Genomic DNA, 56,863 nt, shown 5'->3' on the forward strand with positions numbered 1-56,863 from the left:
TTACCGGCAATCGGAACGACAGTTGTTGATGTTAACAAATATGCAGTTGTCAGCCAGGTCATCATGCTCAAACCGCCCAGATCACCGACAATTTTCGGCATGGCCGTTCCGACAATGGTACCGTCAAGAGCTGAAAAAAACATGGCAATAATTAAGCCTGTGATTAATAACGTCCGTTTTGATTGTTTGCCTTCATTACTCATTTCATCCGTTTCCTCTTTTCATGTTTTGCTTTTCAATCCGTTTCCGCTGCAGCCTGTGCGAGCTTTTCTGTAATACGCGCCGCCTGAAGCATTTCCTCCTCCGTCAAGAAGGAAAGGTATCGCGCCATAATGGCTTTTCTGCCTGCCAAAACCTCCTCGAACTTTCCGTCTCCTTCATCAGTCAGACTGATGTCAATCACTCGCCTGTCTTTTGTGTTGTGTGTTCTGGTGATGAGATTTTTTTGTTCAAGGCGATCTGCCATTAACGTCACAGCGCTTGGCTTGACCTCCATCCGCTCGGCGATTTCAGAAATTTTGAGGCTGCCGTGTTTTTTTAAGCTGGCCAGCACAAACAGCTGCGCTGGGGTAATTCCTTGTTTCTCCATGCTTTCCAGCATTTCAGGCTGTATCTTTTGAAAGAGCGCCTGAAGTGATAATTGAATATCGGACATTAACTGATCCGCACTCTTCATGTTCATTTCCCCTCTATTGCATAAACTGTATTTATATTTAAGATAGTAAAATAATTAATATATATTAAATATAAATAAGCGTTAATAAAAAGTCAACTAATTTCACATAAAAAAAGGATCGATGCCCTGAAACACATCGTATCCTTTTTGCTCATGTATTTTATTGCTGATAAGGAGATTGCTGCTGAATGGTCTGCTGGAATTTTTGGTAGGACTGCTGCAGCTTTTGGGCATCCTCCGCTTCGACAGAATACCATCCATATTGGAACATGAGGTCATACAGTTTTCTTTGCGTTTTTTGTGACTCATCAAAAATGGTTTGAATATCCTGATAGAGAGACTCATGGCTGAATTCGTTCAAGGCTGTACAATACGCAGTTGTCATATATTTTTCTGTTGTCAGCAGTTCGTTGACGAAATCTCTGTCATTCATCTCCGAAGTTGTCGGTACAGGTGTCTCCGGGTTGCTGATTTTCTGATTTTGCTGATTCATTCTGGCGCCTCCTTATTGGATGTAGCCGGACCGCTGTTGGCCTGGCTGCAGGTGCTTTAATATTCTTTGATAGTGGTCATGATGCATGTGTCCGACGCGGTCGAGTTCTTGTTTTAACGATTGATCCTGGCACTTTTGCGCCATGAAATGCGCTTTTTTCATCGCGAGCAAATTCCAGTTCAGCATGTCATTCAGATACAAATGATCTTTTGTCGAAATAACGGAAGGCGGCATTTGTGATTGCTGCTGATTATCCATTGTGATCCTCCTTTGGTTTTCTGTTCAATATATAGTTTCCTTTAGTCCGGGAGTTATATGCAGGTGTTTTGAAAATGGCGGCAGGAGGGAGTCGGATGTTGAGACATATATTTTTATTCTTATCTCAAAATAAAGCACTTACCAAGTTCGCAAAAGCATACGGGCCGCGGCTTGGAGCACGAAGGTTTGTCGCGGGGGATACAATTGAATCGGCGGTTAAGGCTGTCAAAAGGCTAAATAGATCCGGTTTGTGCGCAACAATTGATTATTTAGGCGAGTATGCAGCGTCAGAAAAAGAAGCGAAGCAAGTCGCAGAGGAATGCAAGAAAGCCATTCAAGCCATTGCCCAGCATCAATTGGACTCAGAGCTTTCACTCAAGCTGACTTCAATCGGGCTTGATCTTTCAGAAGAACTTGCCCTTTCTCATTTGCGTGCCATTCTATCCGCTGCGAGGCAATATGGTGTTGCTGTGACGATTGATATGGAAGACTATTCTCATTATGAACAGACACTCGCTATCTACAGGCAATGCAAACAGGAATTTGAAATGCTCGGCACGGTGATTCAGGCCTATTTGTACCGGGCGGCAGAAGATATCAGAAATATGCATGACTTAAAGCCGAATCTCAGACTTGTGAAAGGCGCTTATAAAGAATCTGCGGCTGTGGCATTCCCTGACAAAAAAGGAACAGACCTTCATTTTCAGAGTTTAATAAAACTGCAGCTGTTAAGCGGGAACTACACGGCTGTCGCCACACATGATGATGACATCATTGCGTTTACAAAACAGTTCGTGGGTGAACATCAGATCCCAGCGTCACAATTTGAGTTTCAAATGCTATATGGCATCAGGCTGGAGCGGCAGAAGGAACTGGCTAAGGAAGGGTACAGAATGCGAGTGTATGTCCCATATGGAACGGACTGGTTCAGCTACTTTATGAGAAGAATTGGCGAACGGCCTGCCAATGCAGTGTTTGTGCTGAAAGGAATTTTGAAAAAATGAAAGCAGCCGCGGGAAGCAGCTGCGTCATGATTGTTCCATGTTATGTTTTTTATATTGCTGATTTTGACTTGTCCGTTTTCCGCCGCCGTAATGCTGAGTCGGACCGGCATCACCTTTCACGCTCGCCGCGCTGACTGCCGCTGAAGACGGATCTTTTTTCTCTCGCACCATTCCCTTCACCTCCGGGTTTAAGTTGCCCGTCTTTTATAAGCTTCATGCAAAAAAATAACAAATTAGCTATTGAAGTCGAAGCGAAAATCTTTTAAGATGAAAGAAGAAACGGGTTTCATTTTTTTTGTTCAAAAAATGAATGATTATTCATTCAATGTTCAAGGGGGATATCTCATGCACAAACACATTCGGAAGGCAGCCGTTTTAGGATCGGGGGTAATGGGTTCCGGGATTGCTGCGCATTTGGCTAATATCGGCATTCCTGTCCTGCTGCTTGATATTGTGCCGAACGATTTGACAAAGGAAGAGGAAAAAAAGGGGCTGACGAAGGACAGTTCGGAGGTGCGCAGCAGGCTGAGCCGGCAGGCGATGAAAAAACTGCTGAAACAAAAGCCCGCTCCTCTCACATCAGCGGAAAATACCTCCTATATCACACCTGGCAATCTGGAGGATGATGCAGCAAAGCTGAAAGAAGCAGATTGGATTATTGAGGTCGTTGTCGAAAACCTTGAAGTCAAAAAGCAAATATTCGCTCTTGTAGATGAACATCGAAAGCCTGGCAGCATCGTCTCAAGCAACACCTCCGGCATATCAGTACAGGAGATGGCTGAAGGACGGTCGGATGATTTTAAAGCCCATTTTCTCGGAACACACTTTTTTAATCCCGCTCGCTATTTAAAGCTGCTAGAGGTCATTCCGATTAAGGAAACGAACCCTGATATTTTAAAGTTTATGACAGCCTTCGGTGAAAATGTCCTTGGTAAAGGCGTCGTCACAGCAAAAGACACACCGAACTTTATCGCAAACCGCATTGGAACGTACGGGCTTCTCGTCACAGTCCAAGAAATGCTGAAAGGCGGCTATCAGGTAGGGGAAGTCGATTCGGTCACAGGTCCGCTGATCGGCAGACCGAAAAGCGCAACCTTCAGAACGCTTGATGTTGTCGGACTCGATACATTCGCCCACGTCGCCCGAAATGTGTACGACAAAGCGGACGGAGACGAGAAAGAAGTATTCCGCCTGCCGGGTTTCATGAACGATATGCTGCAACAAGGGTGGATCGGAAGCAAGGCCGGCCAAGGCTTTTATAAAAAAGAAGGAAAAACGATTTATGAGCTTGACCCAGTGACGCTTACTTATGGCGAACGGACAAAAATGAAAACAGCGTCACTAGAAGCGGCAAAACAGGCAAAAGGAACAAAAGCCAAAATGAAAGCGCTTATTTACTCGGATGACAGAGCTGGCAGACTGCTGTGGAAAATCACATCTCAAACGCTGCTTTACTCAGCCGAACTGCTTGGGGAGATTGCCGATGATATTCATGCGATTGACCAAGCCATGAAGTGGGGATTCGGCTGGGAGCTGGGCCCGTTCGAGATGTGGGACGCCATCGGCCTCAGGCAGTCGGCGGAAAAGCTTGAACAGCTTGGAGCGAAAATGCCTGACTGGATCAAAGACATGCTGGACAAAGGAAATGAAACCTTCTACATCAGAGAAAATGGAACGGTATTTTATTATGACCGCGGCGAATATAGAGCTGTGAAAGAAAACAAAAAACGAATTCATTTACAAACGCTCAAGGAAACAAACGGCGTGATTGCGAAAAACAGCGGAGCAAGCCTGATCGACCTTGGAGATGATGTGGCCCTCCTTGAGTTTCATTCAAAAAGCAATGCGATCGGCCTCGATATCATTCAAATGATCAACAAAGCATTAGAGGAAACAGAGCGGAACTACAAAGGCCTTGTCATCGGCAACCAAGGGAAAAATTTCTGCGTTGGCGCCAATCTTGGCATGATCTTAATGGAAGTTCAAGATGACAATTTTCTGGAAGTCGATTTCGTGATACGCCGTTTCCAGGAGACGATGATGAAGATCAAATACAGTGCGAAACCGGTTGTCGCCGCTCCATTTGGCATGACGCTCGGCGGAGGAACCGAAGTATGCCTGCCGGCGGCGCGCATTCAAGCAGCAAGCGAAACCTATATGGGGCTTGTGGAATCCGGCGTCGGACTCATCCCGGGCGGAGGAGGAAACAAAGAGCTGTACATCAACCATCTCCGCCGCGCACCTGATCCGATGAATGCGGCAATGAAAACATTTGAAACGATTGCGATGGCGAAAGTGTCCGCTTCCGCCCAAGAGGCTCGTGAGATGACCATCTTAAAAGAAGCGGATCCCTTCAGCGTGAATCAGGACCACCTGCTGTACGATGCGAAGCAGCTTGCCGCATCTTTATACGATACAGGCTGGCGGCCGCCTGTAAAAGAAAAGGTCAAGGTGGCGGGAGAAACCGGTTATGCGGCACTCTTGCTTGGCGCGGAGCAAATGAAGCTGTCCGGTTATATATCAGAGCATGATTTCAAGATCGCGAAAAAACTTGCTTATGTCATTGCCGGCGGCCATGTGCCGTTCGGTACAGAGGTTGATGAAGAATATTTATTGGAGATCGAGAGAGAAGCGTTTTTGAGTTTGGCAGGAGAGGCGAAATCTCAAGCGAGAATGCAGCATATGCTTGTGAAAGGTAAACCTTTACGGAATTAGGAGGGAGCTTATGAAAGAGGCAGTCATTGTGTCAGGTGCAAGAACACCGGTTGGGAAAGCAAAGAAAGGATCGTTGGCCACCGTTCGCCCGGATGATTTGGGAGCGATTTGCGTAAAAGAAACACTGAAACGGGCAGGCGGCTACGAAGGCAATATTGACGACTTGATTATCGGCTGTGCGACACCTGAAGCGGAACAGGGGCTTAATATGGCCAGAAATATCGGCGCGCTTGCGGGGCTGCCGTACACGGTCCCGGCGGTCACAGTCAATCGCTACTGCTCTTCAGGCCTTCAGACCATCGCATATGCGGCAGAAAAAATTATGCTCGGCGCCTACGATACAGCGATCGCCGGCGGAGCAGAATCGATGTCGCAGGTACCGATGATGGGGCATGTGACCCGTCCGAACCTCGCATTGGCAGAAAAGGCGCCGGAGTATTACATGAGCATGGGCCACACAGCCGAGCAGGTCGCGAAAAAATACGGCGTTTCCCGCGAGGATCAGGATGCGTTTGCCGTTCGCAGCCACCAGAACGCGGCCAAAGCCCTTGCAGAGGGGAAATTTAAAGATGAGATTGTGCCCGTCGAAGTGACGGTGACAGAAGTCGGAGACAACCATAAGCCGCGGGAAAAACAGTTTGTCTTTTCCCAAGATGAAGGCGTTCGCCCGAAAACGACGACAGACATTTTATCAACATTGCGCCCGGCTTTTTCCGTTGATGGAACGGTTACTGCGGGCAACTCCTCGCAGACGAGTGACGGAGCGGCGGCAGTTATGCTGATGGACCGGGAAAAAGCGGATGCGCTGGGTTTGGCGCCGCTTGTGAAATTCCGTTCCTTTGCAGTAGGCGGCGTGCCTCCGGAAGTGATGGGCATCGGGCCGGTGGAAGCCATTCCGCGTGCTTTACAGCTAGCCGGGCTTCAACTGCAGGACATCGGCTTGTTTGAACTGAACGAAGCTTTTGCATCTCAAGCCATTCAAGTCATCAGAGAACTCGGTATTGACGAAGAAAAAGTGAATGTCAACGGGGGCGCAATCGCGCTTGGACACCCGCTTGGCTGTACAGGAACAAAGCTTACACTCTCACTGATTCATGAAATGAAACGGAGAAACGAGCAATTTGGAGTCGTCACAATGTGTATCGGCGGCGGGATGGGAGCGGCCGGTGTATTTGAATTATGCTAAAGGGGGAAAAATAAATGGCAAAAAAAGCGGCTGAAGTACAAAAAGGCGGCGGTTTCTTAATCGAGGATATCACATACGATCAAATGTATACACCGGAGGATTTCACTGACGAGCATAAAATGATTGCGAAAACAACAGAGGACTACATCGAGCAAGATGTGCTCCCTCATATAGATGACATCGAAAACCATCAATTCGAGCATTCCGTCAGGCTGTTAAAGAAAGCGGGCGAACTCGGGCTTCTTGGCGCCGATGTGCCGGAGGAGTACGGAGGGCTCGGTCTTGATAAAATCAGCTCGGCACTCATCACTGAAAAATTTTCGCGTGCGGGAAGCTTTTCGCTTTCTTATGGCGCGCATGTCGGCATTGGATCATTGCCGATCGTCTTTTTCGGGTCAGAAGAACAAAAGAAAACATATTTGCCCGGGCTCGCTTCAGGCGAAAAGATCGCGGCTTATGCACTGACTGAGCCGGGATCCGGATCTGATGCCCTTGGAGCAAAAACAACAGCCGTGCTGAATGAAGCGGGTACGCATTACGTGTTAAATGGGGAAAAACAGTGGATTACCAACTCTGCCTTTGCTGATGTATTTGTTGTTTACGCTAAGGTAGACGGCGAAAAGTTCTCAGCCTTTATTGTAGAAAAAGATTTCCCGGGTGTATCTACGGGTCCGGAAGAAAAGAAAATGGGGATCAAAGGGTCATCGACAAGAACCCTCCTTTTAGATCAAGCTGAAGTGCCAAAGGAAAACCTGCTTGGCGAAATCGGCAAAGGGCATGTTATCGCCTTTAATATTCTAAATATCGGCCGCTACAAGCTGGCGGTTGGTTCAATCGGCGCATCTAAGCGGGTGATCGAGCTGTCCGCGGCATACGCGAACCAGCGCCGCCAATTTAAAACGCCGATTGCGGGCTTTTCGCTGACACAGGAAAAAATCGCGACAATGGCATCAAGGCTGTACGCGATGGAAAGCTCTGTGTACAGAACCGTCGGGCTGTTTGAAGACAATATGAGCCAGTTTACGGCCGAAGATCTCAAGGACGGCCGCCAAATTGCCAAGTCGATTGCCGAATATGCCATCGAATGCTCTCTTAATAAGGTATTCGGCTCCGAGACGCTTGATTATATCGTTGATGAAGGCGTGCAGATTCATGGAGGCTACGGTTTTATGCAGGAGTACGAAGTGGAAAGAGCCTATAGGGATTCAAGGATCAATCGGATTTTTGAAGGGACAAACGAAATCAACCGGTTAATCGTGCCAAGCACCTTCCTGAAAAAAGCGCTTAAAGGCGAACTGCCTCTATTTGAAAAAGCGCAAACGCTGCAGGAAGAACTCATGATGCTTATGCCTGAAGAGCCTGGCAGCGGCGTTTTAGAGCAGGAGAAATATATTGTCAAACAAGCTAAAAAAATCGCGCTGTTCGCCGCCGGTCTCGCCGCGCAAAAATACGGGAAAGCCATCGATCGCGAACAGGAAATTCTCGTCAACGTCTCGGACATCGTCAACAATGTGTACGCGATGGAGTCAGCCGTGCTGAGAACGGAAAAGGCCATTGCCGCGCAAGGCGGAGAAAAAGCGGCGCAAAAGGTGCTGTATACTGAAATTTTCGTTCAGGAGGCCTTTAACGAAATTGAAGCGCACGCGAAGGAATCCCTCATCGCAATGGAAGAAGGAGATTCACTCCGCATGATGCTTTCCGCTCTGCGCAAGCTGACGCGCGTAACACCTAAAAACGTGATTCAGAAAAAACGCGAAGCGGCAGCGGGCGTTTTTGAGGCTGAAAAATATATTGTCTGATTGGCGAAGAGCTCCGCATGCGCGGAGCTCTCAGCGTGTCGACAAACCCTCGCATTCGTTGTCAGTCCTGCGCGTTGGTGCTCACGAATGACGAAAGGAACGGCGGCTAAATGCTTAGGCGTCCTGCCTAAACACCGCCGTCATCACATCCTGTGAAAGTCTGCCAATGCTCGTCCTTCCTAGACTACAAGGGTTTTCAATCACGCTGAATAGATGACAAAATCCTAAAACAAAACCCGTTTTAGGATTTTGTCAACAATTTGAGGGCTCCGCATGCGGAGCCCTTTCAAAGAAGCACTGTTTTAGGTTTTTAAAACAAACTGTGTTAAAATAACCTCGATTATTTTATTGAGGGGGAAGAAGATGTCGTTAACTTTTTACTGGTACCCTAAATGCGGAACGTGCCGCAAAGCAAAGAAATGGCTTGAAGAGCATGGAAAAGAAATCAACGAAATACATATTGCAGAGCAGCCTCCAAGCAAAGAAGAACTAAAAGCGCTTTATGAAAAAAGCGGACTGGATCTCAAAAAATTTTTCAACACGAGCGGCATGAAATACCGCGAGCTCAATCTCAAGGAAAAGCTGTATCACATGTCGGAGGACGAACAGCTTGAACTGCTGGCTTCAGACGGAATGCTGATCAAACGACCGCTTACAACAGACGGCGAAAAAGTGACAGCCGGTTTTAAAGAAGACCAATTTGAAGAAAACTGGGCTTAATGTCAATTTTTTTTGAAAAGTATGGTATCTTCTTATTATAGTGCTGTAAAAAATGGAGGGATTCAATTGAGCATACCTAAAGATTTGCGTTACTCAGGAGAACACGAGTGGGTAAAAGTTGAAGGAGAAAAAGCCAGAATCGGGATTACGCATTTTGCCCAGTCCGAGCTAGGCGATATCGTGTTTGTCGAACTTCCTGAAGTGGGCGCTGAAATCAAAGCGGACGAGCCATTCGGCAGTGTTGAATCCGTTAAAACGGTATCTGAGCTTTATGCGCCGATTAACGGAACTGTTGTGGAAATTAACGAAGATCTTGATGACAGTCCGGAATTCGTAAACGAATCTCCGTACGAAAAAGCATGGATGATCGTCGTTGAGCCGTCTGACGCTTCTGAAATTGAAAAACTGATGACAGCAGAGCAATACGAAGAGATGACACAGGAAGACTAAAGCAGGATAGCTGTAAAGGCAATTGGACACGCTAACGTTATGGGAGGTGTCCAATATGGCTTTCAGCAAACAAAAGCTCGATGTCACCAATGATGTGACAGGCCGCTTTCAACATGGCCGGCTCTCGTTATATCATGAAAATGAGAGGATCGGCCAAATGACAAGCATGAATGAATATGAGCTTAAGTCCGGTTATTCCTTTGAAAATGAGAAATTTTATAAGACAGCCGATGTGGTCTCGGGAAACGACGCAAAATATGTGGATTGTGACTACGAAAACGGCTGGTGTTAATGTTGGCGGTGAATTTCACTGCCTTCTTTTACAATCTGAACGTTTCAAATTTGACGCGGCAGGTGAAGAAGATGAAGATGGATGAGCTGGAAAAGGTTATGATTGTCGAAGGGAAATCAGATAAAGAGAAAATCGAAAGCGTCCTGGATGAACCGGTGCGCATTATCTGCACAAACGGAACAATCAGCCAGCTGAGGCTTGAGGAATTGGCTGACGAGCTTTATGATAAAGACGTCTATATATTAGTGGATGCTGACGAATCAGGCGAGAAATTGAGAAAACAACTGAAAAGAGAATTTAACGAAGCCTGCCATCTGCATATCGACAGAGCCTATAAAGAAGTGGCGGCTGCGCCCAGACACCACGTCGCCTCTGTATTGCTGCGCGCGAATCTGAATGTCCATACTATTTTTCTTGAAAGAAAGTCCCGAGGTGTATAGCATGAAAGAACTCCAGGAACACGAGCTTGAGCACATTGCTGATGATGTGTATCTTCTGTATTTATATACTCCGTTTTGCGGCACTTGCCAGCTTGCAAGCAAAATGCTGACAGTGGTGAAAGAAATGCTGCCTGATGTCGCCTTCTATCAAAACAATGTCAATTACTCTCCGACATTCGCAAAAGCCTATCAAATTGAAAGCGTCCCTTGTTTTCTGCTGTTTAAAGGAGGAAAAGTGGTTGAAAGAGGATATGCGTTTCATTCCGTTTCTTATTTATATGAGCTGATCAAACAAAAATCATCTTCCGCATCCCATTTATGACATATTTCTCAGCGCATTCCAATGAAATTGTCGTTCGTTTTATAAAGGGGTTCGTGCGCCAGAGAGAGAAATGTCTATGTATGACCAACAAATAGGAGGTTGTACATATGGAGAAAGCGGAAGTTTTGGAAGATGAGTATCAGCATCTGTTTTTAAAACCCCTTTTGAGCGCTTCAACATTGCTTATTACCTTCCAAGGAGAAACAGAAGCCTTAACCGTCTCAATAAACGAACAGGGAGAAATGAAAAAAATTTCTCCGCGCCAACCGTCCAACCTGACCTTTTACGGAAACCAATCCGAAATCATTCATTTATTGCACGGAGACATTTCCCTTCAGCATCTGATTCAGAGCGGAAGCCTAAAAGTCAAGGGGTCCTTCAGAGCCCTGTTAAAGCTTGAAGCGATTCTTTGGCTGACGAATGGTTTTTTTCAGAGGATTGTGAATAATTAAAAAATAGCAAATTATTATAATAGTAAAAGTTGACATCATTTATTTTATTGACATGCAATCATCCGCCATGCTATTCTACATTAAGAATTTCCGGACGAAAAAGACTATATATTTCTCTTATCAAGAGAGGTGGAGGGAAGTGCCCTATGAAGCCCGGCAACCATCAACACTGTTGAAATGGTGCCAATTCACACGAAGCGTTCAGCTTTGAAAGATGAGAGAAAGGCATTTTATATAAGCCTTTCTGCTCAAGTGTGCAGAAAGGTTTTTCTTTTGCAGAAAACCCCGGAAGATTTCTTAGAATAGTGTTAAGGCAGGTGATTGCTTTGATCAATCTTCAAGATGTTTCAAAAGTGTATAAGTCGAAACATGGAGATGTCAATGCTGTCCAAAATGTCTCGCTTTCCATTAAAAAAGGTGAGATTTTTGGAATTATAGGATATAGCGGAGCTGGTAAAAGTTCCTTAATCCGTCTGCTGAACGGCCTTGAGAAACCAACCTCAGGAACCGTGGAAGTGGCGGGAACCAAGATTAATGAAGTAAACGGACGCGGGTTAAGAAACGCACGCCATGACATCAGCATGATTTTCCAGCACTTCAATTTGCTTTGGTCGCGGACCGTCAGAGATAACATCATGTTTCCTCTGGAAATTGCCGGGGTGAAAAAGAGCGAGCGTATCAAGCGCGCCAATGAACTGATTAAACTGGTAGGTTTAGAAGGAAAAGAAAAATCTTATCCGTCTCAGCTGAGCGGCGGACAAAAGCAGCGTGTCGGAATCGCCAGAGCGCTCGCAAACAATCCGAAGGTTCTCCTTTGTGATGAAGCGACATCAGCACTAGATCCGCAAACGACAGATTCAATTTTGGATCTATTGTCCGATATTAATGATAGACTCGGTTTGACAATTGTGCTGATCACGCACGAAATGCATGTGATCCGCAAAATCTGCAACAGAGTCGCTGTCATGGAAAACGGAAAGGTTGTGGAAGAAGGCGAAGTTCTCGATGTCTTCAAAAACCCGAAGGAAGACATGACAAAACGGTTTGTTCAGCAGGTGACAGAGCCGGAAGAAACGAAAGAAACGCTTCAGCACCTTCTTGATGAAACAGCATCAGGAAAAATGGTTCAGCTCACATTTGTCGGTGATTCGGCTGAACAGCCTCTGATTACAGAGATGATCAGAAACTTTAATGTCAGCGTCAATATTCTGCAAGGGAAAATCTCGCAGACGAAGGATGGAGCCTACGGTTCACTGTTTATCCATATTGACGGAGACGAGGAAGAAGTGCAAAACGTGATCGGGTTTATTAATGACAAACAGGTGAAAGCAGAGGTGATCACGAATGTTTGAAAAATACTTCCCGAACGTTGATTTAACAGAATTGTGGAACGCGACATATGAAACCCTTTATATGACGCTGATCTCTTTGCTGTTTGCTTTTGTCATCGGGGTGATTCTCGGCTTGCTGCTCTTTTTGACAAGTAAAGGGAGCCTCTGGCAGAATAAAACGATCAACTCTGTGATTGCGGCCGTTGTCAACATATTCAGGTCGATTCCGTTCCTTATTTTAATTATTTTACTGCTAGGATTTACGAAGTTTTTGGTCGGCACGATCTTAGGGCCAAACGCCGCATTGCCGGCGCTGGTTATCGGCTCGGCACCGTTTTACGCGCGCCTTGCTGAAATCGCGCTCCGTGAGGTGGATAAAGGTGTTATTGAAGCCGCTAAATCAATGGGAGCTAAGACGTCTACGATTATTTTCAAAGTGCTGCTTCCGGAATCTATGCCGGCTCTTATTTCTGGTATCACGGTTACGGCGATCGCTTTGATCGGCTCAACGGCAATAGCCGGAGCCATCGGTTCAGGCGGCCTTGGAAACCTTGCGTACGTAGAAGGCTATCAGTCGAATAATACTGATGTGACCTTCGTTGCTACTGTGTTTATTTTAATCATCGTGTTTATTATTCAAATCATCGGTGATGTCATAACAAATATTATAGACAAACGATAAGGGAGGATTTACATTGAAAAAGCTATTTTTAGGTGCATTACTGCTTGTATTTGCAGGAGTTATGGCTGCCTGCGGTTCGAATAACGCCGAATCTGGTAAGAAAGAAATTGTCGTTGCTGCGACAAAAACACCGCATGCGGAAATTTTAAAAGAAGCTGAACCACTGTTGAAAGAAAAAGGCTACACGCTGAAAGTGAAAGTGCTTAGTGATTACAAGATGTACAACAAAGCTTTAGCTGATAAAGAAGTGGATGCGAACTACTTCCAGCACATTCCTTACCTTGACCAAGAAATGAAAGAAAACACAGATTACAAACTTGTGAATGCCGGTGCTGTTCACTTAGAGCCATTTGGTATTTACTCTAAAAAATACAAATCACTGAAAGACCTTCCAGACGGCGCGACCATTATCCTGACAAACAACGTCGCTGAACAAGGCCGTATGCTTGCAATGCTTGAAAATGCTGGATTAATCACACTTGATTCTAAAGTCGAAACAGTTGACGCAACATTGAAAGACATTAAGAAAAACCCGAAAAATCTTGAATTCAAAAAGGTAGCGCCTGAATTAACGGCAAAAGCATATGATAACAAAGAAGGAGACGCGGTCTTCATCAATGTAAACTATGCGATCCAAAGTAAATTAAATCCTAAAAAAGACGCGATTGAAGTGGAAGCAACGAAAAACAACCCATACGCTAACATCATCGCAGTAAGAAAAGGCGAAGAAGATTCTGACAAGATTAAAGCGTTGATGGAAGTTCTTCACTCTAAAAAGATCAAAGACTTCATCGAGAAAAAATACGACGGAGCTGTGCTTCCTGTATCTGAATAAGACTGAAACCCCGGATAAGAAATCCGGGGTTCAATTATTGACAAAGCCATAAAACGATATTCGTTTTATGGCTTTGTCATCTTTTCAGCGTGATTGAAAACCCTTGAAGTCTAGGAAGAACGAGCATTGGAGCAGAGCGAATGTTGTAATTCGTGAGCACCAACGCGGAGGTCTGACAACGAATGCGAGGGTTTGCTGACACGGTGAAACCCCGGATGAGAAATCCGGGGTTTTTTTCGGGTATTTTCCTAAAAGCTGTTCATAATAAAAAGGAATGTTAAACAGATGGAGGGATTTTCTTTGAATCAAGACAGAGGAAGCATGCAGGACGCGCTAAAACAATATAAATTAGGTCTAGGCACATTCGAACAAAAGATGCCGCTGATGGGGAGAAAGTTCAACGAGTTTACTGAACAATGCTTTGCCGGAAACTCACTGACTGAAAGAGAAAAACAGCTGATCGCCCTTGGAATCGCCATCAATGCCCAGGATGAATATTGTATGATCTATCATACAAAAGGCTGTCTGGATGAGGGAGCGACAGAAGAGAATATTCTCGAAGCTGTCAGTGTGGCAGCGGCGTTTGGAGGCGGAGCGGCTCTTAGCCAGGGTGTGACAGTTGTACAGCAGTGCATAGAGGAATTCGGAAACACCACGCATTAAGAGAAGGAATATTCCGAAAAACGATTCTCATTTGTTCTAAAAGGATGCTTTCGTCTCATCTGCCGCTATTTCAAGCCATATCCTTTTTGCGGCATCCATCAGAGCGCTGATACAATAGAAGCAAATAAATGAAGGGATTGATTCATTATTTGCAACAGCCAGGATAGACTGAACCTCGATTATACGTCAGAAATGGAAAAAGCGATGCAGCTGTCTCACGGAATTGGATACGAGGAATACGGACGCCGGCTGGAAACAAGAATGAAAGTAGAGCGGCAGAGAGAGCTTGATTATGCAAAGAGCAAGCGGATTTCTGCGGGAGCTTATTGAGAAAATCAATCTTCTAAAAAAGGGTGGGAATCCACTCTTTTTCTTTTTCAATCGCTTTAATAAAGTGCTGATCTTTGTTAAACTTGAGAAATGTGCAAGGCACGATAAAAAGTTGTATTTACTTTTCATTTGTTATAAAATTAGAATGAGAATAAAATGAGAATAATGATTATATATTTTTGGAGGTATAGATATGGCTGCTTCAACATTAACGATCAAAGGTCTTCACGTTGAAATCGAAGGGAAAGAGATCTTAAAGGGTGTAAACCTTGAAATAAAAGGCGGAGAGTTCCACGCAGTAATGGGACCGAACGGAACTGGTAAATCCACTCTTTCAGCTGCTATTATGGGGCACCCTAAATATGAAGTAACAAAAGGCAGCATCACGCTTGACGGCAAAGATGTACTGGAGATGGAAGTGGACGAGCGCGCGCAGGCGGGTTTATTCCTTGCGATGCAGTACCCTAGTGAAATCAGCGGTGTGACAAATGCCGACTTCCTTCGTTCAGCAATCAATTCGCGCAGAGAAGAAGGCGATGAAATTTCTCTCATGAAATTCATCCGCAAAATGGACGAAAACATGGAGTTCCTTGAAATGGACCCTGAAATGGCTCAGCGCTACCTTAACGAAGGCTTCTCCGGCGGAGAGAAAAAACGCAACGAAATCCTTCAATTAATGATGATTGAACCGAGAATCGCCATCCTTGATGAAATCGACTCAGGTCTTGACATTGATGCTCTGAAAGTTGTATCTAAAGGGATCAACAAAATGCGCAGCGAAAACTTCGGCTGCCTGATGATCACGCACTATCAGCGCCTGTTAAACTACATCACTCCGGATGTTGTTCACGTTATGATGCAAGGCCGCGTTGTAAAATCCGGCGGTGCAGAACTTGCACAGCGTCTCGAAGCAGAAGGTTATGACTGGATTAAACAAGAACTTGGTATTGAAGACGAAACTGTAGGCCAAGAAGCGTAAGCGTTAGGGGGATTAACATGACACTAGATACAAAACTATCCGTAGATCAGGAGTATCTCAAAAGCTTTTCCGAAAAGCATCAAGAACCTGCCTGGCTGAAAGACCTGCGCTTAAAGGCTCTTGAACAAGCTGAGGATCTGCCGATGCCGAAGCCTGACAAAACAAAAATCACAAAATGGAACTTCACGAATTTTGCGAAGCATACAGTTGATAACGAACCGCTTTCTTCATTGGAAGATTTGACTGATGAAGTAAAAGCGCTGATCGATGTTGAAAACGAAGATAAAACATTATACGTACAGCGTGACCAGACGCCGGCATACCTTTCTCTTTCTAAAGAATTGAAAGACAAAGGCGTCATCTTCACTGATATTCTGACTGCCGCACGCGAGCACAGCGACTTGGTGGAGAAATACTTTATGAAGGACGGCGTGAAGGTTGATGAGCATAAATTAACTGCGCTTCACGCGGCTCTTGTTAACGGAGGAGCATTCCTTTATGTTCCGAAAAATGTCCAGGTGGAGACGCCGGTTCAGGCTGTTTATGTCCACGAAAGCAACGATACGGCTCTCTTCAACCATGTGCTGATTGTGGCTGAAGATCACAGCTCTGTAACGTATGTTGAAAACTACATCAGCACTGTAAACCCGAAAGACGCTGTCTTCAATATGATCAGTGAGGTCATCACAGGTGATAATGCCAGCGTGACATACGGTGCGGTGGATAATCTGTCCAGCGGCGTGACAACTTATGTTAACCGCCGCGGTGCTGCGCGCGGGCGCGACAGCAAAATTGAGTGGGCTCTCGGTCTTATGAACGACGGCGACACGATCTCCGAAAACACAACAAACCTTTACGGTGACGGCACATACGGCGATACAAAAACGGTTGTTGTCGGTAGAGGAGAGCAAACACAAAACTTTACAACACAAATTATCCATTTCGGTAAAGCTTCAGAAGGATATATCTTAAAGCACGGTGTGATGAAGGATTCCGCTTCTTCTATCTTTAACGGAATCGGCAAAATCGAACATGGCGCTTCTAAAGCGAATGCGGAGCAAGAATCACGTGTGCTGATGCTCAGTGAAAAAGCACGCGGAGACGCAAACCCTATTCTTTTAATTGACGAAGACGATGTAACTGCAGGACATGCGGCATCTGTCGGCCGTGTGGACCCTATTCAGCTTTACTACCTGATGAGCCGCGGAATTGCGAAAGAAGAAGCAGAACGTTTAGTCATCTACGGATTCCTTGCGCCGGTAGTAAACGAACTTCCGATTGAGGGCGTTAAGAAACAATTGGTTTCTGTTATCGAAAGGAAAGTAAAGTAATGAATATCACGGATATTCGTGAACAGTTCCCGATCCTTCATCAGCAAGTGAACGGACATGATCTCGTTTATCTCGACAGCGCGGCGACTTCCCAAAAGCCGCGTGCTGTCATTGAAACACTGGATAAGTATTATAATCAATACAATTCCAATGTTCACCGGGGCGTCCATACACTTGGAACCAGAGCGACAGACGGTTATGAAGGAGCGCGTGAAAAAGTCCGCAAGTTTATTAACGCGAAGTCAATGGCTGAGATTATTTTCACAAAAGGCACGACCACAGCACTGAATATGGTGGCGTTAAGCTATGCGCGCGCCAACCTGAAACCGGGTGATGAAGTGGTCATCACCTACATGGAGCATCATGCGAATATCATTCCGTGGCAGCAGGCTGTCAAAGCGACTGGCGCCACATTAAAATATATTCCGCTGCAGGAAGACGGAACGATTTCTTTGGATGACGTAAGAACGACTGTCACAAGCAATACAAAGATTGTTGCAGTGTCCCATGTATCTAACGTTCTCGGTACGATCAACCCGATTAAAGACATGGCGAAAATCGCTCATGACAATGGGGCTGTTATTGTGGTGGACGGTGCGCAAAGCACGCCTCACATGAAAATTGACGTGCAGGATCTCGATTGCGACTTCTTTGCGCTTTCTTCCCATAAAATGTGCGGACCTACCGGTATTGGTGTGCTGTACGGAAAGAAAGCCCTGCTGGAAAACATGGAGCCTGCCGAATTCGGCGGTGAAATGATCGACTTTGTCGGGCTTTATGAATCAACTTGGAAAGAGCTTCCGTGGAAATTCGAAGCGGGTACGCCGATTATTGCAGGAGCAATCGGCCTTGGCGCCGCAATTGATTTTCTCGAGGAAATCGGTCTCGATGAGATTTCCCGCCACGAGCACAAGCTTGCAGCTTATGCGCTTGAACGCTTCCGCCAGCTTGACGGCGTAACGGTTTACGGGCCGGAAGAGCGTGCAGGGCTTGTCACATTTAATCTTGATGATGTTCATCCTCATGATGTGGCAACCGTACTTGATGCGGAAGGGATCGCTGTCAGAGCGGGCCATCACTGCGCGCAGCCGCTGATGAAATGGCTGGATGTAACTGCTACTGCAAGAGCAAGCTTTTATCTGTATAATACAGAGGAAGAGATTGATAAGCTTGTGGAAGCTCTTCAAAAGACAAAGGAGTATTTTACAAATGTCTTTTAATGCAAACTTAGATACATTGTACAGACAGGTGATTATGGATCATTACAAAAACCCGCGCAACAAAGGGGTTTTGAATGACAGCATCGTCGTGGATATGAACAATCCGACATGCGGCGACCGAATCAGGCTGACAATGAAGCTTGACGGAGACATCGTGGAAGATGCGAAATTTGAAGGGGAAGGCTGTTCCATTTCAATGGCATCCGCTTCGATGATGACTCAGGCGATTAAAGGGAAAGATATCGAAACAGCCCTTTCCATGTCTAAGATTTTCTCGGATATGATGCAAGGGAATGAATATGATGATTCTATAGATCTCGGGGATATTGAAGCTCTTCAAGGCGTTTCAAAATTCCCGGCCCGTATCAAATGTGCAACCCTGTCATGGAAAGCACTTGAAAAAGGAGTCGCAAAAGAAGAAGGCGGCAATTAAAAGGATTGGAGTGAAAATGGATGGCTAAAAAAATGCCTGATATTGGTGAATACAAGTATGGTTTTCACGACAAGGACGTTTCCATTTTCCGTTCAGAGCGCGGATTGACAAAAGAAATCGTAGAAGAAATTTCTCGCATGAAAGAAGAGCCTCAATGGATGCTTGATTTCCGCTTGAAATCACTTGAGCATTTCTACAACATGCCGATGCCTCAATGGGGCGGAGACTTAAACTCACTGAACTTTGACGAAATTACGTACTACGTAAAACCGTCTGAGCGTTCAGAGCGTTCTTGGGATGAAGTGCCTGACGAAATTAAGCAAACATTTGACAAACTTGGTATTCCTGAAGCTGAACAAAAATACCTTGCGGGTGTTTCTGCTCAGTACGAATCTGAGGTTGTATACCACAATATGAAAGAAGATCTTGAAGCGCAGGGCATCGTCTTTAAAGACACTGACAGCGCGCTGAAAGAAAACGAAGATATCTTCCGTGAGCACTGGGCAAAAGTGATCCCGCCGACTGATAACAAGTTTGCGGCGCTTAACTCAGCTGTTTGGTCCGGCGGATCTTTCATCTACGTGCCTAAAGGCGTGAAGGTTGAAACACCGCTTCAAGCTTACTTCCGTATCAACTCTGAAAACATGGGACAGTTCGAACGTACGCTGATCATCGTCGACGAAGAAGCAAGCGTTCATTATGTTGAAGGCTGTACTGCGCCTGTCTACACAACAAACTCACTTCACAGTGCGGTTGTTGAGATCATCGTGAAAAAAGGCGGCTACTGCCGTTATACAACGATCCAAAACTGGGCGAACAACGTTTACAACCTTGTAACGAAGCGTACGGTCTGTGAAGAAAACGCAACAATGGAATGGATCGACGGCAACATCGGTTCTAAACTGACAATGAAATATCCGGCTTGTATCCTAAAAGGCGAAGGCGCGCGCGGTATGACGCTTTCTATCGCTCTTGCGGGTAAAGGCCAGCATCAGGATGCGGGTGCGAAAATGGTTCACCTTGCACCAAACACATCATCCACAATCGTATCAAAATCGATTTCAAAACAAGGCGGAAAAGTAACATACCGCGGAATCGTCCACTTCGGACGCAAAGCGGAAGGCGCCCGTTCTAACATCGAGTGCGATACGCTCATTATGGATAACAAATCAACTTCTGACACCATTCCTTACAATGAAATCTTAAATGATAACATTTCATTGGAGCACGAAGCGAAAGTGTCTAAAGTATCTGAAGAGCAGCTCTTCTACTTGATGAGCCGCGGCATTTCCGAAGAAGAAGCGACAGAAATGATCGTCATGGGCTTCATCGAGCCATTCACAAAAGAGCTTCCAATGGAATACGCAGTTGAAATGAACCGTTTGATTAAGTTCGAAATGGAAGGTTCAATCGGTTAATTGTTTCATGAAAAAGGGCGTGACTGGTTTTCAGTTGCGTCCTTTTTGTATGCAGAAGAAAACCGCAGGCCGAGGGGCCGCGCGGTTTCTACTCTTCATTCTCCTGATTGATGACTTGCTTTACAGATGTACCGTTGTGAGATCCATTGTTCATCTCTCGTAATTGATTATAAGCCGTGTCAAATTCCTCTTTTGACATCTGCTTAGCCGCTAATGCAGAGCATAAAAGGGCAAAGGCGATCGGCATTGTATCAATGTGAATATCGATATGAACCTCTGAGTTGCCGCTATTTTTGATCGCGGATTCAGTAGCGGGCATGTCTTGAGCATGTCTGTTGATTGGAATAATATTTTCGTTCATTACTCATCCCCGTCTTGTGCCTGCGCCTGATCCTGATCAGTATTCACGTTGACCACGACTTTTGCATTACCGCTGTTTTGGACGTTTGCAACAGCTGCATCGCGTCTGTTTTCCTCATTTTCATGACGATTTTCGCTCATGGTATCATCCTTTCTCTATTGATAGTGACAGGATATTCGATAGGAGAGTAAAGAGATTGGACGGACTTCGCGGTTTTTCCCCATTAGGGCAAAAGGTCGAAGGAAAGCACTCGATTTGGTAAAATGAATAGAGATTATAATAGAAAAGGTGTTTGCATATGAAATCGTACATCATCGTCGGCGCAGGGATTCTCGGCGCGTCGGCTGCTTATCATCTTGTCAAATTGGGTGCCCGGGTCACGGTGATTGACCGGAAGGAACCTGGACAAGCGACTGATGCGGCGGCCGGGATCGTCTGTCCTTGGCTCTCACAGCGCCGCAATCAGGATTGGTATCGGCTTGCTAAGGGAGGAGCACGTTACTATAAAGATTTAATCCATCAATTGGAGGAAGACGGAGAAACGGACACAGGATATAAGCGTGTCGGTGCCATCAGTATTCATACTGATGCGTCAAAGCTTGATAAGATGGAGGAGCGGGCGTATAAGAGACGGGAGGATGCGCCGGAGATCGGCGGCATTACCCGCTTGTCCGCAAGTGAAACGAAAAAGCTGTTTCCGCTTTTAGCTGATGGCTATGAATCGGTTCATATCAGCGGTGCCGCCCGTGTGAACGGGAGAGCGCTGTGCCGGTCACTTTTAAGCGCTGCAGAGAAACGCGGCGCAAAGATCATCAAAGGAAATGCGTCCCTGCTTTTTGAAAACGGAACGGTCACCGGCGTGCAAACAGACACACAGCAGTTTGCGGCTGACGCTGTGATTGTGGCGGCGGGGGCATGGGCCAATGAATTGATGAAGCCTCTGGGCATTTATTTTCAAGTGTCCTTTCAGAAAGCGCAGATTATGCACTTTGAAATCCCGGGTGCCGATACCGGATCGTGGCCGGTGGTGATGCCGCCGAATGATCAGTATATTCTTTCGTTTGAGGACGGCAGAATTGTAGCAGGCGCCACCCATGAAAATGAGGCCGATCTAGATGATCTGCGTGTAACAGCCGGAGGACAGCATGAAGTCTTAAGCAAAGCGCTTGCAGTAGCGCCGGGCCTTGCTGACAGTACTACTACGGAAACAAGAGTGGGCTTCAGGCCGTTTACACCGGGATTTCTGCCGGTTGTCGGCGCTGTGCCGGATGTTCAAGGGCTTTACGCCGCTAACGGTTTAGGGGCCTCGGGATTAACGATGGGACCGTTCTTGGGTTCAGAGCTCGCAAAGCTAGTTCTCGGAAAGCAGACAGAAATAGACCTTAGCCCTTATAATCCAGCCGGAGCGTTGCATAATAAGTAAAAGCATAACAAACAAATCGTATAAAGCTGTTCTAGCTTTTCTTTTCTGTCTGTGTTAGCATTTATCTTTAATGAAGAAGAGGACGTGAACTGATTTTGATAAAAATTGATATACCCGCACCGAATGTCACCATCACCGAACGACAGCAGTCAGCTAATGATAACGAGCCGAAAATAAAGGCGATTTACGGATTCATCGACTTTCACCAGATACCAAGAGATAAAGGCGGCATCTTCATGTTTTATAACATTCACGATGAGCTGCTTTTTGTCGGCAAGGCTAGAAAGTTAAGACAAAGAATCAAGAAACATTTTGAAGACACTGTATCACCAATTAAAAAGCACAGAGACGAAGTATATAAAATTGAAGTATGTGTCGTCGAAGAACCTATGGATAGAGAAATTTACGAAACGTATATCATCAATACACAGCACTCGAAGTACAATATAGACAAGGTATTTTTTAAATAAGACGTCAGTCTGCGGATTGCACAACGAAGCCAGAGCTTATGTTAAGTTCTGGCTTTTGATTTGGACATTTTTCCATAGTATATCTAATTAAATTATTGAGAAATTTCAGAAAATAATATTGACAATCCTAACTCCGAACTTTAATATAACAATATATAATGTTATATAACGTTATATAATAAAAATAGGGAGTGAAGGATTTGAGTCAGGCCACAGCAAAAGTAAATCGTGAGGTTCAAGCTTTCTTGCAGGATTTGAAAGGGAAAACCATTGACCATGTATTTTTTGTCGCATGCGGAGGCTCTTCGGCCATTATGTATCCGAGTAAATATGTGTTTGACAGAGAGTCAAAATCAATCAACTCCGACCTTTACAGCTCGAACGAATTTATTCAACGCAACCCCGTTCAGCTTGGTGAAAAGTCTCTTGTCATTTTGTGTTCACACTCGGGAAATACCCCGGAAACAGTCAAAGCTGCTGCGTTTGCGAGGAGCAAAGGCGCACTTACGATTGCGATGACGTATAAGCCGGAGTCTCCTTTAGCGCAGAAAGCGCAATATGTTGCCCAGTACGAATGGGGTGATGAGGCACTGGCGATTAATACGAACTATGGCGTTCTGTACCAAATCGTTTTCGGCACCCTGCAAGTATTAGAAAACAATACGATCTTTGAACAAGCAATTGAAGGCTTAGATCAATTACAGGCTGTGTATGATGAAGCCCTGAAGCAGGAAGCTGACAACGCGCAGCAATTCGCAAAAGAACATGAAAAAGAAAGCATTATTTATACAATGGCAAGCGGTGCAAACTACGGTGTCGCTTACTCCTACAGCATCTGCATTCTCATGGAAATGCAATGGATTCATTCCCACGCCATTCATGCCGGAGAATATTTTCACGGACCGTTTGAAATTATTGATGAATCCGTGCCGTTTATCATCCTGCTCGGTTTAGATGAAACAAGGCCTCTTGAAGAGCGGGCGCTTACCTTCTCGAAAAAGTATGGCAAAAAGCTCACTGTGCTTGATGCCGCATCTTATGATTTCACTGCAATTGACGATTCAGTTAAAGGCTACCTTGCGCCGCTCGTTCTCAACCGTGTGCTGAGAAGCTATGCGGACGCGCTGGCAGAGGCGAGACATCATCCTTTATCTCATAGAAGATACATGTGGAAAGTTGAGTATTGATCTGAACATGCGGAACCATTATGCATTAGACTATAATGTTATATAACATTATAGTCTAATGTCCAGAGGAGGCCAACCCTTTGAAGAAAATGTTGTTGTTTTTGATCATTGCAGCTGTCAGTATGCTCACTATTGCGGGCTGTTCGAGCCAGGGCAGTTCAGCGGACGGAAAGGTGACATTGAAATTTTTCCACAGATGGCCGAAGGAACCGGAAAAAAGTTATTTTGAAGAGGTTGTTAAGGCATTTGAAAAAGAACATCCGGATATCGACATACAAATTGAAGCTGTTTTGAATGACTCTTATAAAGATAAAATTAAGGTTATGCTGGGAACCACCAGCCCTCCTGACATTTACTTCTCTTGGAGTGACGAATTTGCTTTTAAATTCATCAGAGGCAATAAGGCACTTGATCTTTCGTCCTACTACAAAAACGATACAGATTGGTCATCACAGCTCGTTCATTCGCAAGTTACACCATTTACTTATGAAAACAAGCAATATGGCGTGCCTTGGCAAATGGACGCTAAATCATTCTTCTATAATAAAGACATTTTTCAAAAGCTGAACCTTGATCCCCCGAAGACATGGGACGAATTCATCGATGTATCAAAGAAGCTGCAAGAAGGTGGCTACACACCGATCAGCTTCGGAACAAAGGCGACTTGGACAATCTCGCACTATATCGGTACGCTCAATCAGCGGATGGTTGATGAAAAAACGCGAGAAAAGGACTATAACGCCAAAACGGGTGAATTTACTGATGAAGGCTATGTAAAAGCACTTGAAAAGCTTCAGGAGCTGATGCCTTACTTCAATAAACATGTAAACTCCGTTGACCACGAATATGTGAGACAGCAATTTAAGAGTGGAAAGTCGGCGATGATATATGCGGAAACAGCGGAAATCAAGCTGGTTGAACCAGTGAATCTGGGGATGTTCCCATTCCCTGATATCAGCGGGCAAAAAGGATCATCAGAAGCGTTAACGGGAGCGTCGGAAGGGTTCATGATTGCCTCGAAAACAAAACATCCGAAGGAAGCAGTGGCATTTTTGCAGTTTCTGACGTCGAAAAAAATGGGTGAAAAGCTCGTCAAAGACGCCGGCAAATACAGTGCGGTGCAAGGAACGGCTACTGAAGAAAATTCTACAGCCATTCAGCGTGAAGCGGTTCGGCAAATTGTTGATGCCAAATCAATGGTGCCATGGTTTGATATGGATGTCGATGTTGAAATCGCAGATGCGTACTTAACGAGCGTCCAGCAAATGCTCGGCGGCGACATGACACCGGAGCAGGTGATGAAAGCCGTTCAAAAAGCAGCGAAGCAAGTGAGGGCGTCAGCTGAATAAATCAAAGAAAAGGTGAAACTTCGCACCTTTTCTTTTTATAAAGGAGATGAGATATCCTTGGTCAATCAGAATAAAATAATCCCCTATTTGTTTTTGGTGCCTGCTCTCGTTTTTTTACTTTTCGTTTATATCCCGATTTTTGAGAATGTCTTCCTCAGCCTGTTTCAATGGAGCTCTTTTTCTCCGGAAAAAACGTTTATCGGATTGAAAAACTATGTTGAATTATTTCATGATCCTGTCTTCTATCAGGCACTTACCAACAATGTGCTTTACGCAGTGATTTCTATTGTATGCCAGGTATTTGGCGGTTTGATTTTGGCGGCGGTGCTTGAGGATAAGCTGGTCAGAAAATGGTCGCCGTTTTTTCGCACCGTTTTCTTTTTGCCGGTTGTCATCTCAATGACGGTGATCGCGCTTTTGTTTGATTTTATTTACAACCCTGAGACGGGGCTTTTGAATCAGCTGCTTCAGGCGGTCGGTCTTGATCAGCTGACGAGGGCTTGGCTCGGTGATAACAATACGGCTATGCTGTCTGTCATTTTTGTGTCTCAATGGCAATCTGTCGGTTATATTGCGATGCTGTACATTGTGTCGATTCAAAAAATACCGGATGAACTGTATGAAGCGGCGCGTCTTGACGGCGCGGGAAAAATTCAGCAGTTTTTTCACATTACCATTCCCCAGACGAAAGAGATGTCTTTTGTTGCGGTGGTCATGACGCTGACCGGCGCCTTTACGGTATTTAATGAACCGTACATATTGACAGGCGGCGGGCCGGGAAACGCTTCTGAAGTCTTAAGCACGTTTTTATATAAAAGCGCCTTTACAAAGGATATGATGGGCTATGCATCAGCGATTGCCACCGTGGTGTTAATCATTACACTCACATTGTCGCTCATGCAAATGAAGCTCTTTAAAACCGGGAAGGAGGAGTAAGAGATGCTGTCTCAGAAGAAGACAGATTCGTTCAGATTGGAGCCTGTGCCTGACCGGCATATTGAGACGAAAAGAAAACCTAGACGGAAATGGTACATCGGAGAAACGTCTGTATGGATTTTCCTGTTTCTTTATCTGATTGCGATTGCCTATCCGCTTTTATGGATGGTGATGAGTGCTTTTAAAAACTCGGACGATATTTTTGAGCACAGCTGGTCGCTGCCGTCTTCGTGGCATCCGGAAAATTTTGTGTCCGCCTGGAATCAGGGGATTTCTTCTTACTTTATGAACAGTGTCATCGTCACGGCGCTTACGTGTGTAATCACTGTCTTGATCAGTGCATGGGCGGCGTACGGTCTTTCCCGGTTTGAGTTTAAAGGAAAAGGATTCTTTTTGGTGCTTTGTCTTGGCGGTTTGATGCTGACGCCGCAGGTCAGTCTTGTGCCGCTTTATTCTATTATTCAGTCGCTGGGGCTTTACAACACGTATTGGGCTTTGATCTTGCCGTATGCGGCTTATCGGATCCCGTTCACCATCATTTTGATCCGCTCTTATTTTCTTTCTATTTCTAAAGAATTGGAGGAGGCGGCTTATTTAGATGGGTGTACGAGTTTTGGTGTATTTTTCAGAATTTTCTTACCAATGAGTGTGCCGATTTTGGTGACATCCGGCATTTTGACGGCTTACCATACGTGGAATGAGTTTATGTTTGCGATTATTTTCATAGATGATGAGAATTTGCGGACCATTCCAGCGGGGCTGATGCAGTTCAGAGACGCGCTGCAGACGGATTGGGGCGTCCTGTTGGCGGGATTAACGATTTCAGCCGCGCCGATTGTGATTCTATTTTTATTGATGCAAAAATATTTTGTCCGCGGGATTGCAAGCGGAAGTGTAAAAGGATAAAGGAGGAAGCACAATGAAATTGATTGCGGTTGGAGATAATGTTGTCGATTACTATCAGGACCAAGAAACGTTCTACCCGGGAGGAAATGCCTTGAACGTCGCTGTGCTTGCCAAACGGCTCGGGCATGAGGCTTCCTATATCGGAATCGTCGGCAATGATGAAGCCGCGGCGCATCTGTTGAATGTACTGAAATTGGAGCAGGTCAACGCGGATTATATCCGCCAGGCGCACGGAGAAAACGGCATGGCGATTGTCACCCTTGATGAACAGGGGGAACGGATCTTTGTCAGATCAAATAAAGGCGGCATTCAGTCCCGGCTCCGTCTTGTGTTTCAGGAGAAAGATCTAGCCTTTGTCAGCGGGCATGATCTGCTGCATACAAGTGTGTACAGCAAGCTTGAGAACGACCTTCCGCAGCTGTGCGGCCTGATCCCGGTCTCCTTTGATTTTTCAACCAATCGGGAGGATGATTATTTGAGGAAGGTTTGTCCTTATGTGACGCATGCGTTTTTTTCAGGAAGTGATTTGAGTGAGTCGGAGTGCGGTGAGCTTGCCAAAGCAGCTCATGGGTACGGAGCTAAAATCGTTTGTATGACCCGCGGGGGCCAAGGAGCGATCTTGTCTGCGGGAGACCGAATCTATCATCAGCCGATTGTTGAAACTGATATAATAGATACACTTGGAGCGGGAGATTCTTTTATAGCGGGCTTTTTGACTGCTTTTTGCGAGAAGCGGGACATCACGCACGCTTTGCGCCAAGCGGCGGAAACGGCTGCGAGAACATGCGGCGTGTACGGGGCATTCGGCTACGGCCATCCTTTTCGCTTGGAGGATGGGGGAAGCAGTGAAAAAACGAGAATACTATAAGCAGTGTCTCGTTTTTTATGCCGATTATGTGTAGGGGCTGTTGATGGTAAAAGTGACACGGTTTGTGTGCATCAAAAACAGTGAGCAGTAGATTGGTTGGTCGTTTGATGTAAAAGCTGTTTTATCGATTTCAAACAGCGCATCCCCGATATCGCAATCCAGGTATTTGCTTTCCTCCTGCTGGGCATATACAACGTTTAATAGTTTCGTATTGTGAGCAGGAACAACTTGATACTGCTGCTTTAAAATATCATGCATGGACACGCCGTCAGCTATAAAGGTATCAATGCCGGGAAACAAATCGAGCGGATAATGCGTCACTTCAAAGGTGAGCGGCTGGTCATCGTTATATAAAATCCGTTTTAATTCAACGACAGGGCTCTCGGGATTGATTTGCAGCTTTTCGGCAATGGGTTTTGCCGCCGGAATGATTTCATGGGACAGCACCTGATGCTTCGGTTTTTTGCCGGTTGATTCCATAAATTCCGAGTAGCCGTTTACTGCGATTAGCTCCCGTTTTAATTTAGGGCTTTTAACGAACGTTCCCTTTCCTTGCTGCCTGATAAGATAGCCTTCTTCGACTAAATCGAGAATGGCTTTCCTGACGGTAATGCGGCTGACATGATATTTGCTGCAAAGCTCGCTTTCGGTAGGCAGCTTGGCGGTTGGGGAATATACGCCCTTTTTGATGTCATCGGTGATGATTTGTTTTAGCTGAATGTATAAAGGTGTAGAACTTCCGTTGTTTAACAAAAGGTAGCCTCCTTTGAACCTATTATTCATATTATAATGTATTATGACGTTATAATACAAATTTACATTTTTTATTTTAGAAATATAGCAAAAATGGGAATCGATTACTCTAAAAATAACAGAAAGACTGGGTTGTTTCCAGTGACGAAATAACAGATCAAAAGATAGGGGGAATGTCTGATGGCTTCATTAACATTTGAGCATGTCAAAAAAGTATATCACTCTCAATTAACGGTGAAGGACTTTGATTTAGATGTAAAGGATAAGGAGCTTTTGGTGCTGGTGGGGCCGTCAGGATGCGGAAAATCGACCACGCTGCGGATGGTGGCGGGACTGGAGAGCATCTCTGAAGGCCACCTCCTCATTGATGGGGAACGGGTCAATGATCTTCCGCCGAAAGAACGTGATATTGCGATGGTATTCCAAAACTACGCGCTTTATCCGCATATGACGGTTTTTGATAATATGGCGTTTGGATTAAAGCTCAGAAAGATGCCGAAACAGGAAATTACAGAGCGGGTTCATGCGGCAGCCAGAATTTTAGAGATTGAACATTTGCTGAAGAGAAAACCGAAGGCACTCTCCGGCGGGCAGCGGCAAAGGGTGGCGCTTGGCAGATCGATTGTGAGGGAGCCGAAGGTCTTTTTAATGGATGAGCCGCTTTCGAATCTGGACGCAAAGCTGAGAGTGACAATGCGGACAGAAATCAGCAAGCTGCACCAGCGTTTAGAGGCAACCGTCATTTATGTCACGCATGACCAGACCGAAGCGATGACGATGGGCGATCGGATTGTGGTGATGAATGAAGGGGAAATCCAGCAAGTGGCGAAACCTCATGACATTTATCATTACCCGGCGAATCTGTTTGTCGCAGGCTTCATCGGCTCCCCGGGAATGAACTTTCTGAAAGGCGTGATAGAAGAGCGGCATGGCGAGCTGTTTTTCATAAACCCTTCGATCCGGCTTCATATTCCTGAAGAAAAAGCGAAGCGGCTTAAGGAAAAGGGATATGCCGGAGAACAGATGATTGCCGGCGTAAGGCCAGAACATATGACACAATCGACGGGACATGATCAGTTGTTTGATGCAGTGTTTAAAGCGAAGGCGGAAGTGAATGAAAACTTGGGAGCGGAGCTGATTGTGCATGTCACGGCTGGGGACGAGCGGCTCACGGTCCGCATGGACGGAAACACGCGAATCGCCGCAGGCGATTCGATCCAGCTGGCGGTGAAAATGGATCAAGTCGTCTTTTTCGATGCGGAAACGGAAAAAGCTGTGTATTAAGAAAGGTGCTCCTGTTGCGGAGCACCTTTTTCTTACGGCCAAATGTCGTCGGCCCATTCAGGATGGTCGATAAAAGGATTGCGGTTGTGCTGATATTTCTCATAAATGATTTCATTTCTTTTCCGCTCGCGGTCGTCAACCGGATCCTGCCTATTCCATTCGAGGAGGACAGATTGTTTTCCGTGATAAGGGGCGGAGCCGTTGCCTGTTTTATCATTCAGTTCAAGATCAGGGTACCCGTCATTACCTTCGTAACGGACTGCCATGTAAAACAGCATGCGGGCGACATCGCCTTTCACATCATCGCGGGGCTCCCATGAGTCTCCGTCATAATAATTTCCGGGTGCTTTGGCATGTTCTGTGCCGCCGTTGTCAAAATCCATATTTCCTCTGGCGCTGTTGACTTGGACATCAGCCGGGCGCAAATGGTGAATGTCGGTGCCAGGCCCCTTGCTTGTGCCAAAATTACCATGGGATTTCGCCCAAACGTGCTCGCGGTTCCAATCGCCGACATTGCCGCCATTCAGGTTTTTCGACCGCGATTCATTCGTATAGAGCAGGATGACGTTATTTCGGTTTTTTGGGTCTTCATCGGTTTCTTTCAGCGCGTTCCATACTTCGCTGTATGACAGCGTCGTGTGTCCGCTGATGATGCGGTGCAGGGCGCTTTTTAGCGATTCACCTGACTTTCCTTCAGCCCCTTCATAATAGGTATCTGTGTCAGCGTAGGGTGCAGCGGGAGCGGCTAATGAGAGAAGCCCCCCGGTTTCTGAATAGGAAGAAGCCAATCGTTCATTCAGGCTCAGTGCGGTTTGCGTGCTTGCTGAGGCGGCGGGCGCAAACCATCCGGAAATCAGTAATACAAAGACGAGCGGCAGAAACCTTGCTATTTTGGTCATCACTTGCCCTCCTTTTATCAGATCATGTCTATTATCTAAAATTGAAATAAAGGATAGAAGTGTTATTTTGTATATTTTTCATTAAAATTGTAAATTAGTCCCTTTGGAGGAGGCGGATATCCACTGTTCCAATATCTTTAGGCCTCGTTTTTGCATATTGGCTCTCTACCTTATTGTGTTTTCTTTTGACTTTACATGAAAACAGCCCTGAGAGGTAGAGTATTTTCTGGCCGTTATGCTGCTGGATAGATATTGTGACTAAAAAATAAACGTTTTTTTGGTTAATCTGCCAATGAACTATCCGTGTTCCTCCTTCTATAATGAAGTCACCATAACGGCCAGAGGGGGGAGTACATGGAAAAGCAGAAGCTTTCAGTCAAAAACAGCATTACTGATTATATTGAATGGCTCGCCCAATACGGCACATCCGCGGACGGCGGCGTGACGAGGCTTTTGTATACAAACGAATGGATGGATGCGCAGCTTGCCGTGAAGGCGGAAATGTCGGCATTCGGGCTTGAAACAAGATTCGACGATGTCGGCAATGTGTTTGGAAGGCTTTCGGGCACCCAGTCTCCGGATGAGGTCATTTTAACCGGTTCACATATCGATACCGTCCTCAATGGAGGAAAGTATGACGGCGCCTATGGCGTTCTTGCGGCAATGCTCGCGATCAAGCAGCTCAAAGAAACGTACGGAGCACCGAAAAAAACACTTGAAGCGGTCTCCTTATGTGAGGAGGAGGGCAGCCGTTTTCCAATGACCTATTGGGGATCGGGGAATCTGACTGGTGTTTTTTCTGTACATGATGCAGAAGAACCGAGAGACGAATCAGGTGTTTCTCTGCAAACAGCGATGTATGAGTGCGGTTTTGGTAAAGGTGAGTATCAGGCAGCCTGCAGGACAGATATCAGCGCCTTTGTCGAGCTTCACATTGAACAGGGTCAGACATTGGAAATGTCAGGCCGGGATCTCGGCGTTGTGACAAGTATTGCGGGGCAGAGGCGATATCTCGTCACGCTGGAGGGGGAATGCAATCACGCGGGAACAACCTCTATGAAATGGCGCAAGGATCCCCTTGCAGCTAGCAGCCGTATCATTCATGAGCTGCTGCTGCGGTCGGATGAGCAGCCGGATGAGCTCCGTCTGACATGCGGGAAAATTACGGCGGAGCCCAATGTGGCCAATGTCATACCGGGCCGCGTGCAGTTTTCAATCGATATTCGCCATCAGCATCAGCACGTGCTGGAGCAATTTCATAATGACATGGCTGCTTTGATCAACGGCATTTGCCATCAAAAAGGGATTCGTGCCATAAATGATGAATATATGCGGATAGAGCCTGTGCCAATGGACGAAAGGCTGAAGGCTGCGGCTCTTGAATCAGCGGCAGAAAACGGTCTCAGCTGTGAAGAAATGGTGAGCGGAGCAGGGCATGACGCGCAAATGATCGGAAGACGCTATCCGGCTTGTATGCTGTTCGTGCCAAGCCGCGGCGGCATCAGCCACTCACCGAAGGAATATACCTCAGCCAGACAGCTTGAGAACGGCGTCCGCGCATTGGCTGATTTATTATACAGACTGGCTTACTGATAAAGGGAGGAATGGCTGTGTCAGGCAGAAAAGAATTATGCACCCCGTTAAGAACGATTATGACGCCGGGACCTGTGGAGGTCGATCCGCGTGTCTTAAGAGTGATGAGCACCCCGGTTGTCGGCCAATTCGATCCGGCGTTTACAGGTATCATGAATGAAACGATGGAAATGCTCCGGGAGCTGTTTCAAACGAAAAACCGCTGGGCATACCCGATTGACGGCACTTCACGGGCGGGAATCGAAGCGGTGCTGGCGAGTGTGATTGAGCCGGAAGATGATGTGCTCATCCCCATTTACGGGCGCTTCGGTTATTTGCTGACTGAAATTGCCGAGCGGTATGGAGCAAATGTTCATACGCTTGAGTGTGAGTGGGGAACGGTTTTTGACCCGCAGGACATCATACGGGAAATGAAAAAAGTGAAACCGAAAATCGTGGCGATGGTGCATGGGGAAACATCGACAGGGCGGGTTCACCCGCTGGAAGCAATCGGCGAAGCCTGCCGGGCCCAGGATGCATTGTTCATCGTCGATGCAGTTGCGACGATTGGCGGCTGCGAGGTCAAAGTCGATGATTGGAAGATTGACGCGGCCATCGGCGGCACGCAAAAGTGCTTGTCTGTTCCATCGGGAATGGCACCAATTACATATAATGAGCGGGTGGCGGATGTGATTGGGGCTCGAAAAAAGGTGGAGCGCGGGATTGCGACACAAGCTGACAGGGCAACGCTTTCGCGGAACCGGCCGATCACAAGCAATTATTTTGATTTGAGCCAGCTTGAGGATTATTGGAGTGAAAGACGGCTCAATCATCATACTGAAGCAACGACAATGCTGTACGCCTTGCGTGAGGGTGTCAGGCTGACACTTGAAGAAGGTCTTGAAGCCCGCTTTGAGCGGCATCGCCGCCATGAGGCTGCATTAGCAGCAGGGATTAAGGCAATGGGGCTGAAGCTTTTTGGAGATGACAGCTGCAAAATGCCTGTTGTCACCTGTGTAGAAATCCCCGGCGGCATTGACGGCGAGTCTGTCCGGCATATGCTTTTGGCGCAATTCGGCATCGAAATCGCCAGCTCATTCGGTCCGCTGGCGGGAAAAATCTGGAGAATCGGCACGATGGGCTACAGCTGCAGAAAAAAAAACGTGCTGTTCGTGCTTGCCGGGTTAGAGGCTGTGCTGCTGAGGCATGGCGCAGGGATCGAAGCAGGAAAAGCGCTCCAAGCGGCGCTTGATGTTTATGAAAACGCTGCCCGTCAAACAGCGGTATAAAGAAAAGCTTGCGGAATGCCGCAAGCTTTTTTAGCGATAAGATTTCGCTTTTTCTCCAATCTGTTTTCTTCGTTTGACTCTTTTTACAAATCGTCTTTCCCTGTGTTGCATTTTCTGACGAAGCATGAGTCATTTTTTCTTCCATCAGCTACTCTTTATACAAGTTACCTATAAAATCACGCTGAACTTGTTGTTTCTTCCAGCGATTTTTGAGAGAGGATGCAGCATTGGGAAATTTGCAGATAATATTAGATGCGCTCCGGGAAGATCGGGATGAGGCTGTGCTGGCGACAATTGTTCAAGTTGAAGGCTCCGCATATCGAAAAGCAGGTGCCTCTATGCTTTTTAAGAAAAATGGGGAACGGGTCGGCCTGCTGAGCGGCGGGTGTGGGGAAGAAGATTTTCGCCACAGAATCAGTGAGCTGGGAGACCAGCTGACGTCAGTGCTGATTCCCTATGACATGCGGGCGGAGGACGATATGTCCTGGGGCATGGGAGCCGGATGCAACGGCGTAATTCATATTCATGCGGAGCGAATCACTCAGGAAAAAAGGCGCACATTGATAGAGTTAGGGACTGCCTTCATTCAGGCAAAGCTGTCACAGCCGTTACGCAGCTTGACTCCTCCCATTATTTATTTTTGTCTGAGAACACGCATTTCGGGAACTGGCCGGACGCGCCTCTGCAAGACATTCAACGTACCGCTTCAACGCTTCATTTTTTTAAAGCCGGAATTCATTCGTGTGAAAAATTGATTTTTACAATAGTAAGATGATCAAGGGCATTCATTTACCTTTCCGACTCCAATACTAGACTCTGTATCCGGCAATCATTTTTTCTAAATCAGCCATATCACTTAGAGGTCTATGAAACGTGTCTAGCTACCGGCAATATTTTTTAAAGTATCTCGAATTATTCCTTTATTTCCTCCTTTTATCAATTACTAACACCAGCCAATAAGCCTATAAGACTCAAAACAATAGTTATAGCAAGGAAAGCCCAAACTAATGCAGCGAATGGAGTATTAATTCCCATACCTTCTTTCCATTTGGAAGTTCGGCTTGTTCTGAACTTTCCTAGCTGAGTACATAAAATTACATTTAACAATACTGATATGACAAGTGCTGTTACTAAATATAATAAATTCAAACCCATCAACCTTTCTTTTTAAGCTTTCCTCTAGTGTAATCGATAAACAGATATAGATTTCAAGTGTCTTTATTATGTTTTTTCAACTATAGATTATGACGTTGTTACAAAGAGTTTGATAAGAGGAGCAGCATGAAAAAGTTTGCGGTTTTTTTGCGGTCATACATATTTTTGGAAATGTTAGAATATTACATAAGAGAGTATATAAGGAGGGGTCTTGTGAATCCGGTTTTATCATCGTCAGAAGTTGGCGTTAAGATCAATGAATGGTATAAAATGATACGTCAATTTAGTGTCCCGGATGCAGAGATTTTAAAGGCTGAGGTGGAGCAGGAGATCAATCAGATGGAAGAAAATGAGTATTTGCTTATTTACTTCTCTCTTATGAAATTTCGGCATCAACTCATGCTAGATTATTTGGAACCCGTAACAACACGTATAAGACCAACTATTGACGAACTTCTTGAAAAAATTGAGGTTTCAAATAAAGGCATATCTGGCCTGTTGTCGTATTATTCTTTGTTTTTCCGAGGAATGTACGAGTTTGATAAAAAACAATACATGAAAGCTATCTACTATTATAGAGAAGCGGAGAAGCAGCTTATACATGTCCCTGATGAGATCGAAAGAGCAGAGTTTCATTTTAAGTTAGCTGAAGCATATTATGGTATGAAGCAAAGTCATGTGTCTATGCATCACGTTAAACAAGCGTTGGATATTTATAATCAATATGAACTTTATAAGGTGCGAAAAGTTCAGTGTATGTTTGTGATCTCAGGGAATTATACTGATTTTAAACGTTATGAGAAAAGCCAGCCGCATCTTGAAAAGGCATTAGAGTTATCTAAGGAATTGAATAACAAGAGGTTGATTAGTTCTGCGCTATATAATTTAGGCACGAATTTTGCGGACAGTGGCGATTACGAGCAAGCGGAAGTATTCATGAAGCAAGCTGTGGAGATAACAGAAAAAGAAAAGCTCTCAAACTTGCAACATTCTTTATTTTCCTATGCGAAAATCCTTTTTAAACAAGGGAAAATGAATGAAGCTATCCAAATAAGTAAGAAAGGGTTGTCGGCAGCTCTTTATCAAGGTGATGAACTGTTTGCGAAATTACAGAAATATTTAAAAGCTCTTTATGTCGATGCAGTAGATCAACATGGAGTGAATCAAACCATAGAGTACTTAGAAAAGAATAAGAACTATTCGTATGTTGAAGATATTGCTTTTGAGACTGCAGCTGCTTACGCAAACTCAAAAGAATTTGAAACATCCTATGTATATCATCAGAAAATGTTTCAGACTCAAACACAAATTCAAAGGGGAGAATGCCTGTATGACTTTTAAAAAGAAGGTATGCCTTATCCCTGAGGTTATTACTTGTTTTAGTATGTGGTTTCGGTACTGACTTTACAGAGAATCAAACCTAAAACACATTTCATATTGCTTCAGATCGTTTTCAAACCTGAAAAACGATGATTCCTATAATCCCTTCAAAACGGAGGGTCTTTTTTTATGTCTAAACACGAATTTAATACATATTTTCCTAGTTCAGAAACGTTCTCAGGTATGAGTCGTAATTACACAGCAAAAACGCCATAAAAACTTCTTATGGCGTCTGTCGAACAGGAGGTGCTCACACACGGAGGAGTTAGGCAAAGTTACACTTAATAACCACCGAAGAAAGAAGTTCCAACAATGATTAACAAAATGAATAGCACCACGATCAAAGCGAAGGAGCTGCCATATCCATTTGAGTAACCCATATTGCCACCTCCTTAGTGAGGATAGTATAAGATATGTCAAACGATCATTTTCGACATAGATTTAAGTCTAAAAAAGAGAAAATGAATATTTTGTCTAAAGGTGTAAGAGAGAACGCATAATCAATAACTATTAAACATGCAGCTATTGCCCTCAAATCATTTGTTTGAGGAAATTCAGCATCTGTCTGCTTTTTCTCGCAGGCCATTCGCCTGAAAAATTAATGATTGTATCAGATTGACCTATACTTTAGAATGACTAATTATATTCTGAAAATTTTATCAGGGGTGGTTATATGAAAACGATTGGTCTTATTGGCGGGATGAGTTGGGAATCTTCAGCTGAATATTATCGAATCATTAATGAGGAAATAAAAAAGAAATTAGGGGGACTGCATTCGGCGAAATGCCTTTTATACAGTGTTGATTTTAAGGAGATTGAACACTATCAGTCCGAAGGGGCTTGGGATCAAGCCGGTGCAGCTTTAGGGGAAGCTGCGAGATCATTAGAAAAAGCCGGTGCAGATTTTATAGTAATATGTACAAATACCATGCATAAAGTAATTGGCTATATCCAAGAAATGATCACTATCCCTATTTTACATATTGCAGATGCAACTGCCGATCAAATCACTAGACAAGGTATTCGTTCGGTAGGATTACTTGGTACTAAGTATACGATGGAACAAGATTTTTATAGATCACGTATTGAGTCTCACGATATCAATGTCATTGTGCCTAGTGATGAGGAAAGAGAATTAATCAATCATATTATTTATCAGGAACTATGTTTGGGGGAAATCAAACAGTCGTCCAGAAACATGTATAAGAAGATGATCAATCATTTGGTAGATCGGGGAGCAGAAGGGATTATTCTCGGATGCACTGAAATTGGTTTATTAGTAAAGGCAGAGGATTCTAAAGTGCCATTATTTGATACGGCTTTCATCCATGCTCAAACAGCAGTGAATACATCTCTTTCGATTTAGCTGTGTGTGTTGTCAAGTGAAAAAAGTGTCATCAAACAATGATTGAAACGCAAAAACAAATTCAAAGAGGAGAATGCCTGTATGAATTTAAAAAGGCGTAATCATTATTTTTGATGTTGTTTCACTTGACCGTAATCAAACGTGAAAAGTTTATAAAGTTCATATAGAAGCCCGCCTCATCGGCGGACTTCCTTTTCTAACTCCTCTTATACACCTGATAACCAAACGGCGACAGCAAAAGCCGGATGTGATAATCAGCGTCTGGATCTGCAAGTTGAAATCGGACGGTGACAATGGTTAAAAACGGCTGGTCTGCCATGCTCACTTTTTGACTCGCAAAATAATCCCGTGCATGGAACTCCATCACATACTCACCAGACTGCCGAGCATGACGGGAAGCCCGATGCCGATGTATGCGCCGCGCAAGGTTTGCAAAAGCGTCGCGGCGCCGCATGTTAACAGGTCAATCGCCAACAAGTAAGAAAGTTGTTCTGTTGTTAAGTTCAGCGCCCTGCCGACAAGCAGGGGCGCCATAATCGCACCTGCATACATGGCCAGCACATGCTGCAGGCCAAGAGAAAAAACCGCAAACGATTTTTGTTTCACCATAGTCCCTTCTTTTATATGTGAACTTTAGTAACATGATAGCGTGCCGATTGTCGGGTGTCCTTGGATACAGTAGCCGAAAAAGACAGGTGTTATTGCTGAAAGTGACGAAAATCGATTTAGTTTGTAAGAAAATATGACGGGTGTTAGCTGATCAGCCGCTGCATCCGCAAGGCAAGCCGCAAACGCATCGTCGTGTCAGGGTCTTTTAAGCTTTTGCCCAGCAGTTCCTCACATTTTTCAAGGCGGTAGATGACCGTATTCCGGTGAACGTACAGACGCTTTGCCGTCTCGGAAATTTGGCAGTGTGTCTCTAAATAGACGGACAGCGTATGAAGCAGGCTTTGATCCTCCTGCTGTTTTTCAGCGAGGCTTTGAAGTGTCGAGTGATAAAATTTCTTCAAATCCTCAACCGGGAGCAGGCGAAGAAGCTCAGGCACATCTTTGGCGTGATACACCTGAATAAACGCCGTGCTTCTTGACAAATGCCCTGATTGCAGGGCATCAGATGCCTCTGTGAAAGCGTCGGGAATATCAATGAGCTTTTGGCATATATTGCTGATGCCAAAGGACACAGTCCGTTTAAATTGAGCTTTGACTTGTGTTTGGAACTGCTCTAAAAAGCTGATCACTGAGGCGTGCATTTCACTCCAGCTGTCTGTCGCTTCGATCAGAATAATGCCGACATTTCCTTTAATAAAGAGATGGGGCGGAAACGGGAAGGCCGATAATTCGCCTTCAAGAAACTCGAATACGCTGTCGGAGGCGAGCTGATTTTCTGTAAAGCTGATCGATTCGTCATTTCGGTCGAGTTTTCCGGCGATGCACATATATTTTTGATCCCAGCGCAGCTTAAATTCCTTCGCCCGGTTTTTGATTTCCTCGTCTGAAGAAAATGACCGTTCAATAAAATTGCTGAAAAACTCATTGCGCGCCCGCCGCCCGTATTGCTTCAGCGCATTTTCCTTCAGCAGTTCAAAAGAAATCACGTTGGCCGCTTGTTCAATCGTGAGAACCAATCCTTTGTCGCCGGCCTGCACCATGTCAAGTATCAGCAGGTAGCCGCAGTTTTTTTCGTGATTATAAATAGGAAGGACAGAATAGGTTTTCTGGTCCGAGACCGCAGAGAAACAAGTGAAAAACGGCCCTGATATGGTATTCAGGGTTCCTTTCAGCTTTTCGGTTTCAAATGAAATCTGATGGGAAGCAGACAGCATTTTAGCATGCTGGTCAAGCAGCAGTACGGGAAGCTGAAGGAGGTCTGACACCTTTTTGAGGAGAGATTGCAGCCCTTTGCCGCTCATAATGTGGTTTGTGAATTTTTTGTGCGCGTAAATGGCTTGCCGCAGCTCGTTAGAACGCATATCGAGAATATGGCTGAGTGTGGCATTCACAATATCGCCGAGGCGGATGTGTTCGGGAAGCTCAATAATCGGGAACGCGTATGAATCGGCCAGCTCGATAATTTCCTTCGGGATATCCTCTAGGTAGCGTTTTGTTTTAATGCCTAGGCCCGCGCAGCCGCGTTTTGCCATTTGCTGAATCAGTTTTGATAACTGGTGCGGATGATCTTTCAGGTGATAGGCGGTGGTGACGAGCAATTCATTTTTATGCAGAAAGTCTGCGATATCCGGAGCATCCATCATATTGACATGCTGAACCTCTCTTTCTCCTCCTGCTTTTCCCGCGATTAAATGGGCGTTTTCATAAGCCGGTATTTTCATCACATCTAAAATATTCATAGCGCATTCTCCTTTTCTATAAAAACATTAGTTAAGATGAATAATTTTCAATAGAAATTCTAGCGGTTTTGCTGATGTAATACGATCATAGTAGCAGTAAACTATTCAAAATAGAACGGGTTGTGTGACATAAACTGACATAAAAAATCGTCATCCTGACATGGGGGGATCAGTATGAATTACGATATGGTGATAAAAGGTGCGAAAGCAGTTACGCCAAGTGGCGTGAAAGAAGCTGATATTGCAGTGCGAAACGGCATCATTGCCGAGATTGGATCTGCCATTGAAGCAGGCGGGACAGCTGTTGTACAGGCCAGCGGACAATATGTGTTTCCGGGTGCGGTAGACTGCCATGTTCATTTCAATGAACCGGGCAGAGAGGACTGGGAGGGGATTGAAACAGGTTCTCAAATGATGGCCGCAGGCGGCTGCACCACTTATTTTGATATGCCGCTCAATTGCATTCCATCAACCGTGACGGCAGAACATCTTCTCGCAAAAGCAGAACTCGGCAGGCAAAAATCAGCCGTGGATTTTGCGCTATGGGGCGGCCTCGTGCCCGGCCATATCGAGGACATCCGCCCAATGGCCGAGGCGGGAGCGATCGGGTTTAAAGCGTTTTTATCAAAATCAGGCACAGACGAGTTCACCTCTGTTGATGAACGGACATTGCTCAAAGGCATGGCAGAAATCGCGGCTGCAGGAAAAATTCTCGCTCTTCACGCGGAGAGTGACGCGATCACAAGCTATTTGCAGATGGTTTTGGCCAATAAAGGAAGGGTGGATGCGGATGCGTACGCCGCCTCCCGCCCGGAGGAAGCCGAAGCTGAAGCGGTGTATCGCACGATACAGTATGCGAAGGCGACGGGGTGTCCGGTTCATTTTGTCCATATCAGCACGGCGAAAGCGGTTCGGCTGATCAGGGAGGCGAAACAGGAAGGCCTTGATGTTTCGGTCGAAACATGCCCGCATTATCTCTTGTTCAGCCACGATGATTTACGTGAAAAGGGCTCTGCCGCAAAATGCGCGCCCCCGCTCCGTTCACCGCAATCAAAGGAGGCGCTGATCGAGGCGATCATTGCGGGGCATATTGACATGGTCTCCTCTGACCATTCTCCTTGCCGTCCGTCCTTAAAGCGGGAGGATAATTTGTTTTTATCATGGGGCGGAATCAGCGGCGGGCAGTTCACTTTATTAGGAATGCTGGAACTGGCGCTTGAGCATCAGATTCCGTTTGAAACCATCGCTGAATGGACAGCGGCAGCCCCTGCGAGACGATTCGGCCTGCAGCAAAAAGGGCGGCTTGAAGAGGGATGTGATGCGGATTTTGTCCTCGTCGGCATGGAGCCGTACACTGTCACGAGAGAATCGATGTTTGCAAAGCATAAGCTAAGCCTTTACGAAGGACATACATTTCCCTGCCGCATTTCGGCCACATACAGTAAAGGCCGGTGCGTGTACAGCGGCAGGGACAAAGCAGAAAGAGCAAATGACGGAGCCATGGTCGTTCCATCGTAAAAAACCCCGGCAGATTTTATGTTGCCGGGGTTTTTTCCTCTAGTTTTTCTTCAATAAAGTCCGCAGTATGTCTTACTCCATCTTCTTTTTTAATAAGAGCTGCAGCTTCAGAAGCCCGTTGAGAATACGTATGGTTGGAGACCAGTTCGTGGATTCTGGAAACGAAGGCTTCAACTGACATCTTTTTTTCTTTCAGAGGGGCAGCAGCCACTCCGATGTCTCGCATTTTTCTTGCCCAAAAAGGCTGATCCCCAGAGAATGGGCATATTATCATTGGTTTGCCAGCTTTCAATGCCGCGGCCGTAGTCCCGGCGCCACCATGATGAATGACTGCTCGTGATTGAGGAAAAATCCAGCTGTGAGGCATGGACCCTGCTGTGAAAATATGAGGTGAATCTGTTGTCCGGTTGATCCCGCTCGAGCCCGTCAGCAAAATGGCGCGCTGTCCGGTTTCTTTGAATGCTTGCTGAAGCATGTTCAGTATGTGATCCGGGTTTCGTAATGGCATACTGCTAAAACTAACGGTAAAAGGAGGCGGCCCCGCTTCTAAAAAATGCAACAGCTCAGGTGGAGGGGTCCAGGCATCTTCGTCTAAAAACCAGAATCCCTTCATTGAAACACGACCTTCCCATTGTTGGTCAAAGGGAATGATGGAAGGGCTGCATCCATACAGAATAGGAATATGCTTTCCATTCAGTACGGAATCATCCTTAAAAACAGAACGTTTACCAGACAGGCCGAGTGTCTCCTGTCTCCACTTGTTAACCAGCGAAAAAAATGATGCGGTTAATAATCGATTGATTTTAAAACTGGCCCTGTTAAGCGTTCCGCTCCGCATGACAAACGGTAAGACGGGATTTGTAAAATGGCGGGTGGGAGCTATAACAGGAACGGGGTGAGCGATAAAGGCGGGGATGTGCAGGGCTTCGGCAAGATCATAACCGCCAAATACTTTAGGATGATAAATGATTGCATCGGCATCTTGAGCGACCGTCCAAATATCGTCTAACATTTGTTCCATCATTGGGTAAATGACGGTTTTCAGTTGTCTGACGATTGATATCGGATTTCCTTTCAGCATGTTTTTCCCTTCTTCTGATTGCGTCAAATCTGCGTAATCGGCTCTGATGGCTGAAAAGGAGAGCCTGTTTTTCTCCGCTAGGTCTTTGAATGCGTCTTCAGTGCAAATCGTCACATGATGACCGCGTCTTGATAATTCTTTTCCCAATGCGATAAAAGGCTGTACATCGCCCCTCGTCCCGATCGTAAGTAGGTTGATTTTCATGATTCGCCTCCGGAATGTCATTCATTACCACTAATTTATCATACATAAGCACCTATCAGTTTTTAAAATGCAATCAACGTGGTATCTTTTTTGAAGGAGGCGGAGGCAATGGAACATATCAAATACATACTCAAGCAATCATGGTCGCGTCATACGAGCTCTAAATGGACGGAAGAATGCCCGTCGTCCGGCCAATGCGGTGTGACGGCTTTGGTGATACAGGATCAATTCGGCGGCGCCATTTATAAAACAAAAGTCGGTGAGAGCTGGCATTTTTATAACAGCATCAATGGCGTGATGTACGATTTTACGAGTGAACAGTTTCAGGCGCCTATTGACTATCAGCATATTCCTTCCTCAAGGGAAGAGGCGTTCTTAGATACGAATGAGGAACAATATCAGCATCTTTGTTCAGCGTTTTCCCGCTACATGAATAGCATTTCCGAGGAAACCTGAAAACACGTGTGATAAACTGGAAGAGAGGTGAATGATTGTGATTTATATCGGACTGACGGGATGGGGGGATCATGACAGCATCTATCCGCCGAAAACGGCCAGCCAGAAAAAATTGCAGGCCTATTCCTCCCATTTTCCGATCGTTGAATTAGACGCGAGCTTTTACGCGATTCAGCCGGCGCGAAATAATGAAAAGTGGGTGAAGGAAACGCCGGAAACCTTCCAATTTATCGTGAAAGCGTATCAGGGCATGACGGGGCATCAGCGCGGCGACATTCCCTTTGACTCAAAAGAGGAGATGTTTGACGCGTTTAAGGTGTCTTTAACGCCATATTTACATAGCAATAAGCTCGCCATGGTGCTGTTTCAATTTCCGCCGTGGTTTGACTGCAAGAAGGAGAATGTCGCTTATTTGAGATGGTGCAAGCACCAAATGGGCGATATCCCATGCGCGCTTGAATTCAGAAACCGCTCCTGGTTCTCGCCGCCATTTTATGAGCAGACGCTTTCATTTATGAAAGCGGAAGGCTGGATTCACAGTGTCTGTGATGAACCGCAAATCGGAGAAGGCAGCGTGCCGACTGTGCTGCGCGCGACCGATGAAAACAAAACGCTTGTCAGGTTTCACGGGCGCAACAAGCAGGGCTGGATGAAGCCTGATGGCGGGAAAAACTGGCGGGAGGTCAGGTACTTATACCGCTACAATCAGCAGGAGCTTGCGGATTGGAAAAACCACCTGAATGAATTACAGCAGCAATGTAAGGATGTTTTTGTCCTGTTCAATAACAATTCCGGCGGAGACGCCGCGGATAACGGCAAGCAGATGCTTGAACTGCTTGATATCGAGTATAGCGGACTTGCTCCGAGACAGCTCGATTTATTTTAGAAAAGAGGTTTTGTTTGATGTCGTTTGTGATTTTGGCCGTACTGGGATTAGTTGCAGGTACGGTAGGAAGCCTGATTGGGCTTGGCGGCGGAATTGTCATCGTTCCGTCTCTGATGTTTTTGAGCACAGTGACACCGCTGTATCAAGATGTGACGCCGCAGGTTGCGATTGGAACTTCGCTTTTGGTCATTATTTTTACGGGTCTTTCTTCAACTTTGGCTTATATTAAATATAAAACCGTTGATTATAAAAGCGGGCTCATATTTTTTATCGGTTCAGGGCCCGGCAGTATTCTCGGGGCTTACGTGTCAAAGCTGTTCAATTCAAACTCGTTTTCCATTTGGTTTGGCATTTTTATGATTCTTATTTCATTAACCTTAATGCTGAAAGCGAAAGCCCGGCCGGTCAACAAAGCTCATAAAGGAATGATTCGGACATTTCAGGATGAGGCTGGTGAGCCTTATACGTATTCATATCAGGCCCCTGTCGGCATTGCGATTGCTTTTGTTGTCGGCTTTTTAGGCGGGCTTTTCGGAATAGGCGGCGGATCGCTCATGGTTCCGGCGATGATGCTGTTATTCCTGTTTCCGCCGAAGGTTGCGGTGGCAACGTCCATGTTTATTATATTCCTGTCCTCAATGACAGGGTCTGTTTCACATATTATTTCCGGGCACGTCAATTGGCTGTACGCCCTCGCGCTTGTGCCCGGCGCTTGGATCGGCGGAAAGCTTGGCGCCGCCATCAACAGAAAAATGAAGACGAAAACGATCGTGATGATCATGCGGATCGTGTTGATTTTGATCGGCTGCCAGCTCATTTATGAAGGCATTTTCAGCTGAACGATTAGGGAGAGATAATATGAAAGAGAAGCTCCGCTTATATCATACCAATGATTTGCACAGCCATTTTGAAAACTGGCCGAAAATTGTAGATTATATCGAGCAGAAAAGAAAAAAGCGTCAATCAGACAGCGGAGAGACGCTCGTTTTTGATATTGGCGATCATCTTGATCGTTTTCATTTCGTGACAGAGGCGACTTTCGGAAAAGCGAATGTCGATCTCTTAAACCGTCTTCATATTGATGGAGCGACGATCGGCAATAACGAAGGGATCACGCTTCCGCATGAAGAGCTCGCTGCCTTATATCATCATGCTGAATTTCCCGTTATCGTCTCCAATCTATATGACAAAAACGGTAACCGTCCATCCTGGGCGGTTCCTTACCATATCAAATCATTGAAAAACGGTATGCACATTGCTATCTTAGGCGTATCCGTGCCGTATTATCCTGTCTATGACAAGCTGGGATGGACAGTAACTGATGCCCTTGAAAGCGTAAAGGAAACCATTCAGGAAGTGAAAGGGCAGGCCGACATCATCGTTCTGCTGTCGCATTTAGGCATTCTTGATGATCAGAAAGTGGCTGAAGCGGTCCCTGAGATTGATGTGATCCTCGAATCGCACACCCATCATTTGCTTGAAGATGGACAAGTGGTAAACGGCGTATTGCTTGCCAGCGCCGAGAAATACGGGCATTATGTCGGCTGTGTAGAAATCACAGTCGACAGCGTACAGCGAAGCATCATCAGCAAAACAGCGTCTGTGCAGAACATGGCGGAATGGACAGGAGAATCCGAAGAAACAAAAGCGTTTCTTCATGAAAAAGAACGTGAAGCCGAAGATAAGCTGTCCGACGCCGTTGCGGAGCTTGCGCAAGATGCTGAGGTGAAGTGGTTTGAAGAATCAGAGCTGCCTTTGCTTTTGGCATTCGCGCTAAAGGAATGGTGCGGGACGGACATGAGTATGGTGAATTCCGGTGTCATTCTCGGTCCGCTGAGAGAGGGCCCTGTGACGAAGCTGGATCTGCACCGCATCTGTCCCCATCCGATCAACCCGGTGGCTGTACGCCTGACGGGAGAAGAACTGAAAGAGACCATTGTCCATGCCGCTTCCGAACAAATGGAGCAGCTCCGGATCAAAGGGCTCGGCTTCCGCGGAGAAGTAATGGGGAAAATGGTGTATGCGGGTGTTGATGTAGAAACGAAACGGCTGGATGACGGGATCACGCATGTCACACGCGTCACGCTGAACGGGGAAGAGATTGATAAACATAAACAATACTCCGTTGCCGTGCTTGACATGTTTACGCTCGGCAGACTGTTCCCGATCATCCGCGACGCCCCAGAAAAAGAATATTTTATGCCGGAGTTTTTGCGGGATCTGCTCGCATGGAAGCTCGCGCAATAAGGAGGTCAGCCCACAACAAGCTCTGCCCTTCATCATAAAGTGATGAATGAAGGGAGAGGTTGACGTGGTAAATCTGACACCAATCATGATAGAAGGACAGCCTTTTACAGCTGTGACAGTGAAGCTTCCAAAAACAAATTTTATGGCGGTCACTAATGACCATGGATACATTATGTGCGGGGCGCTTGATGTGGCGCTGCTGAATGAAAAATTAAAGGAGCGGGGCATTGTGGCGGGGCGCGCAGTTGGGGTACGCACCATTGACCAGCTGTTAGACGCACCTTTAGAATCCGTCACGTACGCCGCGGAAGATCTCGGCATCCATGCCGGCATGAGCGGCAGAGAAGCGCTTTTAAAAATGGTGAAATAAAATAATTTGGCCCGGCTATTACTATGTCCCCTCTTACAAGCATACATTGTGATATGTAAGGGGGGATTTTCTTGCCAAGATATCGCGGCCCTTTTCGCAAGAGAGGACCTTTGCCTTTCCGGTACGTGCTGCTCTTGTCGGTTGCCTTTTTTATCCTTTCGACAACAGTCAGCCTCTGGATGATCAATGGCTCGATTAAACCTGTTTTAATGAGCATCGGCGAGATGGAAACGAAGCGTATAGCGACAGAGGTGATTCAGGATTCAATTGAGGATTATATGTCTGACAGTGAAAATATGAAAGATATGTTTCAAATGAATTCTGATGAAAACGGAAAATTAACGACAATCGATTTTAATACACAGGTTATAAACAGTGTGAAAACAAAAGTGACAAAGCAGCTTCAGGCTCATTTGAAAGAGATGGAAACCCACACCGGGCACAGCGGGGCCAGTGAGAATATAATGATCAACATTCCGCTGGGACAGGTAACAGGCAACAGTCTCCTCGGAAACCTGGGGCCAAAAATACCGGTCCGGTTCAATTTAATCGGTGACGCTTTTACAGATGTCAAAACCAAAATCAAGCCGTATGGCATTAATAATGCACTTATTGATATCAGCATCTTTGTCGAAATTAAAGTGAAGGTTATCATTCCGTTTGCAAGCAAAACCGCTGTCATCACAAATAACGTTCCTGTATCGATTAAAGCAGTACAGGGCGAAGTGCCGCAGTTTTATAACGGAAACGGCGGTACAGGTGTCACCCCATCTGTCCAGCTTCCAAGCAGCAAAGAAGAGGACGGTGCCGATTCGAAAAGTGAAAAAGGCAGTCAATAAGCCGCCTGTTTTAGAGGCGGCTTTTCGTTATTTCTTTTTTTTGTACTCATAACGCTCCCACGCTCTCAAATGCGGGTATGGATCAAACGACCATTCGGTTTTTCCGTTATCTTTATACATGCCGTAGTGAAGGTGCGGCGGGAACTTCCCGGCGGTTCCCGGCGGGCCGTATCCTGAGCTGCCGACTGACCCGATCACTTGGCCGGGCTCAACGATTTGCCCTGCTTTTATCCCTTTGGCAAAGCCATTAAGATGGGCAAAATAATGATACGTATTGTTAATGTCTCTGATGCCGATTCTCCATCCGCCAAAGCGGTTCCAGCCCTTCATTTCAACTACGCCGTAACAGGTGGATCTGACCGGAAGGCCGTAACGAGCAAAAATATCTGTGCCTTCATGAATCCGTCTCCCTCCGAAGCCGCGTGCATCTCCCCACGTGCTTCGATAGCTGTAATCGGTTCTGATCGGAAGCGGAAACGCATGCTCGTCCAGATCAATATGCCCGTAAGTTTTAAACAGCTTCATGAATTCAGAGATGATCCCCACCGTCTGGTCACGCCGGTAATAATTCCAAAGCCCGATGCGGATGTTGTTTTCATCTGTGCCATACGACAGCAAGTATTGGCTGAATGTATACAAAATATCGTCATCATTGCTGACCTCGGCTTTCCCGTCACCGTCACCATCCATACCGATTCCGTCAAACACTTTAATGCTCAACGGCGCATCGTCTTTCGGATTCGGGTTTTCAGGTCCGCTCCAGATTTCATCGGGTATATAGATGCTGATAATTCCCGCTTTGTCAGGCAGGTCTTTTCTGTTGCTTCGCACATTTTCCTCGTATTGATCTACTGCGGCGAGCGCATACCAAGGAATTTGCGTCACAGCCTCGACTTTATGATATAATTCCATCCGTTTCGACAGCACTGAATCAGAAAGCTTTTTTGCAAACGCAGAAGGCTCAAACGCAAACAAAAGGAGAAGAAGAGCGGATAACAAAACTTTCACAAAAATAATCTCCTTTCATATTGAATACACATAGTTTGCGGCAAGCCGGCTTAAAAATGTCAGTAATCATCTTCCCTTGTCGAGAAATTTTTCCTATGTTAAAGTGTCTAAAGAAAAGACTTTCTTTAGTTAGAAAAACATGATTTATGCTGCAGAAAAAAAACCTGCACCTTTCTCGTTTTCAGAATGTTTCGTGCCAGAAATTTGAGTATATTGGATATTGGAGATGATGGGAATTGGCAAAGAAAGACGAACACCTCAGAAAGCCCGAATGGCTCAAAATCAAATTAAATACAAATGAAAACTATACAGGGCTCAAAAAACTCATGCGGGAAAACAACCTGCATACCGTATGCGAAGAAGCTAAATGTCCGAATATTCATGAATGCTGGGCGGTCAGACGTACAGCGACATTTATGATTTTAGGTTCTGTTTGCACAAGAGCATGCCGTTTTTGTGCTGTCAAAACGGGCCTTCCAACTGAGCTTGATCTGCAAGAGCCGGAACGCGTAGCGGATTCTGTCGCCCTTATGAATCTGAAACACGCGGTCATTACGGCTGTTGCGCGTGACGACCAGAAAGACGGCGGAGCTGGCATTTTCGCGGAAACGGTCCGTGCGATCCGCAGAAAAAGCCCGTTCACGACAATTGAGGTGCTCCCGTCTGATATGGGCGGAAACTACGATAACCTGAAAACCTTGATGGATACACGCCCAGACATCCTGAATCACAATATCGAAACGGTTCGCCGCCTGACGCCAAGAATCCGCGCGCGCGCGACGTACGACCGTTCACTGGAATTTTTGCGCCGTGCGAAAGAAATGCAGCCTGATATTCCGACAAAATCAAGCATCATGATCGGACTCGGTGAAACGAAAGAGGAAATTATTGAAGTTATGGACGACCTCTTGGCAAACAACGTGGATATTATGGCAATCGGCCAATATCTGCAGCCGACGAAGAAACACTTGAAAGTCCAAAAATACTATCACCCTGACGAATTTGCAGAATTAAAGGAAATCGCGATGCAAAAAGGCTTCAGCCACTGTGAAGCCGGTCCGCTTGTCCGTTCATCTTACCATGCCGATGAACAGGTGAACGAAGCATCTAAAAAGCGCCAAGCACAAGCATAATGCCAAAACGCCAGATCATCTGGCGTTTTTGTCATTCCTATTGATTTTCATGTCCTGGCGGGTTTCTCCGTTGGCATTTTCATTCTCTGAGACAGGGCTTCCTTGCGGAGAGGTTTTCATTTCTTCAATCGTCCTCGACATGTTCTCTCTGATATTTCTGGAACCGGAGCCGATATGGCTGTCATTTTCGATGGACTGCATATGGTTTGGGTTATCGGAAATATACACATGATAGTATCGCGGAATCACTGAAGCGGCTGTTTTTTTCACCTGATCGGCCGTCAGCACGCGGTTTTTGGAATCGGTTTTGTATACGACAAGCGCTTCTTGATCGGTCACCAGCGTTGCAGCCTCTTGAATATGGGGGAGCTGAACCGTTAAACTTGATATCATGTGAGCGGTTTCTTTCCGGTTCATCACCGGTGCTTGCTGCTGTTCGCCATCGAATTGTTCTTTTTGATAGCGGACATAGCCAAATTGTTCGTTCTTATCATGCCGGTTAAAAGCCTCGTTGCGGTCAGACACATGAATGGGTCTGGTTTGATTCTGCGTCTGATTTTGGGCGTTTTGCTCGGCATTATCAAATCCTGCGCCTCCGCACCCGGATAAAAGCCCAGTCAACAGGCAGAGACTGACAGCAGTTCGTTTCATATATAAATCCCTCCTCATATGTAGGGTAGCCAAATCGCATGATTTATTCTTTAGCAATTGATGGGGACGGGGCAATGAATTATGATAGGAATGAGTGAAAAAGAGGTGAGATCATGATTCTTATTCAAAATGCCGAATTTGAATTGGTGCACAATTTCAAAGAAGGCTTCAACGAAGAGGCTTTTAAAGCCCGCTACTCCGATATTTTAAATAAATACGATTATATTGTGGGAGACTGGGGGTACGGTCAGCTCAGGCTCAAGGGCTTCTTTGACGACCAGAATCAAAAGGCAACCTTCGAAACGAAAATCAGCACACTAGATGAATACATTTACGAATACTGCAATTTCGGCTGTGCGTATTTTGTCTTGAAACGGATCAGAAAATAAACATACACAAAGGGGATGCTGTCATGTATTTTGTTGACAGAAACAAGATCGAGCAAACACTCGGGTTCTTTGAGCACCAGCTGGCGCTTTTTAACTCACAAAGAGATTGGCAGTCTGAAATCGAGAGACTGGCGCTTGATCGTATAGGCCATCTCTTAATCGAGTGCATTCTGGATACAGGCAATGACATGATTGACGGTTTTATTATGCGGGACCCGGGCAGCTATAATGACATTATGGACATACTTGTTGATGAAAAAGTTGTCACGGAAAAAGAGGGAACTGAGCTCAAGAAATTGATCGCCTACCGCAAAACATTGGTTCAGCAGTACCTGCTCGCTGACAGCGCCGAGCTTTACAGGCTGATCACGGCGCATCAGACAGCTCTTCAAGACTTCCCGAAACGGATCAGAAGCTACTTGGAAACAGAGCTTGGCCCTGTTTCCGCGTTTAAATAACAACTGGAAAGCCACAGGAGTGTTGGACATGAAAACATATAAAGGGTATTTAATTGATTTAGACGGAACAATGTACAATGGCACGGAAAAAATCGAGGAAGCGTGTGAATTTGTCAGAACGCTGAAAGCGCGCGGCGTTCCTTATCTTTTCGTGACAAACAACTCTTCGCGCACACCGAAGCAGGTGGCGGACAAGCTCGTGTCTTTTGATATTCCTGCAACGGAAGAGCAGGTCTTCACGACCAGCATGGCGACTGCCCAGCATATCGCCCAGCAGAAAAAAGACGCGTCTGTGTATGTGATCGGGGAAGAAGGAATCCGTCAGGCGATTGAAGAAAACGGCCTGACGTTTGGCGGGGAAAACGCGGATTTTGTCGTTGTTGGTATTGACCGTTCCATTACATACGAAAAATTTGCTGTCGGCTGCCTGGCCATCAGAAATGGCGCCCGCTTTATTTCCACAAACGGAGATATTGCGATCCCCACCGAAAGAGGCCTCCTGCCTGGAAACGGTTCGCTGACATCTGTATTAACCGTATCCACAGGCGTACAGCCGGTATTTATCGGCAAGCCGGAATCCATCATTATGGAGCAGGCGATGCGCGTTCTCGGAACGGATGTGTCCGAAACACTCATGGTCGGCGACAACTACGCGACGGACATTATGGCCGGCATTAACGCCGGTATGGATACGCTGCTTGTGCACACAGGCGTAACAAAAAGAGAGCATATGACAGACGATTTGGAAAAACCGGCTTACGCCATTGACTCACTGACTGAATGGATTCCATACATTTAAAAAAGGGCGCCCCAAAAGGGTGCCCTTATTCTGTGTGCCGCGCGCGGTGTGCGAGCCTGCTTGAGGCCGCCGCGGAAATCGCTCCGACGATGTCATCTAGAAAGGTATGGCATTCGCCGGTTGATTTATCATTCAAATGTTTAAGGATTCCGGGTTTTTCTTTATCGATGTAACCGTAGTTCGTAAACCCGATTGATCCGTAAATATTCACGATGGAAAATGCCAGAACTTCATCCACTCCATATAAACTTTCATCTGTTTCCAGCATCGTTTGCACTGGTTCAGACAGTTTTTTCTGCTCAGCAAGAACATCCAATTCAATGCCCGTTAAAATCGCGTTTTGCACCTCGCGTTTTGCGAGAACGCGATTGACGTTCAACGTGCATTCATCAATGTGTAAATCCGGATGATATTTTTTTTGCAGGAAAAAGACTAGCTCGGCAATGTCTGACACCTCAACGCCGCGCTCCTTCATCCGTGCTCTTGCTTTTGCTTCCATCTGGCTGATTTGTTCGTTTTCTGACATCAGTTTCACCCAATCTTTTTTACTAGTTTATACAAAATATTTGAGATGTTTACGACTTTTTCTTGCGTCTTCGTCGGATTAAAATATGTATTCATAATTCCGGACGTGTATGACTACGATGTGATGAGCCCTAATTCAATAGGCAGGTGATCATGGTGAAAGGCACAATAAAAGAAAAATATGGTATTCATATCAGACAGCTTTCCATGTATCAACACACATATCAATGCTTTCAGACACCGAATTCATTCTTTCTGATTGTCCCCGTTTCCCAATTCTCAGATACAGAGTTGGCGGAGCTTTATTACATGAGTCAGTATTTACAAGAACAAAGTGACCCATACGTTCCGATTTTTATCTTTACAAAACAAGGTGAGCTGACATTTGAACATGAGGGAAAAACGTACGCTCTGCTAAAAGCGGCACCACCTTATTCAAACCGGGCGTTCTCCATTGGGGCGGAACTGGCTGAATTTCACCGAAAAGGCAGAGGGTACCCGTATGAAGTGAAAGCAGCCGGAAGAATCGGCCAGTGGAAAGATTTGTGGGGAAAACGCATTGATCAGCTGGAAGTGTTTTGGCAGCGAAAGGTTCAAACTCCTCCGCACGAGCCATTCGACAAAAAAATGATCGAATCATTTCCATATTATTTAGGACTGTCAGAAAACGCGATACAATATTTAGTGGACACTGAGCTGGATGACAAACCCCAAGCCGCTGATTCTGGAACGATATGCCATCAGCGGATGGAAAGACATACGTGGTCATCCGAATCTTTGATCAGGATTCCTGCGGATTGGGTATTTGACCACGCTTCACGCGATTTGGCTGAGTATATGAGGCATACGTTTTTGCATCACAGACAAGATTTTAATCAGCAGGGCTTTCTCTTTTTACAGGAATACGAGAAAATCACACCGCTGTCTTCGTTTTCAAAACGTCTCCTGTACAGCCGTCTGCTCTTTCCGCTTCATTATTTTGAAATCGTGGAGAGCTACTACATGTCATCAGAATCAGAAAAGCATTATTATGAAGAGCAGCTTGACTTCATTCTGAATGATTGCGGACGCTATGAACAATTTCTTAATACAGCACAGGAATTCATGAATATGCGGGCGCAGAAGCCATTTGTTCCCCGCGTAAGCTGGCTCGGCAAAGGAAGCCGCGGATGAGGAGAAAATCTGACAAAAATAATTAGAAAATAAAGAATCTTGTCATATCAGTAGGTTAAGCGTTTACATTCGTAAAATTCAGCCTATTGCTATCTTGTCAAAACAAGAGCGGGCTTATATAATGTTTGTAACTTATATGTCTGTGTTGAGTTAACAATTGTCTTTTTTGAGAGGACAATTAAACGAAAGGTGGAGTTTTTTTGAAAGCGATTCGTGTAGGGCTTTTAGGTTTAGGTACCGTCGGAAGCGGTGTCGTTAAAATTATTCAAGACCATCAGGATAAGCTGATGCATCAAGTCGGCTGTCCGGTTACGATAAAAAAAGTGCTTGTAAAAGATCTAGAGAAAAAGAGAGAAGTAGACTTGCCGAAGGAAGTGCTCACGACAGAAGTGTATGATGTCATCGATGATCCAGATGTTGATGTCGTTATCGAGGTAATTGGCGGAGTGGAGCAGACAAAACAATATTTGGTCGATGCGCTCAGATCCAAAAAGCATGTTGTCACAGCAAACAAGGATTTAATGGCTGTGTACGGTTCCGAGCTGCTTGCGGAAGCGAAGGAAAATGGCTGTGACATCTACTTTGAAGCCAGTGTTGCCGGCGGGATTCCGATTCTGCGCACGTTAGAGGAAGGCCTCTCATCAGACCGGATTACAAAAATGATGGGGATCGTGAACGGAACAACGAACTTTATCTTAACAAAAATGATCAAAGAAAAAAGCCCTTACGAGGAAGTGCTCAAGGAAGCGCAGGATCTCGGTTTTGCCGAAGCTGATCCGACTTCAGACGTGGAAGGGCTTGACGCCGCAAGAAAAATGGCGATATTGGCGCGCCTCGGCTTCTCGATGAACGTGGATCTCGACGACGTCAAAGTAAAGGGAATCTCCCAAATTACAGACGAGGACATCAGCTTCAGCAAACGCCTCGGCTATACGATGAAGCTGATCGGGATTGCGCAGCGTGACGGCAGCAAAATTGAAGTCAGCGTACAGCCGACACTGCTTCCTGACCACCATCCGCTTTCTGCTGTGCATAATGAGTTTAACGCCGTTTACGTATACGGCGAGGCTGTCGGTGAGACGATGTTCTACGGACCGGGAGCCGGAAGCATGCCGACTGCGACATCCGTTGTTTCTGATCTTGTCGCCGTCATGAAAAATATGCGCCTCGGCGTAACCGGCAACAGCTTTGTTGGGCCGCAATACGAGAAAAACATGAAGTCTCCGTCAGACATTTACGCGCAGCAATTTTTAAGAATTCATGTTAAAGATCAGGTCGGTTCATTCTCGAAAATTACGTCTGTCTTCTCAGAACGGGGCGTGAGCTTTGAAAAGATCCTTCAGCTGCCGATTAAAGGCCATGATGAGTTAGCAGAAATCGTGATTGTCACGCACCATACATCAGAAGCTGATTTCAGTGATATCCTGCAAAACCTAAATGATTTGGAAGTCGTTCAAGAAGTCAAAAGCACATATCGTGTAGAAGGGAACGGTTGGAGTTAATGTGGAAAGGACTAATCCATCAATATAAAGAATTTTTACCTGTAACAGATCAAACACCGGCGCTTACTTTACATGAAGGAAACACACCTCTTATTTACCTGCCGAAGCTGTCTGAACAGCTGGGAATTGAACTTCATGTCAAAACGGAAGGCATCAATCCTACAGGGTCATTTAAAGACCGCGGAATGGTCATGGCTGTGGCGAAAGCAAAAGAAGAAGGCAACGACACGATTATGTGCGCGTCTACAGGAAACACTTCCGCTGCTGCGGCTGCATATGCAGCCCGCGCTAACATGAAATGCATCGTGATCATCCCGAACGGCAAAATCGCGTTTGGAAAACTGGCTCAAGCTGTCATGTACGGAGCTGAAATTATCGCTATTGACGGAAACTTTGACGATGCGCTTAAAATTGTCCGCTCCATCTGTGAGAAATCACCGATTGCCCTTGTCAACTCAGTTAATCCTTACCGTATTGAAGGCCAAAAAACAGCTGCCTTCGAAGTGTGCGAACAGCTGGGAGAAGCGCCGGATGTTTTGGCCATCCCGGTCGGAAACGCAGGAAACATTACGGCATACTGGAAGGGATTCAAGGAATATCATGAGAAAAACGGCACTGGCCTTCCGAAAATGCGCGGATTTGAAGCGGAAGGCGCGGCGGCAATTGTGCGCAATGAAGTAATTGAAAATCCGGAAACAATAGCGACAGCCATTCGTATCGGAAACCCTGCAAGCTGGGACAAAGCTGTAAAGGCAGCTGAGGAATCCAACGGGAAAATTGACGAAGTCACTGATGATGAAATCCTTCACGCGTATCAGCTGATCGCCCGTGAAGAAGGTGTGTTTGCAGAACCGGGTTCTTGCGCGTCTATCGCAGGAGTGTTGAAACAGGTGAAGTCCGGAGACATTCCGAAAGGCAGCAAGGTCGTCGCTGTTTTAACAGGAAACGGACTGAAAGATCCGAACACAGCGGTCGACATTTCAGAAATCAAGCCGGTCACATTGCCGACTGATGAAGACAGCATTCTTGAATATTTAAAAGGAGCGGCCCGTGTATGAACGAAGCCGGCATGCTGTTCACGGTCACTGTTCCCGGAAGCACGGCTAACCTAGGCCCGGGTTTTGATTCAGTCGGAATGGCGCTCAGCAGGTATTTGAAGCTGACCGTCTTTGGAAGCGACAAATGGTCTTTTGAAGCTGAAACAGAAACAGTCGCCGGAATTCCGGCGGGTACAGATAATCTGATCTATCAAGTGGCAAAACGGACAGCAGATTTGTACGGAAAAGAAATGCCGCCTGTCCATGTGAAGGTATGGAGCGATATCCCGCTCGCCCGCGGCCTTGGCAGCAGCGCCGCGGCGATTGTAGCGGCCATTGAACTGGCTGATGAATTATGCGGCTTAAAGCTGTCTGAAGCGGACAAGCTGCATTTAGCCAGCCTTGAAGAAGGACACCCGGATAATGCGGGCGCTTCTCTCGTTGGCGGGCTTGTCATCGGCCTGCATGAAGATGACGAGACACAAATGATCCGTGTCCCGGATGCTGACATTGACATTGTCGTTGTTATTCCTTTTTACGAGGTGCTGACAAGGGACGCAAGAGACGTGCTTCCGAAAGAGTTTCCGTATGCGGACGCTGTAAAAGCAAGTGCCGTCAGCAATTTGCTCGTTGCTGCGATCATGTCCAAGGATTGGCCGCTTGTCGGGAAAATCATGAAGAAGGATATGTTCCATCAGCCGTACAGGGCGATGCTTGTCCCCGAATTGTCAAAAGTAGAACACGTCGCCGAGATGAAGGGCGCATATGGAACGGCTCTCAGCGGAGCAGGCCCGACGATTCTCGTGATGACTGAAAAAGGAAAGGGAGCAAAGCTGAAAGAGCAGCTCACGCTTCATTTCCCTCATTGCGAAGTAGACGCTTTGACCGTTCCAAAAGAGGGAAGTATAATAGAGCGAAATCCTTTATATCAAGTAAAAAGTGTATAGAATATGCCAAGCGTTCCTCAGCGTCAGCGGAGGACGCTTTTTTTCTGCTGGAGATAAAGGAGTTT

At 45.8% G+C, this 56,863-nt stretch carries 61 protein-coding genes, 5 pseudogenes and 1 riboswitch (1 of these 67 running past the window's edge); of the genes and pseudogenes, 48 read left to right on the plus strand and 18 right to left on the minus strand.

Going from position 1 to position 56,863, the window contains the following annotated elements:
- From mdtP to V6D44_RS09555, 4 genes and pseudogenes are all read right to left on the minus strand, one after another.
- Positions 1-203: the start of a multidrug efflux MFS transporter MdtP gene (mdtP, locus tag V6D44_RS09540; protein WP_087991083.1), read on the minus strand. 1,414 nt of this gene lie to the left of the window's left edge; only the first 203 of its 1,617 coding nucleotides appear in the window; its start codon is at positions 201-203; its stop codon lies beyond the left edge, outside the window.
- A 1-nt stretch (position 204) separates the two neighbouring features.
- Positions 205-676, minus strand: a pseudogene (gene mdtR, locus V6D44_RS09545) (MarR family transcriptional regulator MdtR).
- A 160-nt stretch (positions 677-836) separates the two neighbouring features.
- Positions 837-1,169, minus strand: coding sequence for a spore coat protein (locus tag V6D44_RS09550; protein ID WP_087991082.1), 333 nt, complete (start codon positions 1,167-1,169; stop codon positions 837-839).
- Between the two features lie 12 nt (positions 1,170-1,181).
- Entirely contained in the window at positions 1,182-1,427 is a 246-nt protein-coding gene (locus V6D44_RS09555; protein ID WP_087991081.1) for a hypothetical protein, read from the minus strand.
- A 95-nt stretch (positions 1,428-1,522) separates the two neighbouring features.
- On the opposite strand from V6D44_RS09555, the gene V6D44_RS09560 reads away from it, so the two are divergent.
- Positions 1,523-2,431: a proline dehydrogenase family protein gene (locus tag V6D44_RS09560; RefSeq protein ID WP_087991080.1), complete on the plus strand. Its 909-nt coding sequence runs from the start codon at positions 1,523-1,525 to the stop codon at positions 2,429-2,431.
- 24 nt (positions 2,432-2,455) lie between these two features.
- On the opposite strand, the gene V6D44_RS09565 is transcribed toward V6D44_RS09560, so the two are convergent.
- The gene (locus V6D44_RS09565) at positions 2,456-2,602 is read right to left on the minus strand and encodes a YuzL family protein (protein ID WP_087991079.1); all 147 of its coding nucleotides are present in this window, start codon (positions 2,600-2,602) and stop codon (positions 2,456-2,458) included.
- Positions 2,603-2,776: 174 nt separating this feature from the next.
- Between V6D44_RS09565 and V6D44_RS09570 the strand changes: the two genes are divergently transcribed.
- From V6D44_RS09570 to sufB, 19 genes are all read left to right on the plus strand, one after another.
- On the plus strand, positions 2,777-5,146 hold the full coding sequence (locus V6D44_RS09570; RefSeq protein WP_333516433.1) for a 3-hydroxyacyl-CoA dehydrogenase/enoyl-CoA hydratase family protein: 2,370 nt from the start codon (positions 2,777-2,779) through the stop codon (positions 5,144-5,146).
- Positions 5,147-5,156: 10 nt separating this feature from the next.
- Complete coding sequence (locus V6D44_RS09575; protein WP_333516434.1) at positions 5,157-6,332, plus strand: acetyl-CoA C-acetyltransferase; 1,176 nt, start codon at positions 5,157-5,159, stop codon at positions 6,330-6,332.
- Between the two features lie 14 nt (positions 6,333-6,346).
- Positions 6,347-8,131, plus strand: a complete 1,785-nt coding sequence (gene fadE, locus V6D44_RS09580; RefSeq protein WP_333516435.1) for an acyl-CoA dehydrogenase FadE — start codon at positions 6,347-6,349, stop codon at positions 8,129-8,131.
- 363 nt (positions 8,132-8,494) lie between these two features.
- On the plus strand, positions 8,495-8,851 hold the full coding sequence (locus V6D44_RS09585; RefSeq protein ID WP_202328066.1) for an arsenate reductase family protein: 357 nt from the start codon (positions 8,495-8,497) through the stop codon (positions 8,849-8,851).
- A 66-nt stretch (positions 8,852-8,917) separates the two neighbouring features.
- On the plus strand, positions 8,918-9,301 hold the full coding sequence (gene gcvH / locus V6D44_RS09590; RefSeq protein ID WP_010330011.1) for a glycine cleavage system protein GcvH: 384 nt from the start codon (positions 8,918-8,920) through the stop codon (positions 9,299-9,301).
- 55 nt (positions 9,302-9,356) lie between these two features.
- Positions 9,357-9,593 (plus strand): YusG family protein, encoded by a 237-nt coding sequence (locus V6D44_RS09595; protein WP_087991074.1) that lies wholly within the window; start codon positions 9,357-9,359, stop codon positions 9,591-9,593.
- A gap of 77 nt (positions 9,594-9,670) precedes the next feature.
- Positions 9,671-10,033 (plus strand): toprim domain-containing protein, encoded by a 363-nt coding sequence (locus V6D44_RS09600; RefSeq protein ID WP_176365274.1) that lies wholly within the window; start codon positions 9,671-9,673, stop codon positions 10,031-10,033.
- Between the two features lies 1 nt (position 10,034).
- Complete coding sequence (locus tag V6D44_RS09605) at positions 10,035-10,355, plus strand: thioredoxin family protein (protein ID WP_024713602.1); 321 nt, start codon at positions 10,035-10,037, stop codon at positions 10,353-10,355.
- Positions 10,356-10,462: 107 nt separating this feature from the next.
- A complete protein-coding gene (locus V6D44_RS09610; protein WP_087991072.1) occupies positions 10,463-10,807 on the plus strand; it encodes an SCP2 sterol-binding domain-containing protein in 345 nt (114 codons plus the stop codon).
- Between the two features lie 114 nt (positions 10,808-10,921).
- Positions 10,922-11,028: riboswitch (SAM riboswitch) on the plus strand.
- Positions 11,029-11,133: 105 nt separating this feature from the next.
- A complete protein-coding gene (metN, locus tag V6D44_RS09615) occupies positions 11,134-12,159 on the plus strand; it encodes a methionine ABC transporter ATP-binding protein MetN (protein ID WP_202328067.1) in 1,026 nt (341 codons plus the stop codon).
- Positions 12,152-12,820: a methionine ABC transporter permease MetP gene (gene metP / locus V6D44_RS09620; RefSeq protein ID WP_087991070.1), complete on the plus strand. Its 669-nt coding sequence runs from the start codon at positions 12,152-12,154 to the stop codon at positions 12,818-12,820. Before metN ends, metP begins: the two co-directional genes overlap by 8 nt.
- 13 nt (positions 12,821-12,833) lie before the next feature.
- Entirely contained in the window at positions 12,834-13,655 is an 822-nt protein-coding gene (gene metQ / locus V6D44_RS09625; RefSeq protein WP_148964046.1) for a methionine ABC transporter substrate-binding lipoprotein MetQ, read from the plus strand.
- Positions 13,656-13,940: 285 nt separating this feature from the next.
- Positions 13,941-14,318 carry a carboxymuconolactone decarboxylase family protein gene (locus V6D44_RS09630; RefSeq protein WP_003222796.1) on the plus strand — a complete coding sequence of 126 codons (378 nt, stop codon included), beginning with the start codon at positions 13,941-13,943 and terminating at the stop codon, positions 14,316-14,318.
- Between the two features lie 192 nt (positions 14,319-14,510).
- Positions 14,511-14,648, plus strand: coding sequence for a hypothetical protein (locus V6D44_RS09635; protein WP_202328068.1), 138 nt, complete (start codon positions 14,511-14,513; stop codon positions 14,646-14,648).
- Between the two features lie 193 nt (positions 14,649-14,841).
- Positions 14,842-15,627 (plus strand): Fe-S cluster assembly ATPase SufC, encoded by a 786-nt coding sequence (sufC, locus tag V6D44_RS09640; protein WP_333516436.1) that lies wholly within the window; start codon positions 14,842-14,844, stop codon positions 15,625-15,627.
- Between the two features lie 17 nt (positions 15,628-15,644).
- Positions 15,645-16,958, plus strand: coding sequence for a Fe-S cluster assembly protein SufD (gene sufD / locus V6D44_RS09645; RefSeq protein WP_289348083.1), 1,314 nt, complete (start codon positions 15,645-15,647; stop codon positions 16,956-16,958).
- A complete protein-coding gene (gene sufS / locus V6D44_RS09650; RefSeq protein WP_289348082.1) occupies positions 16,958-18,178 on the plus strand; it encodes a cysteine desulfurase SufS in 1,221 nt (406 codons plus the stop codon). The genes sufD and sufS overlap by 1 nt, the downstream gene beginning before the upstream one ends.
- Positions 18,168-18,611: a Fe-S cluster assembly sulfur transfer protein SufU gene (gene sufU, locus V6D44_RS09655; RefSeq protein WP_019715645.1), complete on the plus strand. Its 444-nt coding sequence runs from the start codon at positions 18,168-18,170 to the stop codon at positions 18,609-18,611. Before sufS ends, sufU begins: the two co-directional genes overlap by 11 nt.
- Positions 18,612-18,631: 20 nt before the next feature.
- The gene (gene sufB, locus V6D44_RS09660) at positions 18,632-20,029 is read left to right on the plus strand and encodes a Fe-S cluster assembly protein SufB (RefSeq protein ID WP_087991063.1); all 1,398 of its coding nucleotides are present in this window, start codon (positions 18,632-18,634) and stop codon (positions 20,027-20,029) included.
- Between the two features lie 88 nt (positions 20,030-20,117).
- Here the strand turns inward: sufB and V6D44_RS09665 are convergent, their stop codons facing one another.
- The gene (locus V6D44_RS09665) at positions 20,118-20,390 is read right to left on the minus strand and encodes a hypothetical protein (RefSeq protein WP_087991062.1); all 273 of its coding nucleotides are present in this window, start codon (positions 20,388-20,390) and stop codon (positions 20,118-20,120) included.
- A complete protein-coding gene (locus V6D44_RS09670) occupies positions 20,390-20,530 on the minus strand; it encodes a spore protein (RefSeq protein ID WP_202328106.1) in 141 nt (46 codons plus the stop codon). The genes V6D44_RS09665 and V6D44_RS09670 overlap by 1 nt, the downstream gene beginning before the upstream one ends.
- 158 nt (positions 20,531-20,688) lie before the next feature.
- On the opposite strand from V6D44_RS09670, the gene V6D44_RS09675 reads away from it, so the two are divergent.
- The 7 genes from V6D44_RS09675 to V6D44_RS09705 all read left to right on the plus strand — a co-directional run bounded on the left by V6D44_RS09675 (position 20,689) and on the right by V6D44_RS09705 (position 27,529).
- Complete coding sequence (locus V6D44_RS09675) at positions 20,689-21,813, plus strand: NAD(P)/FAD-dependent oxidoreductase (protein ID WP_087991060.1); 1,125 nt, start codon at positions 20,689-20,691, stop codon at positions 21,811-21,813.
- 95 nt (positions 21,814-21,908) lie between these two features.
- Positions 21,909-22,283, plus strand: a complete 375-nt coding sequence (locus V6D44_RS09680; RefSeq protein ID WP_087991059.1) for a nucleotide excision repair endonuclease — start codon at positions 21,909-21,911, stop codon at positions 22,281-22,283.
- Positions 22,284-22,483: 200 nt separating this feature from the next.
- Positions 22,484-23,470, plus strand: a complete 987-nt coding sequence (frlB, locus tag V6D44_RS09685; RefSeq protein ID WP_253268559.1) for a fructosamine deglycase FrlB — start codon at positions 22,484-22,486, stop codon at positions 23,468-23,470.
- 80 nt (positions 23,471-23,550) lie between these two features.
- Entirely contained in the window at positions 23,551-24,819 is a 1,269-nt protein-coding gene (locus V6D44_RS09690) for an ABC transporter substrate-binding protein (protein ID WP_333516439.1), read from the plus strand.
- Between the two features lie 57 nt (positions 24,820-24,876).
- Positions 24,877-25,755, plus strand: coding sequence for a carbohydrate ABC transporter permease (locus V6D44_RS09695; RefSeq protein WP_087991056.1), 879 nt, complete (start codon positions 24,877-24,879; stop codon positions 25,753-25,755).
- A gap of 3 nt (positions 25,756-25,758) precedes the next feature.
- Positions 25,759-26,661 (plus strand): carbohydrate ABC transporter permease, encoded by a 903-nt coding sequence (locus tag V6D44_RS09700; RefSeq protein ID WP_202328109.1) that lies wholly within the window; start codon positions 25,759-25,761, stop codon positions 26,659-26,661.
- A gap of 13 nt (positions 26,662-26,674) precedes the next feature.
- Positions 26,675-27,529: a fructoselysine 6-kinase gene (locus tag V6D44_RS09705; protein WP_087991054.1), complete on the plus strand. Its 855-nt coding sequence runs from the start codon at positions 26,675-26,677 to the stop codon at positions 27,527-27,529.
- A gap of 24 nt (positions 27,530-27,553) precedes the next feature.
- Here V6D44_RS09705 and frlR read toward each other — a convergent pair whose 3' ends face one another.
- Positions 27,554-28,282 carry a transcriptional regulator FrlR gene (gene frlR / locus V6D44_RS09710; RefSeq protein WP_148964033.1) on the minus strand — a complete coding sequence of 243 codons (729 nt, stop codon included), beginning with the start codon at positions 28,280-28,282 and terminating at the stop codon, positions 27,554-27,556.
- Positions 28,283-28,462: 180 nt separating this feature from the next.
- On the opposite strand from frlR, the gene V6D44_RS09715 reads away from it, so the two are divergent.
- Positions 28,463-29,566: an ABC transporter ATP-binding protein gene (locus V6D44_RS09715; protein WP_253268558.1), complete on the plus strand. Its 1,104-nt coding sequence runs from the start codon at positions 28,463-28,465 to the stop codon at positions 29,564-29,566.
- 32 nt (positions 29,567-29,598) lie between these two features.
- On the opposite strand, the gene V6D44_RS09720 is transcribed toward V6D44_RS09715, so the two are convergent.
- A complete protein-coding gene (locus tag V6D44_RS09720; RefSeq protein WP_253268557.1) occupies positions 29,599-30,465 on the minus strand; it encodes an endonuclease I family protein in 867 nt (288 codons plus the stop codon).
- Positions 30,466-30,546: 81 nt separating this feature from the next.
- A pseudogene (locus tag V6D44_RS21095) lies at positions 30,547-30,618 on the minus strand (hypothetical protein); the annotation flags it as partial.
- Between the two features lie 201 nt (positions 30,619-30,819).
- Between V6D44_RS21095 and allC the strand changes: the two are divergent.
- The 4 genes and pseudogenes from allC to V6D44_RS09740 all read left to right on the plus strand — a co-directional run bounded on the left by allC (position 30,820) and on the right by V6D44_RS09740 (position 35,822).
- Complete coding sequence (gene allC, locus V6D44_RS09725) at positions 30,820-32,058, plus strand: allantoate deiminase (RefSeq protein WP_087991050.1); 1,239 nt, start codon at positions 30,820-30,822, stop codon at positions 32,056-32,058.
- Positions 32,059-32,075: 17 nt separating this feature from the next.
- A complete protein-coding gene (gene pucG, locus V6D44_RS09730; RefSeq protein ID WP_333516441.1) occupies positions 32,076-33,326 on the plus strand; it encodes a (S)-ureidoglycine--glyoxylate transaminase in 1,251 nt (416 codons plus the stop codon).
- Between the two features lie 227 nt (positions 33,327-33,553).
- A pseudogene (locus V6D44_RS09735) lies at positions 33,554-34,044 on the plus strand (XdhC family protein); the annotation flags it as partial.
- A 650-nt stretch (positions 34,045-34,694) separates the two neighbouring features.
- Positions 34,695-35,822: a Rap family tetratricopeptide repeat protein gene (locus V6D44_RS09740; protein ID WP_087993338.1), complete on the plus strand. Its 1,128-nt coding sequence runs from the start codon at positions 34,695-34,697 to the stop codon at positions 35,820-35,822.
- 320 nt (positions 35,823-36,142) lie between these two features.
- On the opposite strand, the gene V6D44_RS09745 is transcribed toward V6D44_RS09740, so the two are convergent.
- Complete coding sequence (locus V6D44_RS09745) at positions 36,143-36,241, minus strand: YjcZ family sporulation protein (protein WP_032732263.1); 99 nt, start codon at positions 36,239-36,241, stop codon at positions 36,143-36,145.
- A gap of 293 nt (positions 36,242-36,534) precedes the next feature.
- Between V6D44_RS09745 and V6D44_RS09750 the strand changes: the two genes are divergently transcribed.
- Positions 36,535-37,227: an aspartate/glutamate racemase family protein gene (locus V6D44_RS09750; protein WP_087993337.1), complete on the plus strand. Its 693-nt coding sequence runs from the start codon at positions 36,535-36,537 to the stop codon at positions 37,225-37,227.
- A 196-nt stretch (positions 37,228-37,423) separates the two neighbouring features.
- Here V6D44_RS09750 and V6D44_RS09755 read toward each other — a convergent pair.
- The 3 genes and pseudogenes from V6D44_RS09755 to pucR form a co-directional block, all read right to left on the minus strand.
- Positions 37,424-37,609, minus strand: a pseudogene (locus V6D44_RS09755) (hydroxyisourate hydrolase); the annotation flags it as partial.
- A pseudogene (locus V6D44_RS09760) lies at positions 37,606-37,833 on the minus strand (solute carrier family 23 protein); the annotation flags it as partial. The pseudogenes V6D44_RS09760 and V6D44_RS09755, both read right to left, overlap by 4 nt.
- Before the next feature lie 146 nt (positions 37,834-37,979).
- Complete coding sequence (pucR, locus tag V6D44_RS09765; protein WP_253268554.1) at positions 37,980-39,575, minus strand: purine catabolism transcriptional regulator PucR; 1,596 nt, start codon at positions 39,573-39,575, stop codon at positions 37,980-37,982.
- A 174-nt stretch (positions 39,576-39,749) separates the two neighbouring features.
- On the opposite strand from pucR, the gene V6D44_RS09770 reads away from it, so the two are divergent.
- The gene (locus V6D44_RS09770) at positions 39,750-41,093 is read left to right on the plus strand and encodes an allantoinase (RefSeq protein WP_333516442.1); all 1,344 of its coding nucleotides are present in this window, start codon (positions 39,750-39,752) and stop codon (positions 41,091-41,093) included.
- A 16-nt stretch (positions 41,094-41,109) separates the two neighbouring features.
- Here the strand turns inward: V6D44_RS09770 and V6D44_RS09775 are convergent, their stop codons facing one another.
- Positions 41,110-42,378, minus strand: a complete 1,269-nt coding sequence (locus V6D44_RS09775) for a glycosyltransferase (protein WP_333516443.1) — start codon at positions 42,376-42,378, stop codon at positions 41,110-41,112.
- 108 nt (positions 42,379-42,486) lie between these two features.
- On the opposite strand from V6D44_RS09775, the gene V6D44_RS09780 reads away from it, so the two are divergent.
- The 6 genes from V6D44_RS09780 to yunB all read left to right on the plus strand — a co-directional run bounded on the left by V6D44_RS09780 (position 42,487) and on the right by yunB (position 47,176).
- Complete coding sequence (locus V6D44_RS09780) at positions 42,487-42,834, plus strand: YunG family protein (protein WP_087993334.1); 348 nt, start codon at positions 42,487-42,489, stop codon at positions 42,832-42,834.
- Between the two features lie 37 nt (positions 42,835-42,871).
- The gene (locus V6D44_RS09785) at positions 42,872-43,720 is read left to right on the plus strand and encodes a DUF72 domain-containing protein (RefSeq protein WP_087993344.1); all 849 of its coding nucleotides are present in this window, start codon (positions 42,872-42,874) and stop codon (positions 43,718-43,720) included.
- A 17-nt stretch (positions 43,721-43,737) separates the two neighbouring features.
- The gene (locus V6D44_RS09790; protein WP_087993333.1) at positions 43,738-44,559 is read left to right on the plus strand and encodes a sulfite exporter TauE/SafE family protein; all 822 of its coding nucleotides are present in this window, start codon (positions 43,738-43,740) and stop codon (positions 44,557-44,559) included.
- A 19-nt stretch (positions 44,560-44,578) separates the two neighbouring features.
- Entirely contained in the window at positions 44,579-45,967 is a 1,389-nt protein-coding gene (locus tag V6D44_RS09795; protein WP_087993332.1) for a bifunctional metallophosphatase/5'-nucleotidase, read from the plus strand.
- A gap of 64 nt (positions 45,968-46,031) precedes the next feature.
- A complete protein-coding gene (locus V6D44_RS09800; RefSeq protein WP_003240935.1) occupies positions 46,032-46,337 on the plus strand; it encodes a YunC family protein in 306 nt (101 codons plus the stop codon).
- A gap of 71 nt (positions 46,338-46,408) precedes the next feature.
- Positions 46,409-47,176 carry a sporulation protein YunB gene (yunB, locus tag V6D44_RS09805; RefSeq protein WP_087993331.1) on the plus strand — a complete coding sequence of 256 codons (768 nt, stop codon included), beginning with the start codon at positions 46,409-46,411 and terminating at the stop codon, positions 47,174-47,176.
- Between the two features lie 27 nt (positions 47,177-47,203).
- On the opposite strand, the gene lytH is transcribed toward yunB, so the two are convergent.
- Positions 47,204-48,184 carry an L-Ala--D-Glu endopeptidase gene (gene lytH, locus V6D44_RS09810; RefSeq protein WP_087993330.1) on the minus strand — a complete coding sequence of 327 codons (981 nt, stop codon included), beginning with the start codon at positions 48,182-48,184 and terminating at the stop codon, positions 47,204-47,206.
- Between the two features lie 236 nt (positions 48,185-48,420).
- On the opposite strand from lytH, the gene lipA reads away from it, so the two are divergent.
- Positions 48,421-49,317: a lipoyl synthase gene (gene lipA / locus V6D44_RS09815; RefSeq protein ID WP_087993329.1), complete on the plus strand. Its 897-nt coding sequence runs from the start codon at positions 48,421-48,423 to the stop codon at positions 49,315-49,317.
- A gap of 15 nt (positions 49,318-49,332) precedes the next feature.
- Here lipA and V6D44_RS09820 read toward each other — a convergent pair whose 3' ends face one another.
- Positions 49,333-49,968, minus strand: a complete 636-nt coding sequence (locus tag V6D44_RS09820; protein ID WP_202328121.1) for a YhcN/YlaJ family sporulation lipoprotein — start codon at positions 49,966-49,968, stop codon at positions 49,333-49,335.
- Positions 49,969-50,081: 113 nt separating this feature from the next.
- Here V6D44_RS09820 and V6D44_RS09825 point away from each other — a divergent pair, with 113 nt between their 5' ends.
- The 3 genes from V6D44_RS09825 to nucF are packed head-to-tail and all read left to right on the plus strand — an operon-like array spanning position 50,082 to position 51,614.
- A complete protein-coding gene (locus V6D44_RS09825) occupies positions 50,082-50,357 on the plus strand; it encodes a YutD family protein (RefSeq protein ID WP_087993327.1) in 276 nt (91 codons plus the stop codon).
- Positions 50,358-50,380: 23 nt separating this feature from the next.
- Positions 50,381-50,815 (plus strand): DUF86 domain-containing protein, encoded by a 435-nt coding sequence (locus tag V6D44_RS09830; RefSeq protein ID WP_087993326.1) that lies wholly within the window; start codon positions 50,381-50,383, stop codon positions 50,813-50,815.
- A 28-nt stretch (positions 50,816-50,843) separates the two neighbouring features.
- A complete protein-coding gene (gene nucF / locus V6D44_RS09835; protein WP_087993325.1) occupies positions 50,844-51,614 on the plus strand; it encodes a 5' nucleotidase NucF in 771 nt (256 codons plus the stop codon).
- A 25-nt stretch (positions 51,615-51,639) separates the two neighbouring features.
- On the opposite strand, the gene V6D44_RS09840 is transcribed toward nucF, so the two are convergent.
- Positions 51,640-52,140 (minus strand): phosphatidylglycerophosphatase A family protein, encoded by a 501-nt coding sequence (locus V6D44_RS09840; protein WP_087993324.1) that lies wholly within the window; start codon positions 52,138-52,140, stop codon positions 51,640-51,642.
- 152 nt (positions 52,141-52,292) lie between these two features.
- On the opposite strand from V6D44_RS09840, the gene cotNH reads away from it, so the two are divergent.
- The 4 genes from cotNH (at position 52,293) to thrB (ending at position 56,798) form a co-directional block, all read left to right on the plus strand.
- Entirely contained in the window at positions 52,293-53,312 is a 1,020-nt protein-coding gene (gene cotNH, locus V6D44_RS09845; protein ID WP_202328122.1) for a spore coat-associated protein CotNH, read from the plus strand.
- Positions 53,313-53,512: 200 nt separating this feature from the next.
- The gene (locus V6D44_RS09850; RefSeq protein ID WP_087993322.1) at positions 53,513-54,814 is read left to right on the plus strand and encodes a homoserine dehydrogenase; all 1,302 of its coding nucleotides are present in this window, start codon (positions 53,513-53,515) and stop codon (positions 54,812-54,814) included.
- The gene (gene thrC, locus V6D44_RS09855; protein WP_087993343.1) at positions 54,814-55,872 is read left to right on the plus strand and encodes a threonine synthase; all 1,059 of its coding nucleotides are present in this window, start codon (positions 54,814-54,816) and stop codon (positions 55,870-55,872) included. The genes V6D44_RS09850 and thrC overlap by 1 nt, the downstream gene beginning before the upstream one ends.
- Complete coding sequence (gene thrB / locus V6D44_RS09860) at positions 55,869-56,798, plus strand: homoserine kinase (protein WP_087993321.1); 930 nt, start codon at positions 55,869-55,871, stop codon at positions 56,796-56,798. The genes thrC and thrB overlap by 4 nt, the downstream gene beginning before the upstream one ends.
- The last annotated feature ends 65 nt before the right edge of the window (positions 56,799-56,863 follow it).

Origin of the sequence: Bacillus sp. 0209A (assembly GCF_036765095.1) — a bacterium.
In the GTDB taxonomy this organism is placed as follows: domain Bacteria; phylum Bacillota; class Bacilli; order Bacillales; family Bacillaceae; genus Bacillus; species Bacillus subtilis_G.

Coding starts and splice junctions, on each gene's coding strand:
- V6D44_RS09830 (WP_087993326.1), top strand. CDS start 50,381: ATGTATTTTGTTGACAGAAACAAGATCGAGCAAACACTCGGGTTCTTT.
- V6D44_RS09840 (WP_087993324.1), bottom strand. CDS start 52,140: ATGTCAGAAAACGAACAAATCAGCCAGATGGAAGCAAAAGCAAGAGCA.
- fadE (WP_333516435.1), top strand. CDS start 6,347: ATGGCAAAAAAAGCGGCTGAAGTACAAAAAGGCGGCGGTTTCTTAATC.
- V6D44_RS09550 (WP_087991082.1), bottom strand. CDS start 1,169: ATGAATCAGCAAAATCAGAAAATCAGCAACCCGGAGACACCTGTACCG.
- V6D44_RS09820 (WP_202328121.1), bottom strand. CDS start 49,968: ATGAAACGAACTGCTGTCAGTCTCTGCCTGTTGACTGGGCTTTTATCC.
- V6D44_RS09555 (WP_087991081.1), bottom strand. CDS start 1,427: ATGGATAATCAGCAGCAATCACAAATGCCGCCTTCCGTTATTTCGACA.
- V6D44_RS09720 (WP_253268557.1), bottom strand. CDS start 30,465: ATGACCAAAATAGCAAGGTTTCTGCCGCTCGTCTTTGTATTACTGATT.
- sufU (WP_019715645.1), top strand. CDS start 18,168: ATGTCTTTTAATGCAAACTTAGATACATTGTACAGACAGGTGATTATG.
- V6D44_RS09770 (WP_333516442.1), top strand. CDS start 39,750: ATGAATTACGATATGGTGATAAAAGGTGCGAAAGCAGTTACGCCAAGT.
- V6D44_RS09630 (WP_003222796.1), top strand. CDS start 13,941: ATGGAGGGATTTTCTTTGAATCAAGACAGAGGAAGCATGCAGGACGCG.
- V6D44_RS09745 (WP_032732263.1), bottom strand. CDS start 36,241: ATGGGTTACTCAAATGGATATGGCAGCTCCTTCGCTTTGATCGTGGTG.
- V6D44_RS09675 (WP_087991060.1), top strand. CDS start 20,689: ATGAAATCGTACATCATCGTCGGCGCAGGGATTCTCGGCGCGTCGGCT.
- sufB (WP_087991063.1), top strand. CDS start 18,632: ATGGCTAAAAAAATGCCTGATATTGGTGAATACAAGTATGGTTTTCAC.
- V6D44_RS09825 (WP_087993327.1), top strand. CDS start 50,082: ATGATTCTTATTCAAAATGCCGAATTTGAATTGGTGCACAATTTCAAA.
- V6D44_RS09790 (WP_087993333.1), top strand. CDS start 43,738: ATGTCGTTTGTGATTTTGGCCGTACTGGGATTAGTTGCAGGTACGGTA.
- pucR (WP_253268554.1), bottom strand. CDS start 39,575: ATGAATATTTTAGATGTGATGAAAATACCGGCTTATGAAAACGCCCAT.
- V6D44_RS09600 (WP_176365274.1), top strand. CDS start 9,671: ATGGATGAGCTGGAAAAGGTTATGATTGTCGAAGGGAAATCAGATAAA.
- V6D44_RS09570 (WP_333516433.1), top strand. CDS start 2,777: ATGCACAAACACATTCGGAAGGCAGCCGTTTTAGGATCGGGGGTAATG.
- V6D44_RS09610 (WP_087991072.1), top strand. CDS start 10,463: ATGGAGAAAGCGGAAGTTTTGGAAGATGAGTATCAGCATCTGTTTTTA.
- V6D44_RS09605 (WP_024713602.1), top strand. CDS start 10,035: ATGAAAGAACTCCAGGAACACGAGCTTGAGCACATTGCTGATGATGTG.
- V6D44_RS09585 (WP_202328066.1), top strand. CDS start 8,495: ATGTCGTTAACTTTTTACTGGTACCCTAAATGCGGAACGTGCCGCAAA.
- V6D44_RS09575 (WP_333516434.1), top strand. CDS start 5,157: ATGAAAGAGGCAGTCATTGTGTCAGGTGCAAGAACACCGGTTGGGAAA.
- V6D44_RS09665 (WP_087991062.1), bottom strand. CDS start 20,390: ATGAACGAAAATATTATTCCAATCAACAGACATGCTCAAGACATGCCC.
- V6D44_RS09565 (WP_087991079.1), bottom strand. CDS start 2,602: ATGGTGCGAGAGAAAAAAGATCCGTCTTCAGCGGCAGTCAGCGCGGCG.
- cotNH (WP_202328122.1), top strand. CDS start 52,293: ATGGTGAAAGGCACAATAAAAGAAAAATATGGTATTCATATCAGACAG.
- V6D44_RS09560 (WP_087991080.1), top strand. CDS start 1,523: ATGTTGAGACATATATTTTTATTCTTATCTCAAAATAAAGCACTTACC.
- V6D44_RS09635 (WP_202328068.1), top strand. CDS start 14,511: ATGGAAAAAGCGATGCAGCTGTCTCACGGAATTGGATACGAGGAATAC.
- sufC (WP_333516436.1), top strand. CDS start 14,842: ATGGCTGCTTCAACATTAACGATCAAAGGTCTTCACGTTGAAATCGAA.
- V6D44_RS09700 (WP_202328109.1), top strand. CDS start 25,759: ATGCTGTCTCAGAAGAAGACAGATTCGTTCAGATTGGAGCCTGTGCCT.
- V6D44_RS09795 (WP_087993332.1), top strand. CDS start 44,579: ATGAAAGAGAAGCTCCGCTTATATCATACCAATGATTTGCACAGCCAT.
- V6D44_RS09780 (WP_087993334.1), top strand. CDS start 42,487: ATGGAACATATCAAATACATACTCAAGCAATCATGGTCGCGTCATACG.
- V6D44_RS09705 (WP_087991054.1), top strand. CDS start 26,675: ATGAAATTGATTGCGGTTGGAGATAATGTTGTCGATTACTATCAGGAC.
- V6D44_RS09715 (WP_253268558.1), top strand. CDS start 28,463: ATGGCTTCATTAACATTTGAGCATGTCAAAAAAGTATATCACTCTCAA.
- metP (WP_087991070.1), top strand. CDS start 12,152: ATGTTTGAAAAATACTTCCCGAACGTTGATTTAACAGAATTGTGGAAC.
- nucF (WP_087993325.1), top strand. CDS start 50,844: ATGAAAACATATAAAGGGTATTTAATTGATTTAGACGGAACAATGTAC.
- sufD (WP_289348083.1), top strand. CDS start 15,645: ATGACACTAGATACAAAACTATCCGTAGATCAGGAGTATCTCAAAAGC.
- V6D44_RS09595 (WP_087991074.1), top strand. CDS start 9,357: ATGGCTTTCAGCAAACAAAAGCTCGATGTCACCAATGATGTGACAGGC.
- V6D44_RS09670 (WP_202328106.1), bottom strand. CDS start 20,530: ATGAGCGAAAATCGTCATGAAAATGAGGAAAACAGACGCGATGCAGCT.
- V6D44_RS09775 (WP_333516443.1), bottom strand. CDS start 42,378: ATGAAAATCAACCTACTTACGATCGGGACGAGGGGCGATGTACAGCCT.
- V6D44_RS09750 (WP_087993337.1), top strand. CDS start 36,535: ATGAAAACGATTGGTCTTATTGGCGGGATGAGTTGGGAATCTTCAGCT.
- sufS (WP_289348082.1), top strand. CDS start 16,958: ATGAATATCACGGATATTCGTGAACAGTTCCCGATCCTTCATCAGCAA.
- thrC (WP_087993343.1), top strand. CDS start 54,814: ATGTGGAAAGGACTAATCCATCAATATAAAGAATTTTTACCTGTAACA.
- allC (WP_087991050.1), top strand. CDS start 30,820: ATGGAAAAGCAGAAGCTTTCAGTCAAAAACAGCATTACTGATTATATT.
- thrB (WP_087993321.1), top strand. CDS start 55,869: ATGAACGAAGCCGGCATGCTGTTCACGGTCACTGTTCCCGGAAGCACG.